The organism is Borborobacter xinjiangensis, assembly GCF_047739745.1.
Taxonomy (GTDB): domain Bacteria; phylum Pseudomonadota; class Alphaproteobacteria; order Rhizobiales; family Rhizobiaceae; genus Pseudaminobacter.
This window is the reverse complement of sequence record NZ_JBLLVA010000032.1, coordinates 1-43,703: the sequence shown is the minus strand read 5'-3', so window position 1 is coordinate 43,703 and position 43,703 is coordinate 1. Positions and strand designations below refer to the sequence as shown.

Genomic DNA, 43,703 nt, shown 5'->3' with positions numbered 1-43,703 from the left:
CGGATATTCATCAGGGCGCGCAACGACCTCGTTGCACATTCAGACGCCGTATACATGGCCGCAACCGACCGGTTCACCAAACCCGATCCGACACCTTGACCCGCAGGAGCCATTCATACACGGATTGAAGTCGGGCGAATAGGGCGGCAGGGAACAAGGGCCGCGCCCCGGCCCTCTCGATTGCCTCCCGCACGCGACCGATCTTGTGCGCCGGCCGATGGTCCATGACGACGATGACGATGTCGCCGGGCCGAAGTTCCGGCACCGAACCTGTTCGGCCTAGGCGAGGAAAGCCGGGCCGTTCATCGGTCCGGCTATCTCCTCCAGCCGCAGTCCGGCGGTTCGCGTCGATATTGTTGAAAAAGTCTCGTCCGATGTTTGACGTCTATTAGTGCTGAATTGAAATTGCGCGACGCGCCCTCCGTGTTGGCCCCTAACAGCGCCAATCCATTTGGGAAATTGAAGTCCAACGAAATGCCATTCCTCCGGTCGGCACCAGAGCGACACTTCAGCTGTATCGGCCGGGCCTTTCAACAATATCCGTGGAATGTGACCTTCCGAGGCCCTTCCCAGGAACGTCCGTTGGTGGTGGCATCCTGCTCGTTCTGGTCAACAAGGCGAATAGCGGCTTTCCACCCGTTGCAGATCTTTAGAATACTCTAATATCTGGCGGACTGTACTCGTTGATGGTTGGTCCGCCCGGATCGGGCAAGTCCATGCTGGCCCAGCGTCTGCCTTCGATCCTCCCGCCATTGGCCCCACGAGAACTGCTCGAGGTTTCGATGGTCGCCTCCATTGCCAGCGAACTGGCGGATGGGAGGTTGAGCGACCGCCGACCGTTCCGCGCGCCGCATCATTCCGCCTCCATGGCCGCTATGGTCGGCGGCGGGCTCAGGGTGCGGCCGGGAGAGGTTTCGCTGGCGCACAACGGCGTGCTGTTTCTCGACGAGTTTCCCGAATTTTCGCCGCAGGTGCTCGATTCGCTGCGCCAACCCATCGAGACCGGGGAATGCGTGATCGCGCGTGCCAACCACCGGGTAAGCTATCCCGCCCGCATTCAGCTCGTCGCCGCCATGAACCCGTGCCGCTGCGGCATGGCAGGCGAGCCGGGGTTTCGCTGCGCGCGCGGGCCGCGCTGCCAGTCGGACTATCAGGCGCGGATTTCCGGCCCGCTGATGGACCGCATCGACCTGCGCATCGAAGTGCCGGCGGTCACGGCTAGCGACCTGATCCGCCCCGGCGCGTCCGAGCGCAGTGCAGCGGTGTCGGCACGCGTCTCGGCGGCAAGGACCATTCAGCGTGAACGCTTCGAGCGCATGGGAACGAATGCGGCCACAACCAATGCACATTGCCCGACCGCGCTCATCGAAGAGATCGCCGCGCCCGACGCCGCGGGTCTGTCCCTGCTGCGCGACGCCAGCGAAAAGCTAGGGTTTTCGGCACGCGCCTATCACCGCGTGTTGAAAGTGGCCCGCACGCTCGCGGACCTGGACGGCAGCGAAACCGTCGGCCGCATCCATCTTGCCGAGTCAATTTCGTACCGCATGTCGAGCGAGCGATTGATGCAGGCGGCCTGAGGCACGCATCGGCCCGGCACGGAAGATACTCCGCCTCCTGTTGGCGGAGCCGGTTCCCCCAAGGAATCGACATTCGGGTGGCCTTATTCGTCCAGCGGTGCCAGTTCCTTGAGCGGCTCCGGAATGCTGTTGGTTTTTTCCGCCGCCTTGCAGATATCGGCAATCACGCAGCGTTCGCACTCCGGTCTGCGGGCCTTGCAAACATACCGGCCATGCAGGATCAGCCAGTGATGGGCGTGGCGCATATATTCGTCAGGAATGATCCTGATCAGCTCCGCCTCGACCTGCTCCGGCGTCTTGCCCGGCGCCAGTCCCAGGCGATTTCCGATACGAAATATATGGGTGTCGACCGCCATGGTGTGCTGTCCGAAGGCCATGTTGAGCACAACGTTGGCAGTCTTGCGCCCGACACCGGGAAGCGCGACCAACTGTTCGCGATCGGCTGGAACCTTGCCGCCATGTTCGTCGATCAGCGCCGCCGACAGCGCGATCACGTTCTTGGCCTTGTTGCGCCAAAGCCCGATGGTACGGATGTAGGCGCCGACTTCTTCTTCGCCGAGCGCCAGCATCTTTTCCGGGGTGTCGGCCACCGCGAACAAGGCGCGAGTCGCCTTGTTGACGCCCGCGTCGGTGGCCTGCGCGGACAATACCACCGCCACCAGCAGAGTGAACGGATTGACGTGCTCCAGTTCGCCCTTGGGTTCGGGCCGCTGTACGGCAAAGCGCCGGAATATCTCGTGGATTTCGGCCGGCGTGTAGATCGGTTTGCGCGGAGCCGCGCGCCCGAGAGGCTTCGCGCGGGAATTGCTGCGTTTTGCCGCTATGCTGGGCTTTTTCGGCTTCGGCTGATCTTTGGGCTTGGGGTTTTTCATCATCCTCCTATAGAGTGGAGGCATGGCAGAGACAAACGCCGCAGTTTCCGCTGACAAACCTTTTTTCCAGGCGCTGCTGACGCCGCACCGCTCCCTGGGACGAACCGGATTCCTGGTGCTCATGGCCGGGCTCTGCGCCAGTTGGCTGGTCACTGGCGCATTCTTCCTCGCCCACGGCGCGTGGCCGGTTTTCGGCTTTTTCGGACTGGATATTCTGGCGATCTATATAGCCTTCAGGCTGAATTACCGCGCCGCGCGCGCCCGCGAAGAAGTGTCCGTATCGCGCACCAGCCTCGACATCCGCAAGATCGCGCCCTCCGGCCGCTCCGAGGCGCACCATTTCAATCCGTTCTGGGCACGCTTCGCCGTGGCCCGACACGATGAGATCGGCATAACCAAAATGGCCGTCGAGGGACAGGGCCGCAGCGTGCCGATCGGCGGCTTTCTCAATCCGGATGACCGCGAAAGTTTCGCCGCGGCCTTTTCACGGGCGCTGGCGACTGCCAAGATGCGCTGAATACGACGGGAACCGGAGCATTCTCTTGATCGTCGTCATCGGCTCCATCAATCTCGATCTGATCGCCACCGTCGAGCGGCTGCCCTCGCCCGGCGAAACGGTATCGGGCGAAGGATTCCGGACGGCGCCGGGCGGCAAGGGAGCCAATCAGGCGTTGGCGGCCGCACGCGCCGGCGCGACGGTGCGCATGATCGGCGCAGTCGGCAAGGATGCCTTTACCGCCGATGCGCTGGCTTGCCTCAAGGCCGGCAAGGTCGACCTTTCCAGCCTATGCGAAACCCATGCGGCGACCGGAACCGCGCTCATCTTCGTCAGCGGCAACGGCGAGAACATGATCGCGGTGGTGCCGGGCGCCAACGATTCACTGTTGCCGGGTGACATTTCCAGGGCAGCCCTGAGCCAGGACGACATTGTCCTGTTGCAGCAGGAGGTCCCGCTTGGCACTGTCGAAGCGGCGCTTGATGCGGCGCGCGCGGCAGGCTGCGTGGCGATACTCAATACCGCGCCTTTTCGCCGTGAAACCATGGGCCTGCTGGAAAAGGCCGATTATATTGTCGCCAACGAAACCGAATTCGACCTCTACGCGCAGGCGTTGGCGCTCGGCGAGGCCGATCGGCAGGCCCGGATGCGGGCCTTCGCGCAAAAGACCGGGCGAACAATCATCGTAACGCTTGGCGCCGATGGCGTGCATGCTGCCACGCCGCAGGATTTTCTGACGGTTGCCGCGCTGAAAGTCACGCCTGTCGACACGGTAGGTGCCGGCGACACGTTTTGCGGCTATCTGGCGGCCGGGCTCTCATCAGGCCTAAGCCTGGGGGATGCGCTTTCGCGCGCCACAGCTGCTGCTTCGCTTGCCTGCCTGAAACCGGGCGCGCAGCCGGCCATTCCCTTGGCGGCCGAGGTTGAAGCGGCTCTGTCGGCGGGTTGACGTCCTGCGGGCGTCGTATGGAGCCGAAGGCATGGCCTTGAAGCAGGCGACGCCTGCGCCCCGGCTCGCCTCCTGCGTCGCTCCGCTCGACGTCCGCCGACCGGCCGTGCATGCGGCACATGCGAACATCGGAATTGGTGTCGTATCTTTGTAGCAAATCGGCGTCGAGGCGCTGGACAGCTTGAAAACTCATGCTATAACCCACCCGCTTTCGGGGTGTTCACATGCCCTCGAAGAGTCTGGTCCCGGCTTTCGCATGGGCGCCAGAACAGGCCCAGATAGCTCAGTTGGTAGAGCAGCGGACTGAAAATCCGCGTGTCGGTGGTTCGAATCCGCCTCTGGGCACCACTTCTAAATCAATGACTTAGGTCGTTTTTGCCTGTCACTTCAGCCAAATTCGTGTGTCACATGGCTTGAATGTGTGCCAAGCAATTTCAATGGGTTACAAACCAGCAAATTGAGTAGACGGCACACGAGCGGCACATACATCGCGAAATTGGCTGCCCTGTCGGGGCTCTCTATTCCGTAGGGTGCTTCAGTCGAACGCCTGGCCCGCCGCCGTTCTCCGGAATGAACTCGATCCCCGCGGCTTCAAAAGCAGCCTGCAGGGCATTCATCGTTGATAGCTTGGCATCCGCACCGTTTTCGATCCGCGAGACGGTGTTCGCCGTGTCGCCGGATTTCTCGGCAAACTCTCGAACTCCCCAGCTCAGCGTGAAGGACCTGGAGGGGATTGGCTGGCCAATGGCCATGGATTGACGCCTCACACAGCCGGCGTGATTGCATTTAGCCGCGAGGCAAACCCGGCGGTCGGAGAATGTGGCGAGCCACGACGCTGTTTCTCAGCGGTGAAGTGCTGGCAAGGAAATTACGGCTACCCATTAGCATCCGTTTTCCGATCACCAGAGCGACCTCCGTCAACCGAATTGTCGGTAACTAAAATGCCAGCTTGCGCCATAATGCGCTGTTCATAAATACGTGGTTGTTGCGGCCATCACTAACGCGTTGTGTGCAGGATGATAGCCACAATTTCCTCGCCCCGAATCTTTCCGCCGTTGATGCTTGGGTCGGGTCTGGCACTATTTTTTGCTTCGCCTTACTTGTTCGATCTGGATTTGGCAGGGCAGCAACGGTGCTATCTGGTGGGCTGGACCGTAGCGCCACTTCTAGGTGGGCTGGCTTGTCTCAAGACGGCATACGCAAGCAGAGGAGCGGACAGGCGGGCGTGGTCGTCGTTTGGCTATGGATCATTATCGTGGTTCGTGGCCACGATGTATTGGGGTGCGCTTGATCTCCGAGGGGTAATCTCCTTTCCATCCGCAGCAGATGGTGGATACATCCTTTCTGCACTGATGTTCATACGTGGAATGTATTATTTCAGCTCCATACCATCTATCAGCCGAATACAAATGTGCAACTTTGCACTAATTACTTCAGCTACGGCATTTTCGACAAGTATACTTTTGCTACCAGCAATCGAGATATCGAAAGAAGATACAACCGCAATTGCTATTGCCGTTTCGTATCCGGTATTTTCTAGTGGGGTTGCCGCTTTCGGACTGGTTAGTCTTCTTCTCTACATCCCTAGATCGAAGCGTTTCGCAGGGTCAGTTTTATTTCTTGGTATCGTCTTACAGGCGTGCGCGGACCATCTCTATGGGCTTTCGCTGCTTTCATCAGAGTACGATTTCGGCGATTTCTTCGATCCGCTTTGGGTCGTCGGCTTTGCCTGCATAGCTTGGGCCCCACAGGAGCAGCTTTGGCGGTTGCGGAATCTACCTTGTGGAGAAGATACAGCTTCTCAGGCCCGGTGGCAGAACATAGCGGAAGCATTTGTCCCAGCTACTGCTGTGGTCATCGTAGTTGGTGGCGTAATGGTAGCGGGATTGCACCAAAAGGGCGAAATCTTTCTCGTCATTCTTCCAGCAGGGCTTGCTTGGGCAGGCGTACTGTGCGTGCGCGAATATTGGGCTCTGCGAATGGAGCGCGATCTTACTCGGGCAGCGGAAGACAATCGCAAGCAGCTCGCGTCGGTGCTTGAAAGCACTACTGATAACGTTCTTGTACTCGATCGCGGCTGGAACGTCGTTTATCTCAATCGTAGGGCGGCCGCATTCGTGGATGCAAGCCTCGACGTGGGATCGAACCTCTGGGCACGGTTCCCCGCAGAGGAAACACAGCTTTTCGGCCGTGAGTACAAAAAGGCGATGCGTACGCAAAAGCCGGTTCGGTTCGAAAGTTTTTTCGAAACAAAGAGGGCATGGATCGAGGTCCATGCTTATCCGGCGCCCGAGACTTTAACCGTCTTCTTTCGGGACATTACCGATCAGAAGAGAGCTCAGGATGAACTTGCCTTCCTAGCACATCACGATCCCTTAACCGGTCTCGACAACAGACGAAGGTTCGGGGAGCGTCTCGATCTTGCGCTTGCGAGCGCAAGCAAAAGGCAGCAAGTGGCGCTCCTCTATCTGGACCTCGATGAATTCAAGGGTGTCAATGACACATTCGGACATCCCGTCGGTGACAACGTTCTGAAGACCCTTGCTTTGCGCTTACGTTCCTCCTTATGCCACGCTGACGTCATTGCAAGACTGGGTGGTGACGAATTTGCCGTGATCCGAACCGGAGTTGCTTCCCGCGAAGCGGCCGAGCAACTCGCGACGGACGTGATCAACATCTTCAGCGAACCTTGCGACATAGACGGACAATTCCTGAAAATCAGCACCAGCATCGGCGTGGTGTTGTCGCCCCAAGATGGCGTTGGAAGCGACGAGTTGCTTTCAAAGGCAGACATGGCCCTTTACTCGGCGAAGGCTGCGGGCCGCACAACCTTTCGATTTTTCCAACCAGAGATGGCAGCCGAGGTGCAAGAGCGGCAGTCACTAAAAGCTGACCTTCGTACGGCGTTGGAGAACAATGAATTCTTTCTCGAGTATCAGCCGATCATCAATTTGGAAAATGAGCGGATAGCTGGGTTCGAAGCACTGTTGCGGTGGAGAAACCCAAAGTACGGCTTGATCCCTCCGCAGAAATTCATTCCCCTGATCGAAGAAACGGGTGAAATCGTCGCAATCGGCGATTGGGTCATGCGCAACGCCTGCCTTAAAGCAAGCTGCTGGCCGGGCGATGTGAAGGTTGCCGTCAACCTGTCTGCTGTCCAGTTCAGATCTACGCTCCCCCACAGCGTTGCATTGGCTCTGTCAAACAGCGGATTGAGCGCGGAGCGACTCGAGCTGGAGATCACTGAGTCAGTGCTTTTACACGGAAGCGAGGCGCACCTTAGAATCCTGCATGACCTAAGGGCTCTCGGCGTTCGGATTGCGATGGATGACTTCGGCACAGGCTTTTCCTCCCTAAGCTACTTGAGCCGCTTTCCCTTCGACAAAATCAAGATTGACCGAAGTTTCATCGTTCAGCCAGGAAGCCGCAAACCAGAGGCGATCGTTGGGGCTATCGTGGGGCTGGGGCGCAACCTGGGGATGACCATCACCGCGGAAGGTGTAGAAACATCCACTCAACTGGCCATGGTTCGGGAGAAGCGCTGTCATGAGGCACAGGGCTATTTTTTCGGCGCGCCCATGCTTGCTGAAAACGTGCTTCGGGTCATTTCAGATAGCCCCGGTCAGATGAGCTCGGCTAAGGGCGCGCCTTTCTCGCAGACGCGCCTCCAATCTTAGGTCAACTGTCTCTTACCGCTGAATGGGCCGGGAGCCCGATAATTGGGAGTACAGAGGTGGAGGAATACAATTTCCGCGAAGGCGCCGAGCACGCGGATCGCACACAGCTCGCCTTGGTTGGTCGCCTGGAAAGACCTGGTCCCTTCCTTTGGTCACGAAAGGTTCCTGTAACTGTTCTGGCAACTGATAACGAGGTTTGCTTCATCCCCTACGACGGATCGCGTGTAGCAAAGTCATTCTTATACGATGCATTGCATAGCATCTCCTCTCGCAATTTCCTTGGACGGAAAACTCTCATTTTGCATGGGATCAGCGGCGTTGAAGCCGTGCGCTGCAGCGCGTCTCACGACGAACTTTTTGACTTTTGCCGCTTCGTAAACAGCCGTATCGCCGCGACGGAAAAGAAGCCCGTTGGCGCGAGATTCAAACTTACACAGCTCGAAGCGCCGCCGGACGCGCGATTCACACCCGAACATCCCCAGGAAGAGTACGATTCCGCAATCGATGCTTTGTTTGATCCAATTGACTGGACCGAGGTCCTCTTCGACGATCTCGACAAGAGTGTAGAGATCGACGGGCAGAGATTCACCGACAGACGTCCTACGCAACAGAACACCCGAATCCAGGGCAGTCCGCGCCGAGACCCTCCGAAGCGGCGCCGCCCGCGCCCAGCGAACGGCTTCAGGGGCATCGTTGTCCAGGAGCCAAGGCGCAGAACGACGAAGCGAAGCTGGGTGGTTGGTACGCTCGCCGTCCTGCTTCTTTCCGGTACGCTCTGGTGGCGGTCAGGCTCTTCTAGCATCGAAACCAAGGCCGTCGAGCCCTTGGAGATTGCAGAGCTTCCAATTCAATCATGGGAAAGCGGCCCTGAACGGCAACCAACAGATTTCAATTCGCGCGTGGCGGCAAGGCTGCTGCAGATCATGCAGGATGAACGTGAATACGCTCAACTGATGGATATTTTCAGAAAGCACAGGCAAGCGCGGGGCCTGACCCCTGATCAGGTAAGCGCAGCATTGGGCTGGGGGCAAACCGAATTGAACGAATTAGAGTTGGGCATCAAACGGCCAAAGCTCATCGGACTAATAGATTTCGCCTTGGCGATAGACTTAGACATACATGACGCTGTCGGGAAGATTAAATGATTAGAATTAGAACCCTCGTGGTGTCGGCTAGTGCGGCTGCTCTTTTAGCATCTACAGCAAGTGCGCTCACGACAGATACTCAGGACAGTCGATGCGACCTGATCCGATCAACCTTCCGCAATCACATCGAGACGATATTTTTGGTCGAAGTGGCTCACTTTCATTCAAAGACCAAGGGGCGAGTATTAAATCGAAAGATTTATGACGACGCACTTGGCCACTACAACTCGCGACTGTCGTTAAAGGCGATCGAGACAATCAATAACGAATGTCCATTTGACTGACGGGTCCCATTCGCTCGCCGGGGCTCACGATCATGCTCCCGGAAGGAGCAGCGAGCTGGAACATGACGCCAGGCGCCTCGCCGCGATGTCGATGACCGATGCGAGGTCCAAGCCGATCCGGCAGGGCTTGCCCTTGAAATCCTCCAGCCGAAGGGCGGATTTCGTACTTTCCCGCCACTTCTGAATGTCGAAGTAGGCATTGCGAGCCTGCACCCACATGTTGAGGTGCTTGGTCTTGAAGACCCCGAGCTTACGCGGGTTCTGCTTCGCGTCCCGCTGCCGGGCTCGCAGGAACTCGCCCTTGACCGAGACGTCGTAATTCGGATTCGCCTTCCGCAAGGCCCGGTCAGATGACCAGTCGTCGTCCTTGTCGACGGTGTAGATCAGCGCGAAGAGCTCATCGTTCTCGATGACGCCTTCCAGAACCTTTTCGGCCTCCTGCACCATCGCGTAGCAGGGGCCGGCCAGGTTATCGCCGGCGGTCGTGATAATGAGCAGGAGCGGTTGTTCACGGGCGCCCATGCCCGTTTCCATCGTGTCGACCATCCGGTCAGTCGCATGCTCGTGATACTCGTCGACAATCGCGCAGCTCGGCGATGCACCGTCGCCGGGGTCGCCAATCAGCGGCTCGAACTTTGATCCGTCGCCCAGCCGGTGGATGTTCTTGGCGTTGACCGTGATCCGTAGTGGACAAGAGCGCCGGCGTCTTCATGGCCATCAACCTGGCCGGCTTGAAAACCTCCCACGCCTGCTTTTCCGTCGTGGCGCCGGAATAGACCTCAGCACCATGGTCGCCGTCGATTGTGAACATGCCGAGGCCAATGCCGGCCGCCCATGTCGATTTTGCAGTCTTCCGCGGTTCGAGGATCAGCGCTTTGCGGAACCGCCGTAACCCGTCCTGCTTCCTGAGCCGGCCGAACAAGCAAATGGTCTTGAAGCACTGCCAAGGCTCAAGCTTGAGCTTTTGCCCCTTCCTCGCCCATTCGCCCTTGGTATGCGGCAGCAGTTCGAGGAACTTGCACCACTTCTCCGCGACCTTCGCATCAAACCGGTACGGGAAGTTATGCCCCTTGCTCGCCTCCAGATCGTCGAGATGCCGCTTGCACGCCAGAATCACCCATTTGCACGCCGGTATCTTTCCGGCGACGACGTCGCGAGCGTACCGATTGCCAGCGTCGACATGCGGGTGATCAGCCGAGCGCGGCGAACGGGTTTTGCTCATCTGGGACACTCGCCGACACCTTCGATCGGGCGGCTGGCGACAGGCCGAATTCTACAAGCAGGGACTGAGCATGGCGCATGGCCTCGCTACGCTGCGCAACGGCAGGATGGCCCTTGATCTGCTGGCTGACGACGCGGCCTTCATCGTCGTATTTGACCCCGCTCACAAAGGTCCGGCCGCCGTCCTCGATCAATGCCGTGCAAATCTCGACTTCTTCCAATCGAGAAGCAGCGATCGCCAGCATGGCGGTATCCGATGCCGAACCGATTCCCATCTTCACGATGATCGCCACGAGGCCATCGAAGATTTCCGCCGCACGAGCGGACAGCCATTCAGGCGCTGTCGGCGTGTCCTCCAGCGGCTTCGGCGCATCCGGGTTCATACGGCATGGTTGGGCCGTGCCAGCGACCAGTTTCAGATGGTCCGGGGTTCGTTTTCTGCCGCCCATCAAAAATGTCCTTCATTTTGCACGGGTGGAAAAGTTCCCCCACACCGGTCTAGCCCCCAGAGCCCCTAAACTTTCGCCTACCCCCTCCCAGTCAGAGGTCGCCGTTCTCTTCCCGTTGCTTGTCGCTCGAATGGCAGGGCGGACACAGTGACTGGAATGGACCGAACCAGAACAGGGCAGGATTGCCATTGTGCCGCTCTACGTGGTCGCAGACCGTGGCCGGTGTCAGAATGCCCTTGTTCTTGCACTTACGGCATAGGGGCTCGGCAATGAGTTGCGCTTCTCTCGTAGCTTGCCAACGTGCAGTCTTGTACCAGCGGCGCCAAGGCTGGGTGTCGCGTGCCTGGTCGTAGAGGCGGCGTTGTTGCTGGCGGTTGCCGGTGGTGCCCGGTGGGCGGTGGACCGGTGGCTTACTGGGCATGTGTCATGAGCGGAACAACTACGTGACCTGACCGTTCGGCTCCGAAAGGAGATCAAACATGGCTGAGAGTAAGCGTTTTGAACGAGACCCAGCTGAAGGGTCGCGTTCCACGGTTGAGAAGCAACTGAAAGACGAGAAGGTGAAGGGTGAGAGCCGCGAGACGTCACGTGTGCCGAACAATTCGGGACGTCGCGACGATTCGCCGAAGGTGCGTCAAAGCTCCGATTGAATATGTCGCAAAGGCACCTTCTCGACCCGACAAGAAGGACGGGCGCTATGCCAGAGGACAGGTTTTACGAAGAAACGAAACGCGGCACGAGGCGGTTCTTCCTTTGGGGCGCCGGTGGGGCTGCCGCGCTATACATCGTCCTTTTTGCTTTGGCCGGAGCGGCGCTCATATACGGCACATAGGGTTCGGGAGCCCTGATCGCGGTGGCTATCGTCCGTGCGAAAGCCGCTGAACGATATGTGACCTATCTGTTCGCTTCTACCGTATGGCCGCCGCCGCAATGATGACCACGACGGCAACCACGACGACAGCAGCTATCACCAACAGCGGCCCGTTTCCTCCGGGCTTCAAACCGGGCTCACCCTCCATCGGCCGCATCGCGTTCGCGAATGTCGCCGCGTTCCTGAACTCCGGTGACCTCGCGGACGCTTTATCTGATGAGAGCTCCGTATTAAAGCCCGACGCCTCAGCGTCCGTTTCCATCGGTGCTGCGGCCGGATCAAAGCCGGGAGTTTTGTCACCGTTTCGGCCGGCGTCCACGTCTGATCGCTGCTGCTCTGGAGTTTGAATAGGCCGTCTGGTCACTGGCTTGCTCCGTTCGAGTACAAACCTCAGCCTTGAAATGATGTTCCCTGCCTACCTGTTCTTTGCTGCTGCCGGGTTCTGTGCTCGCTTGCTACGACAATCACCCTCACCTGAACGGCTCAACAAAACTGCACTTCATTGCTCCGGCCCGAGCGGCAACCACGATCCGGCGGCGAAGGAACAATAAGAGTGTGCGCTCAGTTGGGGCGAATTCCACTACTCAAGGAGTATTTCGATGCGCAATTCCACCGTAGCCGCGCTTGCTATGATCGCCTGCCTTCAAACGGCTTCGATAGCGATGGCTCAGGAAACACCAGCAGAGCCACCAGCGACCGCCACCACAGACGATGATTTTGACTGGGGCTGGATCGGGTTGCTCGGGCTTGTTGGCCTGGCAGGATTAGCTGGCCGACGCCATACATCCGATACGACGCGCACTAGGTAGCCGCTGACCGCTCGGCAAGATATGAATGGAGCGATGCGGCCTTTCTGATGTGTCAGGACGGGCGGCTCAATCCAGAAGTCAGCCACCAAATGCCGGGTTGCTGGCTTACCGGCGAGTGCAGCACCGTTGCCGGCCTGCGTCGTCCTGAACTCGTGTGGGCGGATTTGAACCGCCTACTTAAGCAACGCTTCAAACTCAAGATTTATTTCGCTCTGAGACGAACTTCTTCGTTCGTGGCGGGTTGGGATGCTCGTTTTTCTGATGAGGTGCCGCCATGCTGAATGGACGCTTCCAGTCCCCTTATGAATTCATTGTTGAGGCTTGCCCCTTCCGTGTTCCGGCTGCGGTGAAACGGGCCGTGCTCTTTTTTTTGTGCAAGCATGTGAACGGGCGGGCTATCTCGACGACTCAACTGGTCAAAGAAGTGCGGAGCATCGTTCCCGATTGCAATCTCACGGACGACCAAATCGAGGAGTATGCAGTCCGAACGGCGATCCGAGAGGAATTCGCCATCAAGTTCGACCGGAAGAAGGACGCTTCGGAGCCTTGGGATGCATTCATGATGCCGAAATAGCGGAGAGCCACAATGTCGCGACGTGTAACCGCAATCGTGGTGTTAGTTTTGGCGGTGTTCGTGGTAGCGGCGTTCTTGCTGTCACCCAGGTTGAGAAACACAAACCCGGATGCTTCCGGAGACTCGCCTCCGCAGTCCCTCCAAGATCGATGATGCGAATTTGGGGGCAAGCCGCCCTTGTGCTCAAGGCCCCGCTTGAGCTGGGTTCACGCTGCTTTTTCTCGCAAAACGTCCAACATTTCCGGAATGTGTTGGGGTTTTGCGTCTGGCGCCATCCAACGCGTGATGCTCGCCATCTTGCCAAAATCCATACGCTGATTTGGCATCATTGGCATCACCCTTGACCAGTTAGGGCCTTGTAACGATTGAGCATTTTTAAGGATCGCGTCCGCAACCGCTTTGAATGCACGGTCTACACGCCTCTCGGCCGTACTACGCGAACGGCCGGTTTTCTTGCAGAATTTCCGAAATGACCCGCCGACGCGAGGAGCCGCCATGCAGATCGACCATTTGCCGAGCAGCACCCGATCCTCATCGGTCTCGACAAAGTCGAGAAGCCAACGGTACAGCACTTCCTCGGCGCGCGAAATCGCCTGGCTGGACGGCCGATAGGTGACGCGGCTGCCATTGATGCCGTAGCCGGGATGGTGGCCACCGATGTTGTCCGTTTGAAATGCCGGCCAGAGCGAACGGACCTTTGCAGGCCGGACCTGACCGACGTCGAGATGAACCATAGTGTCGGCCGCCTCGATGAAGCGGGCTTTCACGATCATGATGAGGTCGGCAAGTGCGGCCTGCTCTTCGTAGCTCAGTTTCTTAGACGGCAAGGCGCTGCTCCGGTTCATCAAGGATGGATTCAAGGTGTTTGTAGATCAGCATCCGCAATGAGCCGCGGACAGGCCACGGCCGGCGCGCTACGGCCTCGCCGCGCAATGGTCCGAGGGGAATGTGGTCGAAGGCCTCCAGCACCTCCCCTGCCCTGTCCAAAGCCCAATCTGGCCGTTGGATGAGGATGTCCGATATCGCCCCGATCGTTTCCGACCAGAGCTCGTCGCGGTTGTTCCTTGTCTGCCGGATGCAGCGCAGCACGAAGATCAGGTGACCGTCGCCATAGGTGTTCCTGATCTCATGCATCGTGCCGCGGGGCATGGCTCTGTGCTGCGGCACGGCGCCGATAAACCAGTTTGATCCCGAGCCCATCGAGCAGCGCATCAAGATGACCTTTGGCTCTGCTCATGCATCACACCGCATACTGCAATTGCTGCTCGATCATGGCTTAGCTCCCAAAGATGATGAAAAGAACGACCGCCACGGCAATCAGCGCGAAGGCAGCGAGGATCGAACCGGAGGCTCGTGTCTTGCCGCCTGCGGGCTTCGTGGGCGTGCTTGGTTGCGGTACTGGCTGGGATGGTGCGGGAGACGGCGCGGGCTTGCTGGCGAGTGCCCTCACCCTGTCCAGCAGAGCCTCGACGGTCTCGGGCGCCACCAGCGACTTATTGAGCCCGTCGCCGACATAGGACGACTGACCGCGCTTTAGCTGTCTGTGCGCGCCCTTCGTGGCGGCTAGCACCGGGAAACTCGCCCACTCCATTGCGAGCCGCTTGCCGAATTCCGCTACGCTGATCTGCCCGTCATGAACGAGTCGTATCCGCGCCGCTTCAATAGGTGGAAGCCAAGCCGGTCCTGCAGGTCGGCGTCGAATATCTGACCATCACGCAAGCCGAGTTCCGTTCGAAGCCCCGCCAGAGTGGCGCGCATGAATTGATACCCGCCGCTCGCCGTCGACTGGCCGGCCAGCCCTTTGATTGGTGCGCCTGCAACTCGGCGACAGTCATCCGCGTGATCGGCTTGGGCAGATGGGCCTGCTTGTTGGCGTAGATGACGTCGTAGCCACGCAGTTCTGCCGTTCCGACTTCAGTCTCGCGAATGAAGTCGAGCAGCATCGCCGCTCCGGCTGGAACGGTTCCGTCCATGACCTAGTCCTTTTGAGTTAGTTGTGATGAGTTACCGGCTCGCGCTACGATTGCGCGCTGCCTCTGTCCAGGCGGAAGGGTCTGACCGCATGACCCTATAGAGTGCCACGGCGGTCAGGCCCGCTTGATTGTGCTGATCCCTGTGCTACGAAAATCACCCGCTCCGGTGCCTACCTGCGGCAGAGTCCGGTCGCGCCCCCAAGGTTCGCCCCGTGCGACCGGACTCGCGGCCTTCGTAGCGCGCAGGTCTGCTTTTCTGAGGTAAATTGGCTGGCCCACTTCGATCTACTAGACATTCCCTCGGTCACAACGTTGAATGCTCTTGGGTCTTGGGAGAAAATCTATGAAAACTAAATTGATTGCGGCCGCTTTCGTGGCTTCTGTGCTTGTTGGGTGCGCGAAGAACCCTGAGAGCATTACGCCCATGGCGATGCCAGTGAATGCATATTCCGGCCTTAACTGCGGGCAGTTGACCGCCGAGCATCAACGATCCGCTGCCGCCCTCACTGCGGTTGAGGCGCAGCAGCGCCAAGCGGTCACCGGGGACGCAGTCGGTGTTTTCCTGATTGGCGTACCGATGAGCAGCCTTACCGGCGCCGACAAAGAAGGCATGGTCGCACAACACAAGGGGGAGCTGATCGCGATCAAGGCTGCGCAACGTAGTGCGAAATGCGCGCCGTCTTAGTTCGGCGTCACGATAGTGGCGCTACCGTTGACGCTTGGGAGGGGAAAGATGGGAATTTTAGACGGTCTAGTAGGGCATGGGACGCAAGTTGATGCTGATAAACTCGCACGCCGACTGGATGGAGTGTTGATAGAGGGCGAGAACGTCAATCTTGCCTATAAATTCATTCGCGACTTCTTCGATTTCACCAACGCGCCTGATCCTCGTGGACATACAAGGCGTTACAGGTAGCAAGGTCTACTACCAGAGCATTCCATACAAAGCGATTGTGCGCTTCTCGGTTGAGACGGCTGGGACGTTCGACCTTGATGCAGAACTCAAGGTATGGGTGTCTGGCACTGCGGCGCCCATTGAGAAGACACTCAAGAAAGGCACTGACGTTCGCGGAATACAACGAGCGCTTGCGGCTGCCATCCTTTGATAAAGAGTAACCGACGAAGTCAGGCGCTACCGATGCCGCTGGGAGACGGAATCGTCGGCACAGGGGCGGCTGCTGGCGGGGTTGAGGTGCTGCCGCTACTTGCCTCGCCCGAGGCTCCTAGCGCGCGCCCTCCCCCGCCCCCTGGCTTCGCCATCTGCGGAATTGCTTGCCGCCGCAGCCTTGCCCTTTGCGTCGGATTTCAGCTTGGCCTCGACTTGCGTCGTGTAGCCTGACTTGGACAGCGTGTGCGTCGCCGATTCGATGATGAACTCGATCGCGTCGATCTCGGCCGGACGCCCTGTTAGCGGAAGGGCGCGCCAGCCCGGATGGTCGGATCGCCCAACAGCGTCACGGTAGTTCGGATCCTCTCGGACTTGAGCGATTTCGCCTTGGACCTTGCCGCTTTCTTCGCCTCGGCTTCATCGGCGTATGGCTCGGGCAGCGTGTAATCGGCCGTGCCTTCCTCGTCGCTGTCTTGGGCAACGTCAAAGCCACCCTCCAGTTTCTAGCCCTCACCTGTGTCCGTCCCGGCGAGGTTCGGGGCGCCACGCGCGACGAGTTCGATCGAAAGAAGGCCGTCTGGCGTATTCCGGCCGAGCGCATGAAGATGCGTGCTCCGCACGACGTGCACTATCCAAACAGGCGCTTTTGGTCTTGGAAGAGGTCTGGCCGCTCTCCGAGGACGGCGGCCTGGACTTTCCTTCGATCCGCTCCACAAAGCGGCCGCTTTCCGAGAATGCCATGAATGCCAGGCTGGGGTGTATGGGCTACGGAAAGGACGAAGTGACCGCCCATGGTTCCGGGTGACTGCAAGCACCATCCTCAACGCCCACAACTACGATCCAGACGCAATTGAGGCGGTCCTGGCACGCCAGGACAAGAACGCCATCCGGCGGACCTACAACCGCGCGACCTATTGGAAGCAGCGACTGACGCTGATCTAGAAGTGGGGAGATTTGTTAGACGGACTAAAAACGAACCGTGAGTCTTATACGCTTTCCGCGGTCGGACCGCTGTTTTCCGGGTTTGCTTGATCACCGCGGGCATAAGCACTTAAGCCGTCATTGGCGGTAAGTTCAGGCTCAGCTCAGGCTAGATGGTGATCGTGCTCGCCGGGCCGTGCGCCTTCGATTCCCTTCCAGTCCGCAGCCCGTCAATCGGTAATGGCCATTGTCCTTGCCAAAATGGTCGATCTTACGCCCCCTAATCTTAGATCATGCGGGTAGACAACTCACGGCGTTCCGAAGCTTCTTCCGCCACCAAGGCCGCGACGAGCTTCGCGGCTTCCTTCCAATGCCGCGCCACATCCGTACGGGTCGCGGCTCGGCCTGACGGATAGGTCGGCAGATTGCCAGCAATCGCCTTCAGGTCGCGCAGAACAGACGCGATGTGCGGCCATGGGAAGTCCGTCGGGTCGCCGATGTCCCGGTCCGCGCCAACTATCATTTCCAGCTTTGCCACGATCCCCGCGAGCGACAGAGCTTCAACGTCCGGGATCGCATCCTGAAATCCGAGCGCCTCTGTCATTGCAAACACCTCGGCTTCGCGAGCAATCGAGTATTCGTCAGCCAGCGTATCCAGCACGACACTCCGCCTTTTCGGTCTCGTGGAGCGGCCAGCGGCTTCACCCGCAGTCAATACCCGAATTCCGGTATTGACCATCAAACGCCCCTCGAGCCGCTGCTGAAGCCTGCACAGCACCAGCGACACGTACCGTGCTCGGTTCCAGTCACGCCAAAGCAGAAGAGCTGGGTCGAATTGTCGATTGCTAACCGTTTCCATCTTTCGCCGCGCCTAAGTCCTCGATCGAGAATATCTGAATTTAAGATAACTGAAAATCAGATATAACTGAAGCCCTCATCTGCATTCAGATGAGGCAAAACCGTGGTGAAAACGCTTGGATCGGACCGCCACAATAAGCTCGTCGCCATTTTGATCGAGAAGCGCGAGGGGAGCGGGCTGACTCAGACCGAGCTCGCCGCCAAGTTGGGCGAATACCAATCGTTTGTGGCGCGACTGGAAAGCGGGCAACGACGAATCGACGTTGTAGAGTTTATTCAACTCTCTGAAATACTGCGATTCGATCCGGCGACTGTGATTTCACAGTTGGCCGGGAAAATTGAGAGGCGCTAACGCGAGCCGCTCGCGAGCGCGTCCTCAACAGTGCAGTAGCGAGCGGTTATTGATGCCGATGCATGGAGCCCGGTAAGTCGATCGCACTTTCTTAGATCCTGTCGACTACGGTGACAGAACCGGAGACCGAGCCATGATGAGGAACCTCATACGCCTAGCGATCTGACCGCCCCACGCGGCCCGTAGCCGCGCCCGTCAACGCTTTCGTATCGAGGAGACCTCCCCATGGCATACGTTACCAACTATTACACCGCTGACACGCATTTCGGGCATCGCCTGATGATCTCGCCGACCATCGTTCGGCCGAGGCCGTTCGCTTCCACGCAGGAGATGGACGAGTTCCTGATCCGCGCCTGGAATGCCGTGGTGCGTCCGGACGACCTCGTCTACCATCTTGAGGATTTCAGCTTCGGCGTTCACGACAAAGCCCGGGTGAAGTCCATCTTCACCCGCCTCGCCGGACGAAAGATCCTGATCCTGGGCAACCATGACTATGCCGGCGGCATCGCCGTGGCCGCCGCGATCGCCGAGCTTGCGTGGGAGCAGGTGACACAGCAGCTTCTGTCAACGATGAGGGCCAGAAGGTCTTCCTCTCGCACTACGCCCAGCGGACGTGGCCCGGCATCCGGCGCGGCGCCTGGCATTTCTTCGGCCACTGTCACGCGGGTCTGGCCTCAATGGGGCGCAGCCGGGATGTCGGTGTCGATTGCGCCGATGTCGGCTACGCGCCGCTCACCTTCAAGCAGCTCACCGCGGGCATGAAGGGGGTCGAGCCGACCTTCGAGGAGGGCGCGTGACATGACAATCTGGCTCTTCTCCGATCTGCATCTGGAATTCGAACGATGGCTGCCGCCGCTCGGGCGGCTTCCGGACGCGGATGTCTGCGTCGTTCCGGGCGACATCCTCAACGGCTGCGCCAACGCCATCCATTATCTCGGCAGGGAGATCGCGACCGCGATGCCGGTCGTCTTCGTGGCCGGCAACCACGAATTCTACGGCGACTCGGTCTTTGAAGGCTTCGAGTGGGGCCGTACGGCGGCGGAAGAGTTCCCGGGCCGCGTGTATTTCCTCGAGAACGACAGCATCGTCATCGGTGGCGTGCGTTTTCTCGGCGCGACGCTGTGGACGGACTTCGCGGTCGAGGGTAGCGACCCCTACAACGTTCGCTGGGCCATGGCCTACGCCGACGGCCACCTGAACGACTTCAGGCAGATCGCCTGGAGGCGGCTGCCGCAATATGAAGGCTTCCCGCCGAAGCGCGCCCTCGATCTGCACCGGCGTAGCCGGGCATGGCTGGAGCGGACCCTCGCCGAGCCGCATCACGGCCCCACGGTCGTCGTCACCCATCACGCGCCACACCGGTGGAGCATCCATCGCCGCTTCAAGGGAAGTGCGCTCAACGCATGCTTCGCATTCGACCTGTCGGCGCTGATCGAGGAGCGGCGGCCGGACCTTTGGTGCACGGTCACATGCATGATTCGTTTGACTATCGCGTCGCCGGCACCCGCGTCGTGTGCAACCCCAAGGAACCCGATAACGAAAATCTCGCGTTCGATGCGCGGCTGGTGCTTGAGTTGTGAGAATGCTGATGGTTGACATGACGCAAGACCAGCGCGCCGCGGTCACGTTGCTGTGGCAGGCGTGGCTTCCCGAAGGAGCGGAGATGATTGACCTGACAGCGGTCCTTTGGAGCGGCTGGGAGTGCGACCATCATGCCGCGCTGATCCGGCTGGCGGACGGCGCGGTGCAGGTCAAGATTCTAAGCGGCGTGTCGCCATCCGGTGACGATGGACCGATCCCGATGGTCGAGGAGCGGATCGCCGCCCACTCGCGGGCGGCGCAGGAGACCGGACGCTTCCTTGAGATCGCGCGGACAGCACTCGAGCGACCCGCCGAAGGCCCGGGCTGGGCCTGCGGCTCATGCGGGCGGCGGTTCCATGACGAGCAAGAGCAGTGCCCGGCATGCGGGGCCACGTCGGATGACTGAAGAAAGCGAGGTCTGCTCGCTGGTCGCTTTCCTCAACCGGCACTTTCCCGCCGACGTCGAGGGCCTGTCCGACCCGGAGGAGATCGGCCGTCGCATGATTGCCATCTCGACGTCGGGACCGCGGCTCTGGTCCGGCATCCGCATCCTGCAAAGTTTGGGCGTTCTCGTCGACCCGGACGCGGGGAGGCCGAGCTAGGCGGGGCAATGACGGCTTGGATTGCGTTGCAATGCGGCGCGGATGGCATCGACGACACGGCGTACTGCCGGGAATGCGGGACCGTGATCGGCAGGCTCACCGCGGGATATGCTGCGAGTGCTGGCGGGGAACCGGAGCGAGGCCCGACGCGTGTCCGGCGTGCGGTAGTAACGACCGCTGGTTCCAGACGACTGGTCGCTGTGCATGGCCGTCATGGTGCTGAAATTTCACGCCATGGCGTGCCGTTTCGACTGATCCCCGCCTGGTTCAGAGCCATGTGGCGTTCTCCGTTTCCGGAAGCCGGGCCTTCGCCATTGGAGAAAAACCGAATCGTCACACATGCCGGTTTTTGTTGCCGCCGTTCCGCGGTGGAAAAAGCCACCGACGTTCCGGACGCCGCTCCATCTCGGCCTCTGTCGTTTGCGCGATGTCTGTCGCATCAATCACCGAGGCGAGCGCCCCATTCCCAGGTCGTCGCCGACGCGGCGACCCGGATCGAGTGCCAAAAATCGCCGTCGCCATAGGCGGTGAGATGCTGGCCCTTTGTGTGCCGCACCGTCGGCCCGTAAGCAAAGACCACCCCATTGCGATCGCGGCAAAACGCGGCGGCATGGACTTCATGGGTGCCCCCGACAAGAACGGTTTCAGCCTCGATCATCTCGGCTTGGGCGGGTTTGCCCTTGGCGGGAACGATCAGGATGTCACCTTGGCGAATGCCGCTGGCCAACTGCTTGTCCGAAACACCCCACATCCAGCGCTGTGCGGCCCGGACCGCCGCTACCGGATCTTTGTCGTCCTTGCGAATGCCGGCATGCACGGCATGGCTCGAGACCGGGTGCCGGAAAAGCTCATTGGTGATCCCGTTGCGGCCGACCAGGACGTAATCTTTATGGATGTTGGCATAGCCCTTACGATAGCGGCGGAAGAAATGCCGGATTTGGACGATCGCGACATCCTGCTCGATATCGTATCCGTAGAGATCGATATTGAGGCTGTCGCCGCGCATTTTCGTGTCGAACGCGACGAAGGTCTCAGGCAGGATATCATCGAACTTCCGGATGATTTCAGCGGCGGAAAGCGCGCCGCCATTCGCGAACACAATATCTTTGATCTCGTCGTAATCGCCGCGTTTGGCCAGTGTGGCGGGTGCGTGCGCGGGCTCATGAACCTCGTCGCAGAGAAGCGGTGCATCGCAGAAGATGCGGCCACCGGTCGTCGGCGATGTAGTCGGAGCGTCACCGTCCGTCGGCTTGATGAGGATATCTTCCATGATCCCGGTTCCTTCCAGTGTGGGGTCGACATCAAAATGCTCATCCGGTTCCGCCACGGCGTCAACGCCCCCGACGCTCGGACAAGCTGCCGCGCCTGCATGGCGGGCCTTGGTGACAACGCCACGCATTTGTGAAGCGGCGGCATGCGAGCAATTCCGTGGGGCAGCAGCGGACGGAAAGTTGCCACTGACGGGGGCATCAGCAAGGCAGCGGCCGAAGCCACATCCATCGCGTTCGCGGCCGATGCCGCCCCGGCGATGAGATGCAGATCGGCAAATACCTGCAAATACCTATTGCGTCACGTTGCAATCCGCGCCCACCATTTGGGAGCGACCACCTGAACGAACTCTTATCGCCGTTGATGGCCGTCGCGATCACAGGATGGAAGTGAACATGGTTGGCAGACTTGATCTTTCAAAACTACGCGACACCAGCACTGCTGATTACGACCCTGCATATGAGTGGCAGATTCGGGAGGAGAACGCGCTCAAGCTGGCGGAAGCGATGGGCGCTCCGCTTCAAAGGGCGATAGACGCGTGGAACAGGCGGCTCGCTGAGCGCGAGCCTCTCTTGGGCGCGGAAGAAGGCGACCTGAACGACAGGATCGAAGACGAGGTTTGGCTGCTTCGTCATCATGGCTATCGGGTCTCAAGAACGATTGGCCCTTATCGCCGCCAAAGCGCCGATGTTAGCGTGCGGCCCGGCGAAGACCTGTCGCCGGCATTCGGCTATGAGGTCTACAGTCTCGATGACCTGACGCACTATAAGGAAACTCCCACCCGCTACCCCGCCACTGGGGGCCAACAACCAGGTGAGTTCGAGCAAGCGCGTGATCATGCCGACGCCATCGGCGGGGTCGTATTGAAACAGCGCTTTTGGAATGTGGAAAGCCACGGTGCCGACAGGCTCCGATGTGTTCACGTGTCGCCGACCATCACGCCAGTTGATGCCTATGAGGCCTTCATGCGGATGTATGATGATGGAATTGTGATTGCCCGTTTCATTCCGGTCTTCGAGAGGATGTTGCAACGCGAGCACCGCGCGGTGGAGGCAATTGCAGATCGGGAGCCTGACCACTACCGGCTTCTTGGAGAAATTGCATTCTATCTTGGTGAGGTGCGCAGCTGGAAAGCCGATCGCGACTGGTACGTTGCGCAAGGGAAGATCTAGTGCCCAACGCATAAGTCGCTTAGTGCGCCCGAGCCACGGGCACCCACACGCAAAAATTATAGCTGACCTGCCGACGATTCCTGGTGCGTCGCCCCAGGCGTCGAATCGATCTACCGCCCCGCCGGCGCACCAGTGCCCGCGTCTCGAAATGACCGCGCAAAGAGTTTGCTAACCACAACTTGTGCGGGCGGGAGGGAAATCGCACCATCGCTCAAATGTCAGGCCATCCTCTTCATCCGAAGTTAGGATCTGGATGCCGAGAGTGCCCCCCGTCAATATGGTGGGGATATACCAAATGGATTTCACAGAACCCGCCCGCGACGAACAGGTCGAGGTCATACCGCTAGAACCCGTCGCGCCGGAACAGGCGCCTGATCTGAATGAAGCATTGCATTCGCTGAAGACCGTGGTGTCCAAGCAGAACCAGCGCATGGCCGAAGCCTATGTGCGCATTGCCGCCGAGATCGGGCGGATACGTGAGCACCTTCCGGCATCCAAGCTGAAGACGTTCCTGGTGTCGGAATGCGGTCTCAATCGCAGCGATCTGAACATGTACATGCAGTTCGCGGGAACCTTGGGCCAGCATGAGGAGACGATCACCAGGCGCGGATTGCCGATAACCGTCGCCAAGTCACTCATTGCCGCGCCTGAACCTGTCCGCAAGGAGGCCCTTGAACGCATTGAGGCGGGCAGCTTCACCCATTCCAGTGATGTGGCCACAATCAAGCGCCGCCAGCGGGAGCAGGCCGCGGACCCGGCGGTTGAGCTGGAGCGCCAGCGGCTAAAGGCGCTGCGGCTATCAGCCCAGCGCAAGGCGCAGATCGAACTCGACGCCTTCACCAACCGGTTCATCTTCTTTGCCCAGTCGCTCGTCGATTTCTTCAATGACGCCCAGGACGAAGGCGTCGATCTCAAGAAACTCGAAACACGCCGCATTCGCCTTCAAGAAGAAGCCGGACGTTGCCCGCGGGAATTCGAGGCAGTGTTCGACATGGCCGGTCTTCCCGCAGCCTGGGAATATGGTTTCCACGGGAACGACACCCAAACTGTTCATCTGGCTCAGGCATATGACAGCCTGCGCAACCTGGCGGATGGAATCTTCAAGGTCGCCGACGAGGAGAACGGCAATCCGTTCGACAGGGACTACGCTTACATCGACCTCGACATCGTCGAGAGCGCGATCTGGCTGTTCAACGACAACGGTATCTCCAAGAGCGACCTGAAGGCGCGCAAGCTGCCCGCCGAGCCGGCCACACCGAAACAGGTTCAACCGCCATACCGCCTCACGTCGCTCGAGATCTGCGCCGGGGCAGGCGGGCAGGCGCTTGGACTTCATGCGGCGGGATTTGACGCACTTGGGCTTTACGAGCGCAATCCCGCCGCGGCCGAGACCCTGATGGCCAACCGCTGGTTCGGGCCGGTCCACTGCGCCGATGTCACCCAGGTGGATTTCCGTCACCATCGCGGCAATGTCGATCTTGTAGCGGGCGGCGTGCCTTGCCAGCCGCACTCCAGCATGGGCAAACAAAGAGGCCGTGACGACGAGCGTGACCTGTTCATGGAAGCGGTGAGACTGGTCGACGAGGTCCAGCCGCGCTGCTTTTTCTTCGAAAACGTCAAAGGCTTCGGCTTCCAGGGCAATGCCGACTACCGGGCCGATCTCTATCGGCGGTTCGCCGATCTCGGCTACCAGAGCCGGATATTCTCGATCAATGGCAGCGACTATGGCCTTGCACAACTGCGCCCGCGCGTCGCCTTTGTCGGTTTCCGCGACGTCCCAATCCAACAGTTCAAGATGCCGCCGAAGTTTCCTGAGTGGAATCTGACGGTCGGCGAGGCATTGCTGGACCTCGTCGCAGCGGATGGCTGGTCCGAGGCGGAAGACTGGGCCAAGAACCATGCCAATCGCCGTGGCTCGACCATCGTTGGCGGCTCCGAACAATCAGGTCGGTTGGCGTTTTCGTCGAACCTTCGCAAGGACGACTGGATCGACATGAAGATTGATCCCTTTGGCATTGCCGAGAGGGCGCCCGGCTGCAAGGTTTCCCGGACGGCTGGAAGTTCATCGGCGGCGGCGAGGAATGGTCGGACAAGGATCGCAAGACGAAAACACGTCAGATTGCTAATGCGCTACCGCCGATCATGGCCCATGCCGTCGGTTTGGCGATCTAACCGCCTTGACCGGCGTCGAATTCGACTACGCTCGGGCACTGAAATCACCGAGCATGCCACCGAAGCGTAGCAAAAGCCGACTGAAGCTCACCGAGATGCGCAATCTCGAGAACTATCATCGCGGTAAGTAACGAGCAGCCAATCCCTGGAGGACTCTAAGAAGGCCTCCGGAAGACATGTTTCGCGCAAGGGCGGGGAGCTTATAACCATACATCGCATTCACCGGCGATGGCTGTGATGGCGCTCGCCCATTTGCAATCTCGGCAATCATTTGTCCTGCGCTACGTCACGCGTGGGTAGCCGACATTGACATCTCAATGTGCCCGACGGTGACGGTGGGCGTTTCGTTGCGCCAGAACCTCCATCAACTCTTAACCGGGCTTCTTCGCCCCTGAGAACAGCATCACAAAGATACGCCGATCGCGTGGCGGCGGCACCACCAGCGTGTCCGTCATCCCGTGCGCGGGCAGGTGCGATAGCGTGCGGAGAGCGGAAAACAACTTGTCGGCAATTGAGGTCAATTTAAGTTTGTAACCTTTAGGTGTCATCGGCTGCCCTTTGCAGGCTCCTCCCGCTGCGAGCTGCGGTGCAGCAGGCCTGGACATGGCGGCTTCGCAGACGTCTCGTTGTGACTTGCTTGGCGCCATCCGACTTTCTCAGCGTGGATTCACGTTGTGACGGAGGGAAGGCATGCCGCGGTATCCAAATCCGATGAAAAGCGGCCATCAGCAGCGACAGCGGCGATACCGTTTGCGGCTGGCGGCAAGGCGCGCGCCAGAGGCCGACAGCGTGGACGCAGCACTCGCGGCCGCCACGGTCTGTTATATCGATGCCATCAATGATGGGTACATGGCCACATCCACTGAACCGACCGCCGCGTTGCTGATGCGGGCAGCACTCAACTTATTGGTCGCGGACGGCTATGACCGCGTGGAGGCCTTAGCCGTGCTGCGCCGGCGGCTGACGCGACAGGGCAGGCGTGATCTTGGGCAGCTCACGGAGCGTTCACGGATCCGCGCCCGGATGAGACGCCCATGAGCAGGAGACGATCTCTCCCCGTTACTCCATGCTTGTGAATCGGGAATCTCGATGTCACATCGTGAGATTTGCAGCATTGCCGCCGTGCTGCAGGTTTCAGTGCGAAGCGACATGTGACCAGCGCGATATGGCTAGCTCAGCAGCTGGAACACCAAAAAAAGCGAGCGGTGCGGACCACGACGTTCCCGTTCCACCGGCCTTTCGAAGAAAGTCATGTCAGTGCCGGGGGTGCCTTCGCGAGACAGCCGGTGCTCATGCCGGCCAAGATAACGACCACGACGGTAGGCCATTCTCATCGCCTCGTTGCAGCCGATGACCGTAAACACCCCCAACCAACTGCTGAAGCGTGCAGTACAGTATGATCTTCTGGATCGGCAACGGCTCCGGCGAATGGAGCGCAGACCGAAAGCTCTCGTACTGCGATGCATCGCTCGGGCGACTCTTCCATGAACCGGAGGGCGACACGGCCTTGAAAATCAAAAGTTTGAAGTGAACCAGGACGGCATATGCCGATGGACCCAGATGTCGTGTCAAAAATCGTATGCCCGTGTCAAGTTTCGTACATACTCATGGTTATGTGTCAAACTCATACGCTCATGTTTTCAGCTATAGCTGTGTCTGCTGTCTGAACGACGGCAAAGCTGTCCCTCACAGCATCTTCAATCTGTTGCAGGAGACGGTCTTCCAGCTCGGGAAATTCCGCCTTGCGCTTCTTTTTCGATAGGCTTCCGCCATTCTGGTTGATGAGACTTATAAGAAGGGTGGCCTTGGAGTTCGGCATGGGCGCGATGCTGTCGATAGCCTTAACCGCTTGATCAAATGCCTTCAGATAGCCGATCTCGTCGGGCATGTCGTGATCAATCGTCTGCTCCATGCATTCGGCCAGGAAAGAGGCTTGCTCGGTCACATCGGGGAAGCGATAGAGATCAGAGGTATCTTCGACGACCTCGACATTGCCGTTGCCACTGGCCCTCCAAGGAATGAATTCCATCAGCGGCAGAGAGTGCTGTTTCAGGACTCTCGCATAGTCTTCGATCCTCTTGAGGATCGCCGGCGCAACAGGAAAGACCATGCCTGAAGGGGAAACATTGCGCTCCGCCAACACGTGTTCGATAAGGTAACGGTGAATGCGTCCGTTCCCATCCTCGAACGGATGGACATAAACGAAGCTGAATGCCACCGAAGCTGCATGTGCGACCGGGTTGAATGCGTCGTCTTCGAGCGCCTTCGAGTTGAACCGTAATATTCCATCGACGAGCGACGGCACGTCCTCTGCACGAGCGCCTATGAATTCAGGGATCGGCCCCCCCTCACGGTCCCTGTCTCCCAGGAACACGCCCTCTGCTCGGAAGCCAAGCCGGACGAAGGGACTATTTCCGATCACTTCTTCTTGCAGATGCGAAAGGTAGTCCATATCAAGAGGGCGCGAACCCGCGCGGCCGATGACCTTCCCCCAGCGGCGCACGCGCTCGTTCGCCGGTCGTCCGGGCTCAATCTCGCCCTCGATCTCGAAGCTCGCTTTGCTGTCCTTTAGAACCATATGGGCCGCCGCGCGGCGACGCAGGTCGGGATCGACATCATCGACAACTCTCCGGATACGCGACTGGTACCCAGTTGCCAAGTCGAGGAAATCCGTCCTGCGGGTAATCGCGCAAAATTCCGGTGTTCCCGGCATGTTGTCGTGTAGACGATGCCTGCGGTTCATCGTCGGCGCGCCATGGGCGTAATAAGTGGCCGGATCGAGGACGAGGTCGTAATTCCCGACTTTAAGGTCAGGAACATCCATCTCCCGTCGGGTGAGCCACTCGTAAAGGAACCAGACGCGGCGCGCATTTACGGACGACGGTCTGGTCCTGATGGCTTCCGCCAAGTCCCTCACGTCACCAGATTCCAGGCTGAGGAAAAGCCTTTTCAGAAGGAGGAGATCAAGTCTTTCCCGACGGACGGCATATTCCAAGTGGTCGAAGAGCGTGTCGCCAGGCCAGGAACGGGCCGACCGCCACAGGACCCCTTCCACTTCCCGTTCGTTGCGGCTCAGACGACCGCCTGCAATGGCTTCGGCGGAGCGCAAAGGCGCCCGCACAGCATATTCCTTCCAAAGGCGGGCGTAGCCGACGGCCTTGCCGCCTTGAATTCCCGACACCGCTGAGGAAAGCCTGTTTTCAAGCTCGGCAGGATCAACGATCGCATCCATTTCTTCACACCCCCAACCGCCGCCAACGTGTCAAAATCTATATTCGCATGTCCGAATTCTTATTCCGCGGCCAAAAGTGTCAAAATCTATACGCCGTCGTCCCTGCCTTGTCGAGAAATCGCCTCGTGGCGACCTGCTGCGGGCCGTCGCTCAGTTGCTAGAAGTCGGTCACGGGGGAAGATGAAGCTCAGGTCCGGGAAAGCAGTCGAAAACACGGCTTCACATCATGGGTGGGTTGGCTTCCGCGAATCCGGGTTGAAGCCTAGGAGACTGTAAACCGAAGGGCGCGCTCAAAGTCGGCAGGGGTTCTTGGATGAACGGAGGCGGAATTGTCCCACTCGGCACCAACATTTTACGCGATCCCAAGGACATTCCTTCTGTCGAATTCTCAATGCCGCTCTCCAGTGACCACTGGGGACGCAGGATCTTTCGGGTTAGGCACCAGATGATGGAGTTGAGCAACGAAGTCTTGCCGATCCTTCCACCCTTCCGAAGGGTGAGCGAGTCACCGGGATGTGAAATCCGGTGGAGCTTTGTAAGCATGGATCCCCGCAAAGCGGTGCACACGAACGCGCGATGTTTCGAGTTGCCGATCGACATCGCACCCGGCGGGACAGCTGATGGCACTTTCCCAATACAACCCGGCGAGGGTGGAGGCCGCTCTCGTTCATGCGGCCCCGCCACTTCGAACGGTTTAGGCGATACCAGTTCAATATGGCTTTGGTGTCGGAAGACGGGACCTCGAAAACGCCGTCGCCGACCAAAATTCCGTTGCCATCGATGAGATCGGCGAAAAGACTTTCAACGCTGTGCAGATGAGGCGCACGCGGCTGCGCTGTTTGTTCGATTGCCCTCTCCGCCCGGCATGGCCCCCTATCCGTCACGTCGTCGAAAGACTTGGGTTGGCGCAACCAGCCCTTCGATGGCGGCACGGATGATCTCGGCGCCCGGCCGGGGCCCGCTGGTGTCGATCCAAGTTTTCTGGATGTTCGGCGGGCGAATGTCCCGCCGATATCCGGCGCAGGGTTAGCGCACGGGCGCTTGCATCTTATTCAATAAGGGGAAAACATGGTCTGAAGCAACGAAAAGGTGCGCGCGCATGCGGGACGACATTGGTTACGACACCGGCAACGTCGTTGGCGATCGTAGGCTTCCCGGGCTCAGCGTAGCACAGATGAAAGCCGATGCCGCGCTTGCCATCGCGTCCGCGCTGCACGAACGCGACCTGTCGATAGAACAGGCAGCCACGATCGTCGGGCTGGAGCCGGGTCAGCTGCGCGGGATTGTCAGCAGAGGGCGCGTGGACGGCCTGTCTCTGGAACAGCTAGGGCTGGCGATCGAGAGGCTGGAGAGGCGAGGCAGGACGTCGTGAGTTACGAGATCAAGCATCTGGACCTGTGGCGCAACGTAGTCGCCACCGAGTTGGCGCGCGCGGCCATCGGCGACGGCCCGGCCGACTTCTACGAAGCGATAACAACATACCAGCGGCTCGCCGAAGAACGGGACCGCAAAGAACATGAGATGGGGCAACAGGCCTGACGATCTTTCCCTGGCCCATAAGTTTGGTTTCGATGATTTGGTGCCGCGGTCGATCACATCGCTCAGGAATAAGCTTGCCCGGTCGCATCACCGGCTCTGGCAATCCGCTCGTGATGATTGCGCTGCCCTTAGGCCGCGTAGTTTCCATGAATCCACCGAAATCAAGGTTAACGCGACCCTCCGAAAGAATTAACGAAAAAAAAGATCTTGACGCTTCGTGCCCGATAGAAGAGATAGCGCGTCCAAATCGAAGGTAACCACGATGAACTTTCTCGTCATAGCAGCACAGGAAATAGCCGGCGGCCACGCCGTTGCGATATTTTCTGCCTGCAGACAAGAAAGGATTCATTGTGAGGAAGCGTCAACACGCAAATAAGCCTTCCGGCCGTTATATCGGCCGCGTTACTGCTTACGAGATTTTCTCCCTCAATATTCCGACGACCAGCCTTTGGTCGGCGACCGTGATCTTTGTCGACGATTGCGGCATCGAACACCAGACCGGATACGAGCATCCGCGCTATCCTCGCGATGTATCCGATCCGCTGGTGTCGAGTGCGGTTCGCGATCTCGTGCAGGACGAAATCGACGAAATCGCCGCGGATTTCGCAGATTACTTGACGGATACGGGCAACCGGTTCGAACTGACGCACTCTGATTGGTGGGCACCCGGCATCAAGGATCAGTTACCATTCTTCGCTTTTGAGGACGAGCCGGACGAGTGTCTGGCCGCCTGACCACTCTCACCCTGATTTCTGTCTTTGGCAGCGGTTGCCCCCGCCACGGCACCGCTCCCACTCAACCCTGAAAGGACTAACAGCTATGGATATTTGGCTTTCCTGGTTTGCCGAACAAAGTGTCCGCAATTACAAGGACTTCGAGGCTCGCGCAGGTCGTGGATGCCCGCTGGATGACAACCAGGTCTTCCGTGGCCTCATGGCTGAGGGCTGTCGATTGTGGCGGAATCCCGCAATTCAGGTCGAGACATCGGAGCGGAGCGCGAGGGCCTGGTTCGCCGATTTTGTGGCTCCCCTTGTCGGCCAGGGTGATGACGACAGTAACGCGCCGCTCGCAATCAGAATCGATCAAGCTCCCGTCTTCGATCGTCCGGCCGATTATACTGACGATGAAGTCGTTGCCGAAGGCAGAAACATCTTGTCACGCCACAGCGTTGTCTATCTTGATCTGGCCGAGCGCCTTTTCATGATGCCGGGTGGTGTTTTCCAGGTGCGGGCCCTGTTCGTTCGGCGGGAGGAGAGCATCAACCGGTTCTGCGCGGTCTTGACTCGCCCGGGAACGAACAAAGGCTGGCGGATGGCCTGGCGCGAAGGCCGCCATATGCGCAATCCAGCGGACCGTGATTTCGATGATGTCTGGACGGCAGGATCAGAGGATATTCACGATCCCCATCGGCCGATCAACTTTCAGAAGATCGACTATTCGAGGCTTGTGGATGTCGAAAGCATGTTTTGGCTCGCCCTGGTATGCTGGCAAAATGTAGACGACAACGGGTTTCCACCGATGCCTGCACAACCGCTGCCACCCTATCGCGCAGAGGTCATGCCGATGGACTTCCTGGTCGATGAAGCGATCTCCGGGGAAAGGATCTCGCTCTTCAGGACCGTCAGGATGCCAGCGATCGACGAATGTCGCGTCAGTGAAGCGCGTCGAGCGTTTTCTCGGAAATCGCACAGAAAATGTCGCCACGAAGTAACGGGTCACCATCGCTGGCAGGCTTGTGGAAAGGGACGAAAGGAACGCCGCCGCATCTGGATTTCGGGCCATCAGCGTGGGTCTGGGGCTCCGAAAACGTCGCTTTATGTTCTCCCGGTATGACTGTCACTATTGGCTCTCTAAACCAATGTGAGAGGAGCCAATGAAAGGATGATGATCTTCATGTCCGGATTCATTGTGGCCTCCTCGAGAGGCTCCAGCGTGACAACGATCCGAGCACCTTTATTCCGCAGATGTGGAATTTTTGTTGCAGGGCGGGAAACCGGGTCCATTGGCCAAGTAGCATCCTGCAAGAGACGTCACCTTTCCTAGCGACGGCGATCCTGACGCTGCTGCGCGAGTTCGTTGCGCGGCGCAAGACATTCACCGGGGTGACTCGGTACCGGCAGTGTTCAGGTCGACATAGCCGCGCCGGCGCTTGGCGCGTTCAAGTCTCAGGAATGCAACATCGGCCTCTTGATCCTCATCAAAGGTCTCGACCTTGGCCTGGCCTTTCGTTCCGATCCGCCCCCAATTGCGCATGAGCGACGCGCCCTCCAAACAGCGTCGCCTGGACCGCCAGCACGTAAAATCGTTGCATATTGCGGTCGGGTCGATGCGGCGAAGATAAAGCGGTGCGGTCGCGGGTTTTGGCATGCGCGATTCTCGCCTGGCGCGTGAACGGCGTCCAACGCGTTTGTTGAATCGGTCTGCACCAGATGATTCACGACGGTGATGGGTCCGCTTCAAGCGAATGGGCACTTGTTAACCACCTGCGATGCGACTGGCCCGGGTGCCGCGGAAAGCGGGCGAATACCGGGTAGTTTTAACAAATAGCCGCCCTCAAACTCGGCAGCGTCTCCCTGACCATGCTCGCATCATTATTGTCGAATGCATACCGCGGCCGGATCGTTATCAGACGGACAGCTCTGAACCGGGAGAAACCCATGCGTTATCTGAACTTCGTATCAAAGGCCGCCGCCGCGCTGCTGCAGGCGATTCTCCATGTGATCCTTTCGGTCGTCGGCGCATTTTGCCGCCTTCTCGGCATTGCGCCGCCGGCAATGCCGATGCTGCCTCAGCCGTCGACCACCCCTGAAGACGTCCGCGACGAGTATCGGGAAGCAATTGCGGCCGAAACCGCCGACAATCGATATGCAAATGATCTCGGGAAGGCCGTCCATCGGTATGCGTCGGCCGGCGATCCTGACATCCGATCCGCGGTCGACCTCAGCGCCTTGTCGCCTGCCCAAATGGACTGGTTGCTCGGACTTGGGGATGAGGATCTGAAACGGCTTGCGACTGCCGGTCCGAAGGCTTGCGAGCTTGCCGTCCTGGGAAAGCGTTCGGGGGTCGTCGGCCTTGCCGCGCCGGCGGCGACGGCGCCGGAAATCGAAGGCCCGCACTCGGTGAGAAACCTTTTAGTCGATCGAATCCGGGCAGCCCAGGCCGCACGCACGAAGCTCGCTTCGTAGCGCCTCCCACGCAGCTTCGTGCCGCTGCCGATCCCGCGCGATCACGCATGCCTTTGCGGCATCTCGCGCCTGCTTTGCTCTGAGAGCCTGGAAGTGCCGGATAGCCGCTTCGGCTTCCGGCACTTCCTGAAGCAGGTCGCGGAATTCCTCATGGATGCAATCTTCGGTCATGCCGGCCTCCGCTGACGGTCGATGTAGGCCTGCCGCTGCGCCAACGCCCGGCGCAATTTGGCGATCTCCGCATAGGCCGCGGCGAGGTCGCGGACGGCCTGCCGCGCGATGAGGCCCAGCTGTTCCGCGTTGCCGAGTGCTGCGACAACGGCGGCATCATAAGCCGCCTGTTCACGCGCCTCGCGGTCGGCGCGCACCGCCTCCATGGCGCGGGCATGCCCGGTGTAGAGCAGGGCGCCAATCCCCGCGCCAAGCGCGGTCGCCTGCAATCCGACCGCCGTGCCGATGTCCATTCCTCTGCGCATGCGTCCCTCCTGTTGGTTGCCTGCAACCCTGCCTGGCAGGATCCAGGAAAGATCTAAAGCCGCCTTCGCGAAATTATTTTCTCGGCATGGTTTGTGGATGGCGGCAGGCGAGGCAACCTTCCGTCAACGGATTGCTCTGGTTGTGCGGTTTGCACCAGGCAAAGCTTCGGCCAATCCTTTCTTCAGACAGGCAAGCAGGAGGGATTGTCATGGATAGAAACCGGAAGGGGATCGTCACGTTCAGCACCGGCCTGCGGCTGTCATCGACCGATTTATTCAATGCCCTGCGAGCTTCCACAATTTGGCTCATCAGTGGAAGGCCGAAAATCGACGGCTCGATCGCGCAGAGGCCATGCCCTCATCTCGGCGTTGTGTTCCGCGATGATGATCGTTCACCGTTTGAGGCTACCAACCTCCACACGCTCCGCATAAAACAGCCTCGGCTCGCCGTCTCTGTGGCGGAGGTGGCGCGATGAACCTGCGCGGCTTGCACGATCGCGATGTCGAAGCGATCGAGGAATGGTTGGCCAACATCGCGGCGGAGGAACGCCTTAACCTCGGCCACATGGCTCTGCTGCGCTGCAGCGTCGGCAGGATCGCCGCCAACAATATCCGCAGCGAATACCCTAAAACATTGGCCGAAGGCTGGAGCAGCCCGTTCCCCAGGCGTGCAGAGCTGCGCCACATCGTCGACTGGCTGGTGTCGTCGGCGGCCGAGGGCGCCGCGTGGCTGGCCAACGTCGACGAAAAGTGCCGCCCACGCAAGCTGCTCAAATGCTCGAGCTATGCCGATCTCCTGCGCGAGGCCGACAAGGCGATGGACCGCAAGAACGCGCAGTCGGCGAAGGCGCTTGGCCCTGACGACGAACGGCCGGTTGCGGATCTCGCCGACGGCTTTCGCCTTATGCAACTGCTCACGCCGGCGGCGCTCGATCTAGAATCCAGGCGCGTGCATCACTGCGTCGGCCACGGTTCCTATGACGCGGAACTCTTGTCCGGCGATATCGAGATTTACTCGCTGCGCGATCGAAACGGGCGACCGGTCCTGACCATCGAGATCGGCCATGCCGCCCCTGAGAAATATGGCGAAGGCGCTGAATCGTCGGATCGACACCGTGAGATCGTCCAGATCCAGGGCAAGCGCAATTGCGCACCCGATCCCAAACACCTCGAGCTTTTGAAGCCCTATGCCCGGCAAGCCGACTGGAAGGGCCGCAAATATTACTGGCCCTATGTGATCGACGTCGATGGGATCGAACATTACCTCGATGAAATTCCGGCAGGCACCATCCTGAAAAGCCTATGCGTCATCGATACATTCTCCGCCTCGCTTCCCGGCGGCCTGACCGTACTGGGCGACGCCTATATCGGCCGCAACGTAACGGAGTTGCCGGAGAATCTCGACGTGGGCGGCAGCCTGATGATCGCCAGCGCCAGACCTTTGCTGCTGCCGGAGAGCCTTCGGGTCGGAGGCCGGGTCCGGCTCTGGCACGAATCCGACATTCAGCGGCCGATCCCGGCGCATCTGGTCGAGAAATTCGAGATCGCGATGGGCAAGGCAGTAAAGAAAATGGGCGGGGTCGACATGCTTCCGCACCAGTGGCTGCGGCTCTTCGACGACCTCGACGGCATCGACCGCGTCGACCACGACGGGATTGCCGCAGGGGATGCCGATCCGGCAACACCCACGCCATAGCTTGCTCCATTTGCCGAGCGCATAGTGTCCCGGAAGACGCAGGCAGGGCTTACCAACGGAGGTCGCGTGACGGCAAAGGCTCACATAGTCTGACCAACCCGCGCATTGGACCGTGATCACCGACGTCCTTCAGTTCCGCCCCCGCCCACGTCCGCCCACGCTTCGATCATCTAGTGTGAGGCATCCCGCTCGAAGGGACGGCCGCACAGCTCCAGCGCAAGCTGCCAGATGTGGGCGAGTGGACAATTCACGCAGTAGGCAAGTGCGATTAGCCTGTTTGGACCGAGCTTGACCGCTATATAGGACATCAACTCCCTACGAACTCTGGCTTTATACTCAGCGTCAGGAGTTGCGGTGATCATGATGTCGCTCATGGCAGTGCTGTTGGGGTGATCGGACTCAGCGCGGCCAGGATTCGCAGGCGATGCCGTCGTTGTCCGCACGTCTGCTGCGGTCTCGATCCCACGATTAACGGCACATGAATGGCGGGTTCGAGTTCGGTTCAGCCGCCACGTGCAAGTCTCCCGTCGTCGAATTATCGAGCTGAACGTTCAAAAACGGGAGAGAACTCATGTTCCGGAAAATCAAGATCGCAGTCGTGTCGGCAATTTTAGGTCTGGGTACCCTGGCCGCCGTGCCGGCAACGGCGCAGGCTGACAACTTCTATTTCGGGATCAGCTCACACGGGCCAAGCTTCGGATATCACGGCGCCGGTTACGGCCATGGCTACGGTTGGGATCGGCGTGACTGCACTCCGCGCAAGGCCTTGCGCAAAGCCCAACGCATCGGCGTCCACCGTGCTCATATCCGCAGCGTGAACCGGCACACGATCCGCGTCTCCGGACGCAAGCATGGTCATCGCATCAACGTCACCTTCGCCAAGGCCCCGCATTGCCCAATCATCCGTTGACCCTTCTACCGAAAGAGCGGAAAGGCCGGATGTAAAGCCGAATTTTCTTTTCGTGGGATATATTGGCACCAACGCGCGCTATCGTGTCGCCGGCAGCTATGTCATCCTAACTATGCGGGCGAACCCACGCGAAACCGTAAGGCCGGCGCGACATCCCAAGCCCCGGCCACGCGCCGGCCTTGTAAAGCCGACCTGCGCAAACGTTTCACTCCCGCGTCTACCCCCCTAAACTGGGGAAGAACCGCATTGCGCGCACAACATCATTGGATCCGCCGCCGGCCTTTGTCCGCGTTCGTCAGGCGATCCTCTCAGGATGGAAACTACAGAGGCCGTCCCTGCGATCGAATTAGGCCCAGAGCGTTGATTGATCGAAACATCGCTTGCTCATCATTGGTCTCGTCCGATAGAGCTCGGCGCGAGAAAAAGGTGACCAGGGCTGGACGCTGGATCGTCACCAAACAACACGAAACAGTGATTGATTGCGCAAGTTGTTCTCATCAAGGAAGTGACTATGAGGAGGCAGATTCGACCATTTGTCGTGGAGGTCAAACAGAAGCGGGGCAATTCCAAGCAAGGCCGTTCAATCTGGGGCGATCTCGACTTGTCCGCTATTGTCGCCGAAACAAAGAGGGAGTCTGGGGATCCGGAGTTGTCAAACCCGGAACTTATTGACTCTAAGGTGACATCAATTGATGCTGAAGACGGGTATAAACGGCGAGCGGAGCATCTCATGGCCGACCTTAAGGAAGCTGAATCACCTCAGACCCCCGGCGAAGCACCTGCAACGGGGGAAACACCTTTAACGAAGAAACAGGCTCCACGACCGAAAACAGCCAAGTCCCAGCCAAAGCGGTCTCCTCAGAAGGCAGTAGACCAAGCACCTGCTGTAACCGACGCTCCTGCTGCAAGCCGCCGCATGCCGGCATATCGGAGCAGACTTACTATCAGTGGAAGAAGTCGGCGGCCCCCGCCTCAACGAACGGGGATCTGAAGGACCTGCTCGCGCTCGAGGAGGAGAACGTCCGGCTGAAGAAGCTGCTGGCCGAACGTCTGCGCGAGGAGAATGCGGAGCTGAAAAAAAGGCTCGGGCTCGACTAACACAGGCTCATCGCCCGTACGTTAGCTGCCGTGCGCTTCTGACTACCCCACCCGCCCGTTGCGCAAGGATTCTATCTGATCGCCCTGCGTCGGGTCGGGCTCGGGGTGCCGCAACTGAGGGCATGCGCTGCGGGCCCTGGTACGGGTCGTTTCAACGCCGTCGAGATCCAGGCATCGAAGTGGATGACGCTGGCGATCTCGGAACAGGTAGATCGCCGACTCACGAAGGAGCGGCACCCAATGCGCCATTTCTGACCCATCCGTGACCTTCATTGTCCGCGTTGCGAACGGCAGTTTCGCGCGCATCTCGGCCGTATAGATCCGCACTGCCGTGGCCTAGTAGCAGACATTGACAGAACCTAGTCTGGTGAACCGGCGGCGCCGTTTCGGGACGTGCAACTGCGCTGGCGGCGATAGCTGTCGATTTATGCCGCCGTCGGTTTTGGCTGCGCTGAGATTTTCTGTAGAGTCTGGAGCATCAACCTCATTCGCCTCGAACAAGGCACGGACAGGAGAGCCAGCCCTAATCGCAACACTCGTGCCGAAAAGCGTAAGAAATGCCGACCGCCCGATGGCCTGAAGCCCCTCTTTGTCAGTCGGACAGATCCCGACGACGCGCAACCCTCCTGTCTTGTCCATGGCGTGGAAGACGGCGGCGAATGGCGGAATGTCCAGCAGTGAGGCATCGTGCAGAACGACGACCGAAGCGCGCCCTACGAACGATGCCAGCCCTGGATCAACGGGACTTACGCCAGCAACGAATTGCTCGACGTCGAAAACGAACATTCCATCCGTGACGTTCGACAAATCGGGAAGACGTTCTCGGCCGAAGGAGCGCGTCACCGTCACGGGCCTAGTCCCAATTTTCTCCCAAGCAGCGACAAGCTCCTCGAATGCGTCCTCGCATAGCTGCTCACCCGACGCGAACCAGAGGATTGTCTTGGTCGGCTTCGGCTCTGAACAGGTCGGCAGCCGTTACTGCCACCATCCTCAGTTTACCCGCGCCATACGGCATATGGACCAGCACTTTCGCGTCCGGCACATTGAGGGCTTGCCGCAGCTGACGATACCCAGCCGTCTGGTGCGGCCTCAGCAGGTCGTTAGGCGTAGCCTGAAGGCTAGCTGTCACTGGCGATTCAGCAAAGCTCGTCGCCAGCGATAATGAAAAATACGACAGGAATTTCTCAAGCTTTGCTGGATTGGTAACCGCACCCCGCAATGTCGGGACTGGATCGGCCGTCGGTAGCCGCAGGACCTGGCAGATTTCTACTGCCTCGGGAACTGTTAGCCGGTCGATCACGGTCTCCCGGATTGCCGGGTCCATGAGAGCAGCCGCTTCACCGGACGTGTGAACTAGAAATTCAGCCAAGCCCGGTTGAGTGACCGCTTGGGGTTTCAGCCGCCCCAGCAGCTCGACGGAGGACTTGCCCGCTAACTGCTTCAGCCGATCTAGCGGCACGCGAGCCAATATCTCGGTGATCTTCGGCGCCAATACTTGTCCTCCCGAGCCGTGTGCCGCCGGACAGCCCGGGTAGTCCCAGTCCCTCCGCCGCGTCTCAGAACGCGAATCATCAGAAGAGATGAAGGATTCGAATGTTTACTGCAAATGCTATTCAACCCCTTCGGGCATCAATGGTGAATATTGTTACAGAAGGCATGAGTTTGGCCGCAGCTCAACCGCAGGAAGCGAACCCCGTACGCGGTCTTACACGACGGTGCAGCTCAGTCTGCCCGCCGAACAAGATCAGCGAACAGGCGCACGTCGCGATCGCGATGCCGACGGCGGTCGACGGGAACCGATTTCAGGCCAAGATTGAACGCGGCGAGATGCGAGGCGGTCGTCAGGCCGGCCTGGCGCAACATCGAAGCGGCCAGCAGTCGGCCGAGCCTGGGCGCGCGCTGCAAGACCTGCAGTTCGCTCCAGCCGTCGAGGGCGATGATCGCCCGCAGGACGGGGGGCAAGCCTTCGCTCGCTGCAAGCACGCCGCGCCATTCATCCAATCGTTCGCTCTCGTCCCAGTCGAGGTCATAGACCGCGGATCCTTTACATGGGCTGCGGGCGCTTTTGTCCTGGCCAACAACGCTGCGTGCAGCACTGGTCCTCGAGCTGGACGAGTTCACCGTCGATCCAAAGCGAGGCGCAGGCATCGGCAAAGTGCATGCGCTCGATCCACCCCTCCCCGACCGGCGAGCGGGCGACGCGCTCGTCGAGCCGCACCAGGATTGAGGTCGCGTCTGAAATCGGCCCCCAAAGGCTTGGGAGAGAAATTTTCGTCACATCGTAAGGCATTGAAAATATGGTAAAGCATCAACCTGGATACGCAACGTCCCGGTATCAACGACGGATACGCCAAGTGGTTCTCGCAAAGATCGGCCGACCGGCATCATCGTCGCCGGTTCGACTTCTGCACGCTTTTCAGGAGTGACTCCGACACTTCGAGCCGTGGCCGAGCCTCAGATGTCGCATTTTCCGGCGTTTGGCGTTGCTTCCCCTCCTCGAGCCGGGCTCGCAGCAGCCATGACCATCGGCCAGGTCGAGAATTCCCTTCCCGCGCCTTGTCGGTCAGGCTGCGCAGATCGCCGCCGGCGCTGTTGATCTGGTCAGCCCGCTGGTAGATCGCGGCCGATGCCCTGGCTCTGGCAGCGTTTCCCGAAGCTCCTTTGCCAACAGCCGCATTGCAGGCTTGGCACACTTAGCGCAGTTTTTAGGTGACTTCGCCTCGCCCTATGTGCTTGAAAGGAATGGAAAAAGGGGCTTTCTAATGAGATTCTTGTTTGCGACGATCTTTGCAACTTCCTTTTCGTTCGGCGCTGCGGCTCAGGAGTGCGTCACATCAGACGAACAAATCGCTCAATTAGTCGAAGAATTTGGCATGATGTATATCCCGCAACCGGTCGCGTTCTCTTCAGGCAAATGGCTACAAACTCCAGACTAGCGTATCGATTTCGCCGAAGACGGGATCAGCTATCACATGCTATTGGACACTAATCAACCTGACTTCAAGCCGTCCCCACTTCGCTGGAAAGGACGATATTGGGAAGAAAGTGCGGAGTCTGGAGAAACATTGATTTGTTTACGTCTTTCACTTGAAAAAGAATACGAGCAGCAATGTGGATACCTAATGTCCCAGGCAGATAGCCCATTAACGGTCGTTAGAATACTTGTGCCGGGTTGTGGCGGAGATCCAGAGGCCCTGTCTCAAATTTTTGGCAGTCTGACGGCAAGAGACTTAAACGTTCACGCTGGTGGACCGGACCTCGTAAGAACCGGCGATTTTGTCGATGAAAGTGAAAGGGAAGAAAAGGAGGACGCAAATGCAGTAATCCTTGGGACCGAATATACCTCCATATCGTTGGTCGACTTCAAACTCGACAAAGACCAATTGGTCGGGCAGAGGGTTGCAGTCAAGGGCAGGATGCAACTCGTTGGAGAAATGGGCGTACTAGATGATCCGTACCAGATTTTGATGCAACACAGATTAGTGTCGATGTGAAGCAACTTGATCGTAAAGGGCGGTCATTCCTGCTTAAGAAATGTCCGGATGGCTGCGTTGTTACAGTGAAAGGAGTGGTTGGCGAAGTTGCCTTCGAGAACGGCATAATAGCGGAGTCGATAAGCCGCTAAGAGTTCGTTTGAGAAATTAGTTTCCTTTGGGACGGGATCGTGATTCACGCTGTTTATGTGGACACGAGACGCGAGGCCGGATGGCCACGATCGAGCGGAAGACAAAGCGTTACCCGACCGATCTCACCGCGCATGCCTCAAGCAAAATGTTACCGATAGTGTTGATGAGAGTCCTGCCGTTTCGTGCGGCCGCTTGAGGCCACAAAATCATCGGGCATTGCACGGCCAAGGGAGAAGCGATAATGCCGCTGGCTGTACCGAATGCATTCCGGTCCGCACGCGGGACAGCGGCAATGTGATCATGGCAATCAAGCAGGCTCGCTTACGGTTTCCCTTTCTGCTGCTGGGTGTCGAATTTGACAACGACAGCGCATTCATGAACGCGTTGGTCGTCTGCTGGTGCCGCAGCGCGGATCTGGAGGTCACACGCTGTCGCGCCTATCGAGATCGCCGATTCCTTGTGGTTACCTCCCGCCAGAGTCCAGCGCCGACGGTAGAATATCGCCGGCCGATGCAGGGCTTTAGATCTTTCCTGGATCTCTCTATGCCATCAGGCTCGGAGAACAGGAGGTCTACTTGCGCATGGATCATGGAACGGCAGTTGGACTGCAGGCAACCGCCGTCGGCATCGGCATCGCGGCCGTGCTTTCGGGCGGTCACGCTCGAGCCATGGAGGCGGTGCAGCGCGCCCGCGACGAGCGCGCAGCGCGGCAGCAGGCAGTCATCGCCGCCTACACTCAGTACGAACTCGCCGAAGCCCGCAGGGAAATCGCCAGGCTCAAGGCGTGGCACGAGCTCCTGACCGCCCCCCTCCCGATGAAGAAAGCCTGATGCACTCGCTTCGGGAGGGCATCGGGGAGCGTTCAGCGACTTATTAAGGAAATCCCCGAGGTGGAGGACGCGATCTTCAACCACGAGGTCGCCCGCCGCCGGAAGGTGACAGCCGAGTATGCCGCCCGCGCCGAGACCGTCCGCATCCTAGCGAACAGGCTCCGGGAGTCCGCGCCGAGGATTCGGGCGACGAGTAGCGCCGGACCGGGTGAAGGTGCGCTGCCGCTGGAACCTCGGCAAGGACTCCTACGGCCGGGACTCCTACGATGCCGCACTTGGGCCCAGTTGCCGCCAGTTCGCAGGCTTTCGGGCGTGCGTCACCCAGCTTCCCAAGGTCTGAATCCTTCAACGACAGCAACCAGTCCACCTGAGCATGCGTCAAACAGCCGATGTCCACGGCTCCACGAAGCGCGGGGTCGGGCTGTGTCAGGCGAAATGAGAAATTGCCCCCCCCTATTGCCTCACCGATCAATGTTACCGAGGGCTGCGGTGGCGACAGTGCTCGTATTAGCTGCCGCGGCGGCGGCAGGTGATACCGGCAAGCTCTTGATCCAGCCGCCATCGAGGATGACCAGCCCAGCCATTTCCATGCGCCAGGCCTTCACCAGCCGTTGCACCATTCTGATGTTCTTTTCGTTGAAGCGGGCTGGATCGATCTCCTTCAGCCGTTGCAGCACGCCGGCTGCCGAGAGGGCTGGGTCTTCCTTCAGCCATTCCTTGATCCGCGCCTCAAAGGGCTCGTACATGCTGGGTCTTTTCGGCCAGGGTTTGGTCCGCCGATATGGCCGCCGATGCGTTGGCCGTGTCTCGCCGTTCTTCCAAGTTCGCAGCGAAGCTCTGGAGATCGATAACCAATGGCTCCTCGATTTTCGCATTCAGGCCACGACGATCGACCCGCTTTCCAAGCTCTTCCTGTGCAGCGCGGATTCCGGCAAACAGCAGCACCGGGTCGGCTGTCTCCAGCAAGGCCCGTAGCCGCTCCTTATCGGCCTCGGCCACATTTGGATGAGCAAGGACACGGGCCGCGGGTGGAACGGGCGAATGATAGCGCTTGATCACTCGGGCACCGATGCGTGTCTTCTCCTGCAGCTTGAATGACGGCTGGAATAGATTGCCGTTAAGCCGCACCACCGCGTAGAGGCGTTCAAGGGCCGCCGTCGCATCCGTGCCGACAAACCGGCCATACCCCACCAGGCGGCGCACGATGGCGCCGTTCTTCTGTTCCACATGAGCTTGATCGTTCTTCCGATAAGCCCGACAGCGTGTCACCTCCAGATCCTCGCTGCGGCACCAGGAGACGACCAACGCGTTCATGAATGCGCTGTCGTTGTCAAAGTCGACACCCAGCAGCGGAAAGGGAAACCGTGAGCGGGCCTGCTTGATTGCCATGATCACATTGCCGCTGTCGCGCGTGCGGACCGGAACGCATTCGGTCCAGCCGGTGGCAATGTCGGTCAGCACCATCGTCTGCACGAAGCTCCCCGACGAAGACGTGCCCGAATGCGCCACAAAATCGACCTCGACGAAGCCGGGCGGCGGATCGTTCCAATCGCCGAAGGTGCGCACCGGTACCGAGCGGCGAACCGCCGAACTCATTCCTGCCCGGCGGCGCCGGCCGCCGCGAGCGACGATGCGGACCTCGGTCAAAAGCCGATCGATCGTCGCCGGGCTTACCGTCAGCAGCTTGGAGCGGAGTGCGTCATCCAGCCCAAGCCGGCCGTGCCGCTCAAGCGCCGGCAACAAGATCGGTATCAACGGTCGCAGCCGTTTGGAACACAGCCGCTCCGATGCCTCCCACAACACGATGAGCGCCTCGCGGACATCGCTGCCATAACGAAGGCTGTGGCTCTTGTTCCCGGATGGCTTCTTCTCGCGACCGCCCAGAACCCGGATCGCGTGCTTGCGATGATAGCCGGCGACCGCGACGAACTCATCCAGAATCCGGCCCTTGTCGTCTCGGCGCGCCACCAGATAACGCTCGACGATCGCCGCTGTCAGTTCCGACCGTGTCGCCATGCTGAGCCCCGCCATCCATCCCCCAAACCGGAACAGCAATTCATCGCCATCCCAGTTGGAGCATCGACACTATCGGTAACATTTTGCTTGAGGCAATGCGCCCCCGGACGAAAGGAAGAACTGACCCCCTCTCTTTTGAGAGGACGGATAGATGACGACAGAG

General features: G+C 59.4%; 46 protein-coding genes, 1 tRNA gene and 5 pseudogenes. 30 read left to right on the top strand and 22 right to left on the bottom strand.

Features of this window, described 5'->3' with window-relative positions:
• Positions 1-120: 120 nt before the first annotated feature.
• A pseudogene (locus ACLKMW_RS22875) lies at positions 121-265 on the bottom strand (transposase); the annotation flags it as partial.
• Between the two features lie 400 nt (positions 266-665).
• Here ACLKMW_RS22875 and ACLKMW_RS22870 point away from each other — a divergent pair.
• Positions 666-1,577, top strand: a pseudogene (locus ACLKMW_RS22870) (YifB family Mg chelatase-like AAA ATPase); the annotation flags it as partial.
• An 83-nt stretch (positions 1,578-1,660) separates the two neighbouring features.
• Here ACLKMW_RS22870 and nth read toward each other — a convergent pair.
• Positions 1,661-2,449 (bottom strand): endonuclease III, encoded by a 789-nt coding sequence (gene nth, locus ACLKMW_RS22865; protein WP_415726841.1) that lies wholly within the window; start codon positions 2,447-2,449, stop codon positions 1,661-1,663.
• Positions 2,450-2,471: 22 nt separating this feature from the next.
• Here nth and ACLKMW_RS22860 point away from each other — a divergent pair, with 22 nt between their 5' ends.
• From ACLKMW_RS22860 to ACLKMW_RS22850, 3 genes are all read left to right on the top strand, one after another.
• Positions 2,472-2,966: a DUF2244 domain-containing protein gene (locus tag ACLKMW_RS22860; protein WP_415726836.1), complete on the top strand. Its 495-nt coding sequence runs from the start codon at positions 2,472-2,474 to the stop codon at positions 2,964-2,966.
• A gap of 25 nt (positions 2,967-2,991) precedes the next feature.
• Entirely contained in the window at positions 2,992-3,894 is a 903-nt protein-coding gene (locus tag ACLKMW_RS22855) for a ribokinase (protein WP_415726835.1), read from the top strand.
• 272 nt (positions 3,895-4,166) lie between these two features.
• Positions 4,167-4,242: transfer RNA gene (locus ACLKMW_RS22850), tRNA-Phe, on the top strand.
• A gap of 170 nt (positions 4,243-4,412) precedes the next feature.
• Here ACLKMW_RS22850 and ACLKMW_RS22845 read toward each other — a convergent pair.
• Positions 4,413-4,646 (bottom strand): helix-turn-helix domain-containing protein, encoded by a 234-nt coding sequence (locus ACLKMW_RS22845; RefSeq protein ID WP_415726834.1) that lies wholly within the window; start codon positions 4,644-4,646, stop codon positions 4,413-4,415.
• Positions 4,647-5,165: 519 nt separating this feature from the next.
• Here ACLKMW_RS22845 and ACLKMW_RS22840 point away from each other — a divergent pair.
• Together ACLKMW_RS22840 and ACLKMW_RS22835 are read left to right on the top strand one after the other, a co-directional pair.
• Positions 5,166-7,571 carry a putative bifunctional diguanylate cyclase/phosphodiesterase gene (locus tag ACLKMW_RS22840; protein WP_415726840.1) on the top strand — a complete coding sequence of 802 codons (2,406 nt, stop codon included), beginning with the start codon at positions 5,166-5,168 and terminating at the stop codon, positions 7,569-7,571.
• 56 nt (positions 7,572-7,627) lie between these two features.
• Positions 7,628-8,716 (top strand): helix-turn-helix domain-containing protein, encoded by a 1,089-nt coding sequence (locus ACLKMW_RS22835; protein ID WP_415726833.1) that lies wholly within the window; start codon positions 7,628-7,630, stop codon positions 8,714-8,716.
• A 314-nt stretch (positions 8,717-9,030) separates the two neighbouring features.
• Here the strand turns inward: ACLKMW_RS22835 and ACLKMW_RS22830 are convergent, their stop codons facing one another.
• The 4 genes from ACLKMW_RS22830 to ACLKMW_RS22815 all read right to left on the bottom strand — a co-directional run bounded on the left by ACLKMW_RS22830 (position 9,031) and on the right by ACLKMW_RS22815 (position 11,091).
• Positions 9,031-9,582: a terminase TerL endonuclease subunit gene (locus ACLKMW_RS22830; protein WP_415726839.1), complete on the bottom strand. Its 552-nt coding sequence runs from the start codon at positions 9,580-9,582 to the stop codon at positions 9,031-9,033.
• Positions 9,551-10,222: a terminase large subunit domain-containing protein gene (locus ACLKMW_RS22825; protein ID WP_415726832.1), complete on the bottom strand. Its 672-nt coding sequence runs from the start codon at positions 10,220-10,222 to the stop codon at positions 9,551-9,553. Before ACLKMW_RS22825 ends, ACLKMW_RS22830 begins: the two co-directional genes overlap by 32 nt.
• On the bottom strand, positions 10,191-10,604 hold the full coding sequence (locus ACLKMW_RS22820) for a P27 family phage terminase small subunit (RefSeq protein WP_415726838.1): 414 nt from the start codon (positions 10,602-10,604) through the stop codon (positions 10,191-10,193). The genes ACLKMW_RS22825 and ACLKMW_RS22820 overlap by 32 nt, the downstream gene beginning before the upstream one ends.
• Before the next feature lie 157 nt (positions 10,605-10,761).
• The gene (locus tag ACLKMW_RS22815; protein ID WP_415726831.1) at positions 10,762-11,091 is read right to left on the bottom strand and encodes an HNH endonuclease; all 330 of its coding nucleotides are present in this window, start codon (positions 11,089-11,091) and stop codon (positions 10,762-10,764) included.
• Positions 11,092-11,149: 58 nt separating this feature from the next.
• Between ACLKMW_RS22815 and ACLKMW_RS22810 the strand changes: the two genes are divergently transcribed.
• The 3 genes from ACLKMW_RS22810 (at position 11,150) to ACLKMW_RS22800 (ending at position 12,924) form a co-directional block, all read left to right on the top strand.
• A complete protein-coding gene (locus ACLKMW_RS22810) occupies positions 11,150-11,320 on the top strand; it encodes a hypothetical protein (protein WP_415726830.1) in 171 nt (56 codons plus the stop codon).
• An 820-nt stretch (positions 11,321-12,140) separates the two neighbouring features.
• On the top strand, positions 12,141-12,350 hold the full coding sequence (locus ACLKMW_RS22805) for a WGxxGxxG family protein (RefSeq protein ID WP_415726829.1): 210 nt from the start codon (positions 12,141-12,143) through the stop codon (positions 12,348-12,350).
• Positions 12,351-12,624: 274 nt separating this feature from the next.
• Positions 12,625-12,924, top strand: coding sequence for a hypothetical protein (locus ACLKMW_RS22800; protein ID WP_415726827.1), 300 nt, complete (start codon positions 12,625-12,627; stop codon positions 12,922-12,924).
• Positions 12,925-13,130: 206 nt separating this feature from the next.
• Here the strand turns inward: ACLKMW_RS22800 and ACLKMW_RS22795 are convergent, their stop codons facing one another.
• The 4 genes from ACLKMW_RS22795 to ACLKMW_RS22780 form a co-directional block, all read right to left on the bottom strand.
• Positions 13,131-13,751, bottom strand: coding sequence for a hypothetical protein (locus tag ACLKMW_RS22795; protein ID WP_415726826.1), 621 nt, complete (start codon positions 13,749-13,751; stop codon positions 13,131-13,133).
• Positions 13,741-14,073, bottom strand: coding sequence for a hypothetical protein (locus ACLKMW_RS22790; RefSeq protein WP_415726825.1), 333 nt, complete (start codon positions 14,071-14,073; stop codon positions 13,741-13,743). The genes ACLKMW_RS22795 and ACLKMW_RS22790 overlap by 11 nt, the downstream gene beginning before the upstream one ends.
• 127 nt (positions 14,074-14,200) lie before the next feature.
• Entirely contained in the window at positions 14,201-14,494 is a 294-nt protein-coding gene (locus ACLKMW_RS22785) for a hypothetical protein (protein WP_415726824.1), read from the bottom strand.
• Positions 14,495-14,582: 88 nt separating this feature from the next.
• Positions 14,583-14,897: a hypothetical protein gene (locus ACLKMW_RS22780; RefSeq protein WP_415726823.1), complete on the bottom strand. Its 315-nt coding sequence runs from the start codon at positions 14,895-14,897 to the stop codon at positions 14,583-14,585.
• A 343-nt stretch (positions 14,898-15,240) separates the two neighbouring features.
• Between ACLKMW_RS22780 and ACLKMW_RS22775 the strand changes: the two genes are divergently transcribed.
• The 3 genes and pseudogenes from ACLKMW_RS22775 to ACLKMW_RS22765 all read left to right on the top strand — a co-directional run bounded on the left by ACLKMW_RS22775 (position 15,241) and on the right by ACLKMW_RS22765 (position 16,947).
• Positions 15,241-15,582, top strand: coding sequence for a hypothetical protein (locus tag ACLKMW_RS22775; protein WP_415726822.1), 342 nt, complete (start codon positions 15,241-15,243; stop codon positions 15,580-15,582).
• A 48-nt stretch (positions 15,583-15,630) separates the two neighbouring features.
• Positions 15,631-16,003 (top strand): annotated as a pseudogene (locus ACLKMW_RS22770) (PH domain-containing protein).
• Positions 16,004-16,806: 803 nt separating this feature from the next.
• Positions 16,807-16,947 (top strand): hypothetical protein, encoded by a 141-nt coding sequence (locus ACLKMW_RS22765; protein ID WP_415726821.1) that lies wholly within the window; start codon positions 16,807-16,809, stop codon positions 16,945-16,947.
• A 265-nt stretch (positions 16,948-17,212) separates the two neighbouring features.
• On the opposite strand, the gene ACLKMW_RS22760 is transcribed toward ACLKMW_RS22765, so the two are convergent.
• Complete coding sequence (locus ACLKMW_RS22760; RefSeq protein ID WP_415726820.1) at positions 17,213-17,713, bottom strand: hypothetical protein; 501 nt, start codon at positions 17,711-17,713, stop codon at positions 17,213-17,215.
• 174 nt (positions 17,714-17,887) lie between these two features.
• On the opposite strand from ACLKMW_RS22760, the gene ACLKMW_RS22755 reads away from it, so the two are divergent.
• From ACLKMW_RS22755 to ACLKMW_RS22735, 5 genes are all read left to right on the top strand, one after another.
• Positions 17,888-18,136, top strand: coding sequence for a helix-turn-helix domain-containing protein (locus ACLKMW_RS22755; RefSeq protein ID WP_415726819.1), 249 nt, complete (start codon positions 17,888-17,890; stop codon positions 18,134-18,136).
• 225 nt (positions 18,137-18,361) lie between these two features.
• A complete protein-coding gene (locus ACLKMW_RS22750) occupies positions 18,362-18,898 on the top strand; it encodes a hypothetical protein (protein WP_415726818.1) in 537 nt (178 codons plus the stop codon).
• A gap of 36 nt (positions 18,899-18,934) precedes the next feature.
• On the top strand, positions 18,935-19,732 hold the full coding sequence (locus ACLKMW_RS22745; protein WP_415726817.1) for a metallophosphoesterase: 798 nt from the start codon (positions 18,935-18,937) through the stop codon (positions 19,730-19,732).
• On the top strand, positions 19,725-20,123 hold the full coding sequence (locus ACLKMW_RS22740) for a hypothetical protein (protein WP_415726816.1): 399 nt from the start codon (positions 19,725-19,727) through the stop codon (positions 20,121-20,123). The genes ACLKMW_RS22745 and ACLKMW_RS22740 overlap by 8 nt, the downstream gene beginning before the upstream one ends.
• Positions 20,116-20,319, top strand: coding sequence for a hypothetical protein (locus tag ACLKMW_RS22735; RefSeq protein ID WP_415726815.1), 204 nt, complete (start codon positions 20,116-20,118; stop codon positions 20,317-20,319). The genes ACLKMW_RS22740 and ACLKMW_RS22735 overlap by 8 nt, the downstream gene beginning before the upstream one ends.
• 439 nt (positions 20,320-20,758) lie before the next feature.
• On the opposite strand, the gene ACLKMW_RS22730 is transcribed toward ACLKMW_RS22735, so the two are convergent.
• Positions 20,759-21,589, bottom strand: coding sequence for a hypothetical protein (locus ACLKMW_RS22730; RefSeq protein WP_415726814.1), 831 nt, complete (start codon positions 21,587-21,589; stop codon positions 20,759-20,761).
• A 394-nt stretch (positions 21,590-21,983) separates the two neighbouring features.
• On the opposite strand from ACLKMW_RS22730, the gene ACLKMW_RS22725 reads away from it, so the two are divergent.
• Positions 21,984-22,760, top strand: coding sequence for a hypothetical protein (locus tag ACLKMW_RS22725; protein WP_415726813.1), 777 nt, complete (start codon positions 21,984-21,986; stop codon positions 22,758-22,760).
• Positions 22,761-23,055: 295 nt separating this feature from the next.
• Positions 23,056-25,002, top strand: coding sequence for a DNA cytosine methyltransferase (locus tag ACLKMW_RS22720; protein ID WP_458575179.1), 1,947 nt, complete (start codon positions 23,056-23,058; stop codon positions 25,000-25,002).
• A gap of 301 nt (positions 25,003-25,303) precedes the next feature.
• Here ACLKMW_RS22720 and ACLKMW_RS22715 read toward each other — a convergent pair whose 3' ends face one another.
• Complete coding sequence (locus ACLKMW_RS22715; protein WP_415726812.1) at positions 25,304-25,537, bottom strand: hypothetical protein; 234 nt, start codon at positions 25,535-25,537, stop codon at positions 25,304-25,306.
• A gap of 85 nt (positions 25,538-25,622) precedes the next feature.
• Here ACLKMW_RS22715 and ACLKMW_RS22710 point away from each other — a divergent pair, with 85 nt between their 5' ends.
• Positions 25,623-25,970, top strand: a complete 348-nt coding sequence (locus ACLKMW_RS22710) for a hypothetical protein (RefSeq protein WP_415726811.1) — start codon at positions 25,623-25,625, stop codon at positions 25,968-25,970.
• Positions 25,971-26,556: 586 nt separating this feature from the next.
• Here ACLKMW_RS22710 and ACLKMW_RS22705 read toward each other — a convergent pair.
• A complete protein-coding gene (locus ACLKMW_RS22705; RefSeq protein WP_415726810.1) occupies positions 26,557-28,164 on the bottom strand; it encodes a Fic family protein in 1,608 nt (535 codons plus the stop codon).
• Between the two features lie 1,099 nt (positions 28,165-29,263).
• On the opposite strand from ACLKMW_RS22705, the gene ACLKMW_RS22700 reads away from it, so the two are divergent.
• The 4 genes from ACLKMW_RS22700 (at position 29,264) to ACLKMW_RS22685 (ending at position 31,536) form a co-directional block, all read left to right on the top strand.
• Entirely contained in the window at positions 29,264-29,536 is a 273-nt protein-coding gene (locus ACLKMW_RS22700; protein ID WP_415726809.1) for a hypothetical protein, read from the top strand.
• On the top strand, positions 29,533-29,703 hold the full coding sequence (locus ACLKMW_RS22695) for a hypothetical protein (protein ID WP_415726808.1): 171 nt from the start codon (positions 29,533-29,535) through the stop codon (positions 29,701-29,703). Before ACLKMW_RS22700 ends, ACLKMW_RS22695 begins: the two co-directional genes overlap by 4 nt.
• Before the next feature lie 311 nt (positions 29,704-30,014).
• Positions 30,015-30,437 carry a hypothetical protein gene (locus ACLKMW_RS22690; protein ID WP_415726807.1) on the top strand — a complete coding sequence of 141 codons (423 nt, stop codon included), beginning with the start codon at positions 30,015-30,017 and terminating at the stop codon, positions 30,435-30,437.
• Between the two features lie 85 nt (positions 30,438-30,522).
• Positions 30,523-31,536 (top strand): hypothetical protein, encoded by a 1,014-nt coding sequence (locus ACLKMW_RS22685; RefSeq protein ID WP_415726806.1) that lies wholly within the window; start codon positions 30,523-30,525, stop codon positions 31,534-31,536.
• Positions 31,537-31,797: 261 nt separating this feature from the next.
• Here the strand turns inward: ACLKMW_RS22685 and ACLKMW_RS22680 are convergent.
• Positions 31,798-32,070 (bottom strand): annotated as a pseudogene (locus ACLKMW_RS22680) (WGR domain-containing protein).
• Positions 32,071-32,360: 290 nt separating this feature from the next.
• Here ACLKMW_RS22680 and ACLKMW_RS22675 point away from each other — a divergent pair.
• Positions 32,361-32,888, top strand: a complete 528-nt coding sequence (locus tag ACLKMW_RS22675) for a hypothetical protein (RefSeq protein WP_415726805.1) — start codon at positions 32,361-32,363, stop codon at positions 32,886-32,888.
• 167 nt (positions 32,889-33,055) lie between these two features.
• Here the strand turns inward: ACLKMW_RS22675 and ACLKMW_RS22670 are convergent, their stop codons facing one another.
• Positions 33,056-33,364, bottom strand: a complete 309-nt coding sequence (locus ACLKMW_RS22670) for a hypothetical protein (RefSeq protein WP_415726804.1) — start codon at positions 33,362-33,364, stop codon at positions 33,056-33,058.
• A 472-nt stretch (positions 33,365-33,836) separates the two neighbouring features.
• Between ACLKMW_RS22670 and ACLKMW_RS22665 the strand changes: the two genes are divergently transcribed.
• From ACLKMW_RS22665 to ACLKMW_RS22655, 3 genes are all read left to right on the top strand, one after another.
• A complete protein-coding gene (locus ACLKMW_RS22665) occupies positions 33,837-35,060 on the top strand; it encodes a PcfJ domain-containing protein (protein ID WP_415726803.1) in 1,224 nt (407 codons plus the stop codon).
• Positions 35,061-35,631: 571 nt separating this feature from the next.
• The gene (locus ACLKMW_RS22660; protein WP_415726802.1) at positions 35,632-35,970 is read left to right on the top strand and encodes a hypothetical protein; all 339 of its coding nucleotides are present in this window, start codon (positions 35,632-35,634) and stop codon (positions 35,968-35,970) included.
• Positions 35,971-36,723: 753 nt separating this feature from the next.
• Positions 36,724-37,068 carry a transposase gene (locus tag ACLKMW_RS22655; protein WP_415726837.1) on the top strand — a complete coding sequence of 115 codons (345 nt, stop codon included), beginning with the start codon at positions 36,724-36,726 and terminating at the stop codon, positions 37,066-37,068.
• A gap of 336 nt (positions 37,069-37,404) precedes the next feature.
• On the opposite strand, the gene ACLKMW_RS22650 is transcribed toward ACLKMW_RS22655, so the two are convergent.
• The 3 genes and pseudogenes from ACLKMW_RS22650 to ACLKMW_RS22640 all read right to left on the bottom strand — a co-directional run.
• On the bottom strand, positions 37,405-37,917 hold the full coding sequence (locus tag ACLKMW_RS22650) for a hypothetical protein (protein WP_415726801.1): 513 nt from the start codon (positions 37,915-37,917) through the stop codon (positions 37,405-37,407).
• Positions 37,918-37,981: 64 nt separating this feature from the next.
• Entirely contained in the window at positions 37,982-38,560 is a 579-nt protein-coding gene (locus tag ACLKMW_RS22645; protein WP_415726800.1) for a P-loop NTPase family protein, read from the bottom strand.
• Between the two features lie 254 nt (positions 38,561-38,814).
• Positions 38,815-39,358: pseudogene (locus ACLKMW_RS22640) on the bottom strand (DUF1612 domain-containing protein); the annotation flags it as partial.
• Between the two features lie 832 nt (positions 39,359-40,190).
• On the opposite strand from ACLKMW_RS22640, the gene ACLKMW_RS22635 reads away from it, so the two are divergent.
• Entirely contained in the window at positions 40,191-40,562 is a 372-nt protein-coding gene (locus ACLKMW_RS22635; RefSeq protein WP_415726799.1) for a hypothetical protein, read from the top strand.
• 713 nt (positions 40,563-41,275) lie between these two features.
• The gene (locus ACLKMW_RS22630) at positions 41,276-41,524 is read left to right on the top strand and encodes a hypothetical protein (protein ID WP_415726798.1); all 249 of its coding nucleotides are present in this window, start codon (positions 41,276-41,278) and stop codon (positions 41,522-41,524) included.
• Positions 41,525-41,985: 461 nt separating this feature from the next.
• Here the strand turns inward: ACLKMW_RS22630 and ACLKMW_RS22625 are convergent, their stop codons facing one another.
• On the bottom strand, positions 41,986-42,270 hold the full coding sequence (locus ACLKMW_RS22625; RefSeq protein ID WP_415726797.1) for a hypothetical protein: 285 nt from the start codon (positions 42,268-42,270) through the stop codon (positions 41,986-41,988).
• Positions 42,254-43,540, bottom strand: coding sequence for an integrase catalytic domain-containing protein (locus tag ACLKMW_RS22620; RefSeq protein WP_415726796.1), 1,287 nt, complete (start codon positions 43,538-43,540; stop codon positions 42,254-42,256). The genes ACLKMW_RS22625 and ACLKMW_RS22620 overlap by 17 nt, the downstream gene beginning before the upstream one ends.
• Positions 43,541-43,703 lie beyond the last annotated feature (163 nt).

Bases quoted from the DNA above. Each gene is read 5' to 3' on its own strand.
- nth (WP_415726841.1), bottom strand. From the start codon at position 2,449: ATGAAAAACCCCAAGCCCAAAGATCAGCCGAAGCCGAAAAAGCCCAGC.
- ACLKMW_RS22860 (WP_415726836.1), top strand. From the start codon at position 2,472: ATGGCAGAGACAAACGCCGCAGTTTCCGCTGACAAACCTTTTTTCCAG.
- ACLKMW_RS22845 (WP_415726834.1), bottom strand. From the start codon at position 4,646: ATGGCCATTGGCCAGCCAATCCCCTCCAGGTCCTTCACGCTGAGCTGG.
- ACLKMW_RS22840 (WP_415726840.1), top strand. From the start codon at position 5,166: ATGTATTGGGGTGCGCTTGATCTCCGAGGGGTAATCTCCTTTCCATCC.
- ACLKMW_RS22825 (WP_415726832.1), bottom strand. From the start codon at position 10,222: ATGAGCAAAACCCGTTCGCCGCGCTCGGCTGATCACCCGCATGTCGAC.
- ACLKMW_RS22820 (WP_415726838.1), bottom strand. From the start codon at position 10,604: ATGAACCCGGATGCGCCGAAGCCGCTGGAGGACACGCCGACAGCGCCT.
- ACLKMW_RS22815 (WP_415726831.1), bottom strand. From the start codon at position 11,091: ATGCCCAGTAAGCCACCGGTCCACCGCCCACCGGGCACCACCGGCAAC.
- ACLKMW_RS22810 (WP_415726830.1), top strand. From the start codon at position 11,150: ATGGCTGAGAGTAAGCGTTTTGAACGAGACCCAGCTGAAGGGTCGCGT.
- ACLKMW_RS22805 (WP_415726829.1), top strand. From the start codon at position 12,141: ATGCGCAATTCCACCGTAGCCGCGCTTGCTATGATCGCCTGCCTTCAA.
- ACLKMW_RS22800 (WP_415726827.1), top strand. From the start codon at position 12,625: ATGCTGAATGGACGCTTCCAGTCCCCTTATGAATTCATTGTTGAGGCT.
- ACLKMW_RS22790 (WP_415726825.1), bottom strand. From the start codon at position 14,073: ATGCCCCGCGGCACGATGCATGAGATCAGGAACACCTATGGCGACGGT.
- ACLKMW_RS22780 (WP_415726823.1), bottom strand. From the start codon at position 14,897: ATGGACGGAACCGTTCCAGCCGGAGCGGCGATGCTGCTCGACTTCATT.
- ACLKMW_RS22775 (WP_415726822.1), top strand. From the start codon at position 15,241: ATGAAAACTAAATTGATTGCGGCCGCTTTCGTGGCTTCTGTGCTTGTT.
- ACLKMW_RS22750 (WP_415726818.1), top strand. From the start codon at position 18,362: ATGGCATACGTTACCAACTATTACACCGCTGACACGCATTTCGGGCAT.
- ACLKMW_RS22745 (WP_415726817.1), top strand. From the start codon at position 18,935: ATGACAATCTGGCTCTTCTCCGATCTGCATCTGGAATTCGAACGATGG.
- ACLKMW_RS22740 (WP_415726816.1), top strand. From the start codon at position 19,725: ATGGTTGACATGACGCAAGACCAGCGCGCCGCGGTCACGTTGCTGTGG.
- ACLKMW_RS22735 (WP_415726815.1), top strand. From the start codon at position 20,116: ATGACTGAAGAAAGCGAGGTCTGCTCGCTGGTCGCTTTCCTCAACCGG.
- ACLKMW_RS22730 (WP_415726814.1), bottom strand. From the start codon at position 21,589: ATGGAAGATATCCTCATCAAGCCGACGGACGGTGACGCTCCGACTACA.
- ACLKMW_RS22725 (WP_415726813.1), top strand. From the start codon at position 21,984: ATGGTTGGCAGACTTGATCTTTCAAAACTACGCGACACCAGCACTGCT.
- ACLKMW_RS22720 (WP_458575179.1), top strand. From the start codon at position 23,056: ATGGATTTCACAGAACCCGCCCGCGACGAACAGGTCGAGGTCATACCG.
- ACLKMW_RS22715 (WP_415726812.1), bottom strand. From the start codon at position 25,537: ATGTCCAGGCCTGCTGCACCGCAGCTCGCAGCGGGAGGAGCCTGCAAA.
- ACLKMW_RS22710 (WP_415726811.1), top strand. From the start codon at position 25,623: ATGCCGCGGTATCCAAATCCGATGAAAAGCGGCCATCAGCAGCGACAG.
- ACLKMW_RS22705 (WP_415726810.1), bottom strand. From the start codon at position 28,164: ATGGATGCGATCGTTGATCCTGCCGAGCTTGAAAACAGGCTTTCCTCA.
- ACLKMW_RS22700 (WP_415726809.1), top strand. From the start codon at position 29,264: ATGCGGGACGACATTGGTTACGACACCGGCAACGTCGTTGGCGATCGT.
- ACLKMW_RS22685 (WP_415726806.1), top strand. From the start codon at position 30,523: ATGGATATTTGGCTTTCCTGGTTTGCCGAACAAAGTGTCCGCAATTAC.
- ACLKMW_RS22675 (WP_415726805.1), top strand. From the start codon at position 32,361: ATGCGTTATCTGAACTTCGTATCAAAGGCCGCCGCCGCGCTGCTGCAG.
- ACLKMW_RS22670 (WP_415726804.1), bottom strand. From the start codon at position 33,364: ATGCGCAGAGGAATGGACATCGGCACGGCGGTCGGATTGCAGGCGACC.
- ACLKMW_RS22665 (WP_415726803.1), top strand. From the start codon at position 33,837: ATGAACCTGCGCGGCTTGCACGATCGCGATGTCGAAGCGATCGAGGAA.
- ACLKMW_RS22660 (WP_415726802.1), top strand. From the start codon at position 35,632: ATGTTCCGGAAAATCAAGATCGCAGTCGTGTCGGCAATTTTAGGTCTG.
- ACLKMW_RS22635 (WP_415726799.1), top strand. From the start codon at position 40,191: ATGTCCCAGGCAGATAGCCCATTAACGGTCGTTAGAATACTTGTGCCG.
- ACLKMW_RS22630 (WP_415726798.1), top strand. From the start codon at position 41,276: ATGGATCATGGAACGGCAGTTGGACTGCAGGCAACCGCCGTCGGCATC.
- ACLKMW_RS22625 (WP_415726797.1), bottom strand. From the start codon at position 42,270: ATGTACGAGCCCTTTGAGGCGCGGATCAAGGAATGGCTGAAGGAAGAC.
- ACLKMW_RS22620 (WP_415726796.1), bottom strand. From the start codon at position 43,540: ATGGCGACACGGTCGGAACTGACAGCGGCGATCGTCGAGCGTTATCTG.